The sequence below is a fragment of the Ekhidna sp. ABH4_415 genome (assembly GCF_056161305.1).
This window is the reverse complement of the sequence record NZ_JBSWYW010000001.1, coordinates 461,371-519,041: the sequence shown is the minus strand read 5'-3', so window position 1 is coordinate 519,041 and position 57,671 is coordinate 461,371. Positions and strand designations below refer to the sequence as shown.

Annotated in this window: 52 protein-coding genes (2 of these 52 only partly in view); 27 read left to right on the top strand and 25 right to left on the bottom strand. The window is 42.1% G+C overall.

Annotation, left to right across the window (positions count from 1 at the left end; translation table 11 throughout):
* The 4 genes from hisC (ACXAH9_RS02305) to ACXAH9_RS02290 all read left to right on the top strand — a co-directional run.
* Nucleotides 1-968 carry the 3' portion of a histidinol-phosphate transaminase gene (gene hisC / locus ACXAH9_RS02305; RefSeq protein WP_474893271.1) on the top strand. Its footprint begins 124 nt before the window's first position, so 968 of the gene's 1,092 nt are visible here — the last part of the coding sequence; its start codon lies beyond the left edge, outside the window; the stop codon is at nucleotides 966-968.
* 428 nt (nucleotides 969-1,396) lie between these two features.
* The gene (locus ACXAH9_RS02300) at nucleotides 1,397-1,813 is read left to right on the top strand and encodes a DUF1761 domain-containing protein (protein WP_474893270.1); all 417 of its coding nucleotides are present in this window, start codon (nucleotides 1,397-1,399) and stop codon (nucleotides 1,811-1,813) included.
* Between the two features lie 390 nt (nucleotides 1,814-2,203).
* Nucleotides 2,204-2,716, top strand: a complete 513-nt coding sequence (locus ACXAH9_RS02295; RefSeq protein ID WP_474893269.1) for a hypothetical protein — start codon at nucleotides 2,204-2,206, stop codon at nucleotides 2,714-2,716.
* A gap of 422 nt (nucleotides 2,717-3,138) precedes the next feature.
* Nucleotides 3,139-4,248 (top strand): Fic family protein, encoded by a 1,110-nt coding sequence (locus tag ACXAH9_RS02290; protein ID WP_474893268.1) that lies wholly within the window; start codon nucleotides 3,139-3,141, stop codon nucleotides 4,246-4,248.
* A 435-nt stretch (nucleotides 4,249-4,683) separates the two neighbouring features.
* Here the strand turns inward: ACXAH9_RS02290 and hrpB are convergent, their stop codons facing one another.
* A complete protein-coding gene (gene hrpB, locus ACXAH9_RS02285) occupies nucleotides 4,684-7,188 on the bottom strand; it encodes an ATP-dependent helicase HrpB (RefSeq protein ID WP_474893267.1) in 2,505 nt (834 codons plus the stop codon).
* A 520-nt stretch (nucleotides 7,189-7,708) separates the two neighbouring features.
* Between hrpB and ACXAH9_RS02280 the strand changes: the two genes are divergently transcribed.
* On the top strand, nucleotides 7,709-9,973 hold the full coding sequence (locus ACXAH9_RS02280) for a Tex family protein (RefSeq protein WP_474893266.1): 2,265 nt from the start codon (nucleotides 7,709-7,711) through the stop codon (nucleotides 9,971-9,973).
* Here ACXAH9_RS02280 and ACXAH9_RS02275 read toward each other — a convergent pair.
* The 6 genes from ACXAH9_RS02275 to ACXAH9_RS02250 form a co-directional block, all read right to left on the bottom strand.
* A complete protein-coding gene (locus tag ACXAH9_RS02275; protein WP_474893265.1) occupies nucleotides 9,970-11,334 on the bottom strand; it encodes a glycosyltransferase family 2 protein in 1,365 nt (454 codons plus the stop codon). The genes ACXAH9_RS02280 and ACXAH9_RS02275 overlap by 4 nt on opposite strands.
* Before the next feature lie 67 nt (nucleotides 11,335-11,401).
* Nucleotides 11,402-12,121: a hypothetical protein gene (locus ACXAH9_RS02270; protein ID WP_474893264.1), complete on the bottom strand. Its 720-nt coding sequence runs from the start codon at nucleotides 12,119-12,121 to the stop codon at nucleotides 11,402-11,404.
* Nucleotides 12,105-12,488 (bottom strand): response regulator transcription factor, encoded by a 384-nt coding sequence (locus tag ACXAH9_RS02265; protein WP_474893263.1) that lies wholly within the window; start codon nucleotides 12,486-12,488, stop codon nucleotides 12,105-12,107. Before ACXAH9_RS02265 ends, ACXAH9_RS02270 begins: the two co-directional genes overlap by 17 nt.
* The gene (locus tag ACXAH9_RS02260; protein WP_474893262.1) at nucleotides 12,475-13,284 is read right to left on the bottom strand and encodes a YaiO family outer membrane beta-barrel protein; all 810 of its coding nucleotides are present in this window, start codon (nucleotides 13,282-13,284) and stop codon (nucleotides 12,475-12,477) included. The genes ACXAH9_RS02265 and ACXAH9_RS02260 overlap by 14 nt, the downstream gene beginning before the upstream one ends.
* Before the next feature lie 64 nt (nucleotides 13,285-13,348).
* Entirely contained in the window at nucleotides 13,349-14,983 is a 1,635-nt protein-coding gene (locus tag ACXAH9_RS02255) for a DUF885 domain-containing protein (protein ID WP_474893261.1), read from the bottom strand.
* Between the two features lie 34 nt (nucleotides 14,984-15,017).
* Nucleotides 15,018-16,151 carry an MBL fold metallo-hydrolase gene (locus ACXAH9_RS02250; RefSeq protein WP_474893260.1) on the bottom strand — a complete coding sequence of 378 codons (1,134 nt, stop codon included), beginning with the start codon at nucleotides 16,149-16,151 and terminating at the stop codon, nucleotides 15,018-15,020.
* 54 nt (nucleotides 16,152-16,205) lie between these two features.
* Between ACXAH9_RS02250 and ACXAH9_RS02245 the strand changes: the two genes are divergently transcribed.
* From ACXAH9_RS02245 to ACXAH9_RS02230, 4 genes are all read left to right on the top strand, one after another.
* The gene (locus ACXAH9_RS02245) at nucleotides 16,206-16,733 is read left to right on the top strand and encodes a TetR/AcrR family transcriptional regulator (RefSeq protein WP_474893259.1); all 528 of its coding nucleotides are present in this window, start codon (nucleotides 16,206-16,208) and stop codon (nucleotides 16,731-16,733) included.
* 48 nt (nucleotides 16,734-16,781) lie between these two features.
* Nucleotides 16,782-17,567 carry an SDR family NAD(P)-dependent oxidoreductase gene (locus tag ACXAH9_RS02240; RefSeq protein WP_474893258.1) on the top strand — a complete coding sequence of 262 codons (786 nt, stop codon included), beginning with the start codon at nucleotides 16,782-16,784 and terminating at the stop codon, nucleotides 17,565-17,567.
* Between the two features lie 63 nt (nucleotides 17,568-17,630).
* Nucleotides 17,631-18,593: a GlxA family transcriptional regulator gene (locus ACXAH9_RS02235; RefSeq protein WP_474893257.1), complete on the top strand. Its 963-nt coding sequence runs from the start codon at nucleotides 17,631-17,633 to the stop codon at nucleotides 18,591-18,593.
* A gap of 68 nt (nucleotides 18,594-18,661) precedes the next feature.
* The gene (locus tag ACXAH9_RS02230) at nucleotides 18,662-19,681 is read left to right on the top strand and encodes a DJ-1/PfpI family protein (RefSeq protein ID WP_474893256.1); all 1,020 of its coding nucleotides are present in this window, start codon (nucleotides 18,662-18,664) and stop codon (nucleotides 19,679-19,681) included.
* A 5-nt stretch (nucleotides 19,682-19,686) separates the two neighbouring features.
* On the opposite strand, the gene ACXAH9_RS02225 is transcribed toward ACXAH9_RS02230, so the two are convergent.
* From ACXAH9_RS02225 to panB, 7 genes are all read right to left on the bottom strand, one after another.
* Nucleotides 19,687-20,514, bottom strand: coding sequence for an SDR family NAD(P)-dependent oxidoreductase (locus ACXAH9_RS02225; RefSeq protein WP_474893255.1), 828 nt, complete (start codon nucleotides 20,512-20,514; stop codon nucleotides 19,687-19,689).
* On the bottom strand, nucleotides 20,511-21,194 hold the full coding sequence (locus ACXAH9_RS02220; protein WP_474893254.1) for a histidine phosphatase family protein: 684 nt from the start codon (nucleotides 21,192-21,194) through the stop codon (nucleotides 20,511-20,513). The genes ACXAH9_RS02225 and ACXAH9_RS02220 overlap by 4 nt, the downstream gene beginning before the upstream one ends.
* Nucleotides 21,195-21,196: 2 nt before the next feature.
* On the bottom strand, nucleotides 21,197-22,243 hold the full coding sequence (locus ACXAH9_RS02215) for a phosphotransferase family protein (RefSeq protein WP_474893253.1): 1,047 nt from the start codon (nucleotides 22,241-22,243) through the stop codon (nucleotides 21,197-21,199).
* 2 nt (nucleotides 22,244-22,245) lie between these two features.
* On the bottom strand, nucleotides 22,246-23,412 hold the full coding sequence (locus tag ACXAH9_RS02210) for an acyl-CoA dehydrogenase family protein (protein WP_474893252.1): 1,167 nt from the start codon (nucleotides 23,410-23,412) through the stop codon (nucleotides 22,246-22,248).
* Between the two features lie 66 nt (nucleotides 23,413-23,478).
* Entirely contained in the window at nucleotides 23,479-24,240 is a 762-nt protein-coding gene (locus ACXAH9_RS02205; RefSeq protein WP_474893251.1) for an SDR family oxidoreductase, read from the bottom strand.
* A gap of 156 nt (nucleotides 24,241-24,396) precedes the next feature.
* Complete coding sequence (locus ACXAH9_RS02200; RefSeq protein WP_474893250.1) at nucleotides 24,397-26,613, bottom strand: NADP-dependent isocitrate dehydrogenase; 2,217 nt, start codon at nucleotides 26,611-26,613, stop codon at nucleotides 24,397-24,399.
* A 26-nt stretch (nucleotides 26,614-26,639) separates the two neighbouring features.
* The gene (gene panB / locus ACXAH9_RS02195) at nucleotides 26,640-27,455 is read right to left on the bottom strand and encodes a 3-methyl-2-oxobutanoate hydroxymethyltransferase (RefSeq protein WP_474893249.1); all 816 of its coding nucleotides are present in this window, start codon (nucleotides 27,453-27,455) and stop codon (nucleotides 26,640-26,642) included.
* Between the two features lie 109 nt (nucleotides 27,456-27,564).
* Between panB and ACXAH9_RS02190 the strand changes: the two genes are divergently transcribed.
* Nucleotides 27,565-28,017, top strand: coding sequence for a hypothetical protein (locus tag ACXAH9_RS02190; RefSeq protein WP_474893248.1), 453 nt, complete (start codon nucleotides 27,565-27,567; stop codon nucleotides 28,015-28,017).
* A 78-nt stretch (nucleotides 28,018-28,095) separates the two neighbouring features.
* Nucleotides 28,096-29,061 (top strand): NAD(P)H-dependent flavin oxidoreductase, encoded by a 966-nt coding sequence (locus ACXAH9_RS02185; RefSeq protein WP_474893247.1) that lies wholly within the window; start codon nucleotides 28,096-28,098, stop codon nucleotides 29,059-29,061.
* Here ACXAH9_RS02185 and ACXAH9_RS02180 read toward each other — a convergent pair.
* Nucleotides 29,058-29,615, bottom strand: coding sequence for a thioredoxin family protein (locus ACXAH9_RS02180; protein WP_474893246.1), 558 nt, complete (start codon nucleotides 29,613-29,615; stop codon nucleotides 29,058-29,060). The two genes, ACXAH9_RS02185 and ACXAH9_RS02180, sit on opposite strands and share 4 nt — an antisense overlap.
* A 54-nt stretch (nucleotides 29,616-29,669) precedes the next feature.
* On the opposite strand from ACXAH9_RS02180, the gene ACXAH9_RS02175 reads away from it, so the two are divergent.
* Both ACXAH9_RS02175 and ACXAH9_RS02170 read left to right on the top strand, forming a co-directional pair.
* Nucleotides 29,670-31,316 carry an amidohydrolase family protein gene (locus tag ACXAH9_RS02175; protein ID WP_474893245.1) on the top strand — a complete coding sequence of 549 codons (1,647 nt, stop codon included), beginning with the start codon at nucleotides 29,670-29,672 and terminating at the stop codon, nucleotides 31,314-31,316.
* Between the two features lie 5 nt (nucleotides 31,317-31,321).
* Entirely contained in the window at nucleotides 31,322-32,299 is a 978-nt protein-coding gene (locus tag ACXAH9_RS02170) for a tetratricopeptide repeat protein (RefSeq protein ID WP_474893244.1), read from the top strand.
* Here the strand turns inward: ACXAH9_RS02170 and ACXAH9_RS02165 are convergent.
* Both ACXAH9_RS02165 and aspS read right to left on the bottom strand, forming a co-directional pair.
* Complete coding sequence (locus ACXAH9_RS02165) at nucleotides 32,268-33,203, bottom strand: glycerophosphodiester phosphodiesterase (protein WP_474893243.1); 936 nt, start codon at nucleotides 33,201-33,203, stop codon at nucleotides 32,268-32,270. The two genes, ACXAH9_RS02170 and ACXAH9_RS02165, sit on opposite strands and share 32 nt — an antisense overlap.
* Before the next feature lie 40 nt (nucleotides 33,204-33,243).
* Nucleotides 33,244-35,010, bottom strand: a complete 1,767-nt coding sequence (gene aspS, locus ACXAH9_RS02160; protein ID WP_474893242.1) for an aspartate--tRNA ligase — start codon at nucleotides 35,008-35,010, stop codon at nucleotides 33,244-33,246.
* 84 nt (nucleotides 35,011-35,094) lie between these two features.
* Between aspS and ACXAH9_RS02155 the strand changes: the two genes are divergently transcribed.
* The 12 genes from ACXAH9_RS02155 (at nucleotide 35,095) to ACXAH9_RS02100 (ending at nucleotide 44,936) form a co-directional block, all read left to right on the top strand.
* A complete protein-coding gene (locus ACXAH9_RS02155) occupies nucleotides 35,095-35,646 on the top strand; it encodes a hypothetical protein (protein WP_474893241.1) in 552 nt (183 codons plus the stop codon).
* Nucleotides 35,646-36,098: a nucleoside deaminase gene (locus tag ACXAH9_RS02150; RefSeq protein WP_474893240.1), complete on the top strand. Its 453-nt coding sequence runs from the start codon at nucleotides 35,646-35,648 to the stop codon at nucleotides 36,096-36,098. Before ACXAH9_RS02155 ends, ACXAH9_RS02150 begins: the two co-directional genes overlap by 1 nt.
* 63 nt (nucleotides 36,099-36,161) lie before the next feature.
* Nucleotides 36,162-36,761, top strand: coding sequence for a superoxide dismutase (locus tag ACXAH9_RS02145; protein WP_474893239.1), 600 nt, complete (start codon nucleotides 36,162-36,164; stop codon nucleotides 36,759-36,761).
* A 294-nt stretch (nucleotides 36,762-37,055) separates the two neighbouring features.
* Entirely contained in the window at nucleotides 37,056-37,913 is an 858-nt protein-coding gene (hisG, locus tag ACXAH9_RS02140; RefSeq protein ID WP_474893238.1) for an ATP phosphoribosyltransferase, read from the top strand.
* Between the two features lie 44 nt (nucleotides 37,914-37,957).
* Complete coding sequence (gene hisD / locus ACXAH9_RS02135) at nucleotides 37,958-39,235, top strand: histidinol dehydrogenase (protein WP_474893237.1); 1,278 nt, start codon at nucleotides 37,958-37,960, stop codon at nucleotides 39,233-39,235.
* 75 nt (nucleotides 39,236-39,310) lie between these two features.
* The gene (hisC, locus tag ACXAH9_RS02130) at nucleotides 39,311-40,918 is read left to right on the top strand and encodes a histidinol-phosphate transaminase (RefSeq protein WP_474893236.1); all 1,608 of its coding nucleotides are present in this window, start codon (nucleotides 39,311-39,313) and stop codon (nucleotides 40,916-40,918) included.
* A 30-nt stretch (nucleotides 40,919-40,948) separates the two neighbouring features.
* A complete protein-coding gene (gene hisH / locus ACXAH9_RS02125) occupies nucleotides 40,949-41,533 on the top strand; it encodes an imidazole glycerol phosphate synthase subunit HisH (RefSeq protein WP_474893235.1) in 585 nt (194 codons plus the stop codon).
* 64 nt (nucleotides 41,534-41,597) lie between these two features.
* Complete coding sequence (hisA, locus tag ACXAH9_RS02120) at nucleotides 41,598-42,317, top strand: 1-(5-phosphoribosyl)-5-[(5-phosphoribosylamino)methylideneamino]imidazole-4-carboxamide isomerase (protein WP_474893234.1); 720 nt, start codon at nucleotides 41,598-41,600, stop codon at nucleotides 42,315-42,317.
* A gap of 15 nt (nucleotides 42,318-42,332) precedes the next feature.
* Nucleotides 42,333-42,704, top strand: a complete 372-nt coding sequence (locus ACXAH9_RS02115; protein WP_474893233.1) for a four helix bundle protein — start codon at nucleotides 42,333-42,335, stop codon at nucleotides 42,702-42,704.
* A 15-nt stretch (nucleotides 42,705-42,719) separates the two neighbouring features.
* Complete coding sequence (gene hisF / locus ACXAH9_RS02110; protein ID WP_474893232.1) at nucleotides 42,720-43,478, top strand: imidazole glycerol phosphate synthase subunit HisF; 759 nt, start codon at nucleotides 42,720-42,722, stop codon at nucleotides 43,476-43,478.
* A gap of 5 nt (nucleotides 43,479-43,483) precedes the next feature.
* Nucleotides 43,484-44,083, top strand: a complete 600-nt coding sequence (gene hisIE, locus ACXAH9_RS02105; RefSeq protein ID WP_474893231.1) for a bifunctional phosphoribosyl-AMP cyclohydrolase/phosphoribosyl-ATP diphosphatase HisIE — start codon at nucleotides 43,484-43,486, stop codon at nucleotides 44,081-44,083.
* Between the two features lie 109 nt (nucleotides 44,084-44,192).
* Nucleotides 44,193-44,936, top strand: a complete 744-nt coding sequence (locus ACXAH9_RS02100) for a DUF4382 domain-containing protein (protein ID WP_474893230.1) — start codon at nucleotides 44,193-44,195, stop codon at nucleotides 44,934-44,936.
* Nucleotides 44,937-45,076: 140 nt separating this feature from the next.
* Here the strand turns inward: ACXAH9_RS02100 and ACXAH9_RS02095 are convergent, their stop codons facing one another.
* The 7 genes from ACXAH9_RS02095 to rlmD all read right to left on the bottom strand — a co-directional run bounded on the left by ACXAH9_RS02095 (nucleotide 45,077) and on the right by rlmD (nucleotide 52,289).
* A complete protein-coding gene (locus tag ACXAH9_RS02095) occupies nucleotides 45,077-45,490 on the bottom strand; it encodes a hypothetical protein (RefSeq protein WP_474893229.1) in 414 nt (137 codons plus the stop codon).
* Between the two features lie 141 nt (nucleotides 45,491-45,631).
* A complete protein-coding gene (locus ACXAH9_RS02090; protein WP_474893228.1) occupies nucleotides 45,632-47,329 on the bottom strand; it encodes a hypothetical protein in 1,698 nt (565 codons plus the stop codon).
* A gap of 26 nt (nucleotides 47,330-47,355) precedes the next feature.
* The gene (locus ACXAH9_RS02085; protein ID WP_474893227.1) at nucleotides 47,356-47,556 is read right to left on the bottom strand and encodes a LuxR C-terminal-related transcriptional regulator; all 201 of its coding nucleotides are present in this window, start codon (nucleotides 47,554-47,556) and stop codon (nucleotides 47,356-47,358) included.
* A 115-nt stretch (nucleotides 47,557-47,671) separates the two neighbouring features.
* Nucleotides 47,672-48,301 carry a response regulator gene (locus ACXAH9_RS02080; RefSeq protein ID WP_474893226.1) on the bottom strand — a complete coding sequence of 210 codons (630 nt, stop codon included), beginning with the start codon at nucleotides 48,299-48,301 and terminating at the stop codon, nucleotides 47,672-47,674.
* A 2-nt stretch (nucleotides 48,302-48,303) separates the two neighbouring features.
* Nucleotides 48,304-50,349 (bottom strand): tetratricopeptide repeat-containing sensor histidine kinase, encoded by a 2,046-nt coding sequence (locus tag ACXAH9_RS02075; RefSeq protein WP_474893225.1) that lies wholly within the window; start codon nucleotides 50,347-50,349, stop codon nucleotides 48,304-48,306.
* Between the two features lie 136 nt (nucleotides 50,350-50,485).
* Nucleotides 50,486-50,848, bottom strand: a complete 363-nt coding sequence (locus ACXAH9_RS02070) for a hypothetical protein (protein ID WP_474893224.1) — start codon at nucleotides 50,846-50,848, stop codon at nucleotides 50,486-50,488.
* Entirely contained in the window at nucleotides 50,841-52,289 is a 1,449-nt protein-coding gene (gene rlmD / locus ACXAH9_RS02065; RefSeq protein ID WP_474893223.1) for a 23S rRNA (uracil(1939)-C(5))-methyltransferase RlmD, read from the bottom strand. The genes ACXAH9_RS02070 and rlmD overlap by 8 nt, the downstream gene beginning before the upstream one ends.
* A 117-nt stretch (nucleotides 52,290-52,406) precedes the next feature.
* On the opposite strand from rlmD, the gene ACXAH9_RS02060 reads away from it, so the two are divergent.
* On the top strand, nucleotides 52,407-54,959 hold the full coding sequence (locus ACXAH9_RS02060) for a T9SS type B sorting domain-containing protein (protein ID WP_474893222.1): 2,553 nt from the start codon (nucleotides 52,407-52,409) through the stop codon (nucleotides 54,957-54,959).
* On the opposite strand, the gene ACXAH9_RS02055 is transcribed toward ACXAH9_RS02060, so the two are convergent.
* Nucleotides 54,960-57,452, bottom strand: coding sequence for a DUF5686 and carboxypeptidase regulatory-like domain-containing protein (locus ACXAH9_RS02055; protein WP_474893221.1), 2,493 nt, complete (start codon nucleotides 57,450-57,452; stop codon nucleotides 54,960-54,962).
* A 129-nt stretch (nucleotides 57,453-57,581) separates the two neighbouring features.
* On the opposite strand from ACXAH9_RS02055, the gene ACXAH9_RS02050 reads away from it, so the two are divergent.
* Nucleotides 57,582-57,671, top strand: the 5' portion of a protein-coding gene (locus ACXAH9_RS02050) for an SDR family oxidoreductase (protein WP_474893220.1). It continues 708 nt past the right edge of the window; the window shows 90 of its 798 coding nt (coding positions 1-90); the start codon lies at nucleotides 57,582-57,584; its stop codon lies off the right edge, out of view.

Sequence of the window (57,671 nt, the reverse complement as noted above, 5' to 3'; positions counted from 1 at the left end):
CGCTCGGTTACTCACCAAAATCCAAACAGGCGGTCATCGATGCGTACGATGCAATCAACTACTATCCCGACCCGGCCAGTGTAGACCTGAAAAAGGCACTTTCCAAAAGACTGGGCAAACCCGAAAAACAGATCGTACTGGGAAATGGATCCGAGTCGGTGCTGATGCTTGCCATCCGTGCGTTGTGCACCGGAGAAGATGAGTTTCTGACCTCCGAAGGAGGATTTGTGATCATTTACAACTGGGCACGTATAAACAATGTGCGCTGTGTCGCCATGCCCATGACGCAAGGGTATGGGTTTGATCTGGAGGCCATCAAAAGCCGTATCAACCGAAACACCAAGGTCATCTACCTGGCCAACTGCAACAACCCCACGGGCACGGGCATCACCAAAGCAGAGCTGGACAACTTCATGCAGCACGTCCCCGACCACATCCTGGTAATCGTGGATGAAGCCTACTTCGAATACTCCACCGCACTCGATCCGGACTTCCCAAACTCGCTTGAGATGGATTACCCCAATATTCTGACGCTGCGAACCTTCAGCAAAGCCTATGGCATTGCCGGCATCCGACTCGGTTTTGGTGTGGGCAATGAAAAGATCATCGAGGCGATGGGAAAAGCCAAGCTCACCTTTGAGCCTACAGCACTGGCACAGGCAGCAGGCATGGGCGCACTCAATGACGATGACTTCCTGAAAAAAACCATCGATAACAACACCAGTGGACTGAAGTACTTCTATAAGGAGTTTGACAGGCTAGGCGTAAAATATGTGCCCTCCTATGGCAACTTCGTCATGACGGTTTGGAAAGACAGAGACCAGGTAATGAGCGTCTTTGATGCGCTGATGAAGCGTGGCGTGCTCGTACGTCCGCTCTACGACCCCATTGCTCACTGCATCCGCATCTCCGTCGGTCGCCCTGAAGAAAATCAGCATTGCATCGAGGCGTTGGGAGAGGTTTTATAATCCCACTCCTACCCACGTCACTCTCCCCCATCATCCCCTTGCGAACGCCGGAGGAGTGAGACTTGAGGATCTCACTACCAATAGCACTGGGATTCCCATGACTCGGGCACCTGCGGTTGCACTCCCAAGGGAATAGGGGTCTGGCTTAGATATCGAATGAACCATCAGCAATAAAATGTAGAAATTAAAAATGCATCCATCATCGTGATCCGACGACAGAAGTAGAAACAATCTCATTCCTGAGTATCAAATAATGAGACTGCTTCGCTCGTGCCTCACTCGAAGTTGCGGAAATGTTTTTGCAATCCCCATCTCGGGTTTATTCCGGGATCTTCAGTCGTGAAGAACAAGTACTTCCTCAAAGTAAGGGCGGTCGAATAATGCGCAAAATTTGGTAGCTTTATAGAGTAACACTAACCTAAATAATTATGACAGCTAAAAATCGAGTATTGGCAACCCTGGTTGGATTTGTCGTATTTTTCCTATTGGGATGGCTCTTTTACGGATTCTTATTGATGGATTTCTACGCAGACAATGCCGGCTCTGCGACTAATGTAATGCGCGCAGAAGATGATATGATCTGGTGGGCACTGATTGTAGGGAATCTTTTCCAGGCCTATTTCCTGGTCTATATTTTCGACAAATGGGCGGACATCACCACGTTTAGTGGTGGATTAAAAGCCGGGGCAATTCTAGGTCTTATCCTGGGACTTGGTATGAACCTAACCATGTTTGGTACTTCCAACATGATGAACCTTACATCTGCACTTGTAGACCCTTTCGTTTCTATGATTATGATGGGTATCACGGGAGGTGCGATAGGAGCAATGCTGGGGAGAAAATAGATGTGGGTACCCAACAATACTTTTTATAGCCTGTATGTATGATAATTCAGGCTTTTTTTGTGCCTCTTAAAACGCAAGCGTCCGTTTATATCTTTTTTTGTGTAAACATCCCCATCCTCCCCGCAATCCACCGCACCTCCCGAAACGTCGGACCGTTCAAAGGTGGAATCACTTTTAAATGGAATACATAAAATTTTAAGTCATGCTGAGACTAGCCTTCTGCGAACGAAGCATCTAACCAATACATGGATGCTTCACCTAGTTCAAGGTAACACCTCAACCATTCACAACCGATAACCGACCCATGCACCAACCTCCCGGCCCGTCTACTAAAATTGACAATTAAACCAATTTCATTACAGTTACTTTTAACATTGGAAAATTTTTAAAATGAAATTAAGCGAAGCGCAAGCATTCTTCAGCAACCTCATTGAAGACACAAATAAAAAATCTGAATTGAAAGTCTATCAGGGGTTTACCCAAATACTTTCCAGCTTAGAAAAGAGAGGATTGACTGACGAACAAGTCCATGCGATAGAAAGCCACCTGGAAGGGTTAGATTTAACGGCCAACACGGATAATCAAAAGAAATACCTGAAAGGTAAGCTCAACGAATTTTCCACCTACTTAAGAAATGAATTTTCATTAATTACTGAAGGGTATTACACCAGTATTGGTTTAGCCTACGGGTTGGTTTTTGGCCCTGGTATTGGCCTGACATTCGGAACAGCCTTTGGTGCTATTGGAATTAGCATTGGTTTATCGATTGGTGCTGGTCTTGGAATGACTTTAGGAATTAGCATTGGTTTATCGATTGGTGCTGGTCTTGGAATGACTTTAGGAATGATGTATGGTGCCATGAAAGATGCTGAAGTTAAAAGGCAAGGCAGGGTGTTAGCATAAGCGAGAAGCTATTTTGAAGACCCTGACTGTTCCACGACGGAACAAATTCAGGGTGAGCTAAATATTTTGTATACGGCTTCTTTCTGGTGCAAGCGTCCGCTTGTGCTTTTATGCGTGCATTAAGACATCCCCCTCCTCTCCCACAGTCTTCCCCCCTCTTTGCTAAAGGGGGAATTGCTTTGTTCAGAACAAACCGTAATTCTAATAGCAGTATTTTATCCGTGCTCTATCCCCTTGCGAACGACTAAGGAGTGAGACGTGGGATTCTCACTATCAAGTAGCATTAAGATACTCATGACTCGGGCACCGGCGGACCCTCCCAAGGGAATAGGGGTCTGGATTGAACGAAAATGAGCTATAAATAATTTTTTATAGCTCATAATTTGACTTATATTGAGCTATAAATGATCAGGATATAGCTCATGCGCTGGAATTGGGAAGAAAAAAACTGGCCGTATTTTACCTACGAAAAGGAAAAACTGGCTGAACATGAAAAAGAATTTCTACAGAAATCAGGGGTGCTTTCTGGAAGCCTGAAGCATGTGAGTGATGACGATCATGATGTATTAAAAGTCAACCTGATAAGTGATGAAGCTTACAAAACGTCTGAAATAGAGGGTGAATTATTAAATCGAGACTCCCTTCAATCCTCGATTCAAAAGCATTTTGGATTAAAAACGGATAAAAAAAGAATTCCTCCGGCAGAACAGGGCATTGTGGAAATGATGATAGACCTGTACAAAACCTATGCGGGCCAACTGACACATGAACAGCTATGCAGCTGGAACGAAATGATCACCTACGGTCGTCGTGACCTAACAGACATGGGACGATATCGCACCCACGAAGATCCCATGCAAATCGTATCCGGTGTATTCGACAAACCAAAAGTGCATTTTGAAGCACCGCCCTCTGCACGAGTGCTAAAGGAAATGGAGATGTTTGTGCAGTGGTTTAACGACAGTGAGTCTATCGAGCCACTCACCCGGGCTGGGATCGCTCACCTCTATTTCGAAAGCATCCACCCGTTTGAGGACGGGAACGGACGGATTGGTCGGGCTATCTCTGAAAAGGCTTTGTCCCAACATTTGAAACGTCCGACGCTTATCGCCATTTCCACAACGATTGAGCGTGAGAAAAAGGCCTATTATCAGGCTTTGCAGGAGAATAGTGTGGGGCTGGAAATCACCAAATGGCTGGTGTATTTCTGTGAGATGGTGCTCAAGGCTCAAGATCACACCCAAAGCATGATCGACTTTCTGATCGAAAAAGGGAAATACTATAGCCGTTTTCAATCAAAGCTCAATGACCGGCAGTTGAAAGTAGTGGGGCGCATATTTGAAGAGGGCATCAACGGATTTAAGGGCGGGCTAAGTGCAGATAACTACATGAAAATCACAGGCACCACCGCCTCAACTACCACGCGAGACTTGCAGAAAATGGTAGAGATGGGAGCGCTCAAACGAACCGGGGAACGTAAAGGCACCCGGTATTATTTGAGTGTTGATCATCCTAGTGCTGGTCCAAGGTAAATTGATCTGGCAGGCTCAGACTCCTTAGGATTTTTGAAGAGTTTTAATCCTGTGCTATCTCCCATCATCCCCTTGCGAACGACGAAGGAGTAAGACTTGGGATCTATCACCTTCAGTCAGCATTAGATTCCCATGACTCGGTCTCCTGCGGTTGCCCTCCCAAGGGAATAGAGGTTCGGTTTGAACAAAAATGAGCCATAAATATCTTTTTATAGCTCATTATTTAACCAGATTTTGAGCTATAAATGCTCTAGAATAGGTCATTTTATCGTCGCTGACTATCGAAAGTACAGTTTCAGGATGACACTTCGATTTATGTTCAGTGCTAATTGTGTTGAATCAGCTTCTTATTTCTTTCTGTACTGTCATGCTGAGGAACGAAGCATCTCACAATGATGAAGATTCTTCGCTGCACTCAGAATGACACTTAAAAATTTATTTACTCCCCCTCCGCTTCACACCCCTCACCGCTTCAGCGGTCCAGGGATCATCGGGCCAGTGGTGCTTGGGGTAGCGGCCCTTCAGGTCTTTGCGCACCTCGAAGTAGGTCTCGTTCCAGAAGTTTTTCAAATCAGACGTCACCTGCACAGGTTTGAATCCCGGCGAAAGTAAATGAATCAATAGTGGCTGCTTACCATCATTCACAGTCGGAGTTTCAGCCATTCCAAACAGCTCCTGAATGCGTGCAGCCAGAACTGGTGCTTCGCCATTGTCACGGTACATGATCTTGATATCCGAGCCGCTGGGTACTTCCATGCGGGCAGGCGCCAGTCTATTTAGTTCTTGCTGCCGATCATAGTCCATCGCGTGGGTCAACACCTCCACCAGGTTGATCTTCTTTAGCTCGTGCGGTTTCTTCACATCGTTCAGATATGGTCCCAGCCACTCTTCGTTGGTCAGCAGTAAGGTGTCGGTGCTGTAGTCCGGCCAGCCCTGGGAGGGCAGCCTATTATCGGCCGACAGCCATTTATTAATGCTTTTAACCCGGTTCTGCAGTTGTTCTACTTCCTCGTTCCAATCTAAGAGCGTCTTACCTTCTTTCTTTATAGCATTAACGATCGCTTCTTTCAATCGTGAAGGGTCCGGATCAGGAAGCGGTACTGATTTCAATACAATGCTCCCGATCCGGAGGTCTTTACTGGCATTGAGTCCTCCATCTTCTGTGTCCCACTCGATCACCTCCACTTCTTTCACGCGAGAAGCCAGATCTTTCGGATTGAGTGGGGCGGCCATAAAGATCTTGCCCATGCCGTCCCTTGCATCCAGATTGGCAATTGCCAGCCACTGCTCATGCGCCAGATCATCACGGTGACCGGCCATAGCAATGCGTCCATTCGCCAGCTTAAACTGCGCATTATTCCCTGGTCGATTATGTGCAATGCGCTCAGGGAACGCATGTGTAATCAGCAATCCGGTTTCATACGGATCAAAATGATCATTATCCACCTCCGCATTAAACAGCTGCCGGTAGGATTGCGCGATCTTCTCGATCCGATCGAAACGACCACCCTTTCGGTTTTCCCGTCGGTGTGTGCGCAAGGCTTCAATTCGGTTGTTGATGTCAATCCCAGCTTCTTTGCCCAGCGGGTCGCGCTCCTCCAGTAGGGCCGCCACGTCTGCTGCCAACGGTACCAGGTCTTCTTCCTCCGCCATCAGCATCATGTGTGCAAGCCGTGGGTGGCACGGGAGGCGATGTACGGCTTTGCCATGCTCTGTGATGCGTCCGTTTTCCAGCGCTTCCAGTTCGTGAAGGGTTTGAACGGCTGCCTGCCAGGCGCCTCTTGGCGGTGGCGATAGCCACGTCAAACTCATTGGATCCATCACTCCCCAGCTGGCCAGGTCGAGTGCCAGTCCGGACAGATCTGATTCCAAGATCTCGGGGGTACGGTGTTCTTGTAATCGTTCATCGGTTGCATTGGACCACATGCGGTAGCATACGCCCGGACTCAATCGTCCGGCTCGTCCTGCACGCTGATCTGCAGAATCTTTGGAGATTTGCACTGTCTCTAGTCGGGACAACCCTGATTTCGGATCCCATTTCATGGTTCGCCCAAAGCCTGTATCCACCACGATCTTGATGCCTTCGATGGTCAAACTGGTCTCGGCAATGTTGGTGGCCAGCACCACTTTGCGTCGACCGTCCCGGTCCGGTAGGATAGCAGCTTTTTGTTTGTTGTAGGGAAGTTGTCCGTACAGTGGATGAATGGCCCATCCCCGCAGTTTAGGCTTAAGGATATCCGCACATTTGGAGATCTCTCCTTGTCCAGGCAGAAACACCAGGATGTCGCCTTCATGTGCTTTCGATGCTTTGATAATCGTATTAGCCGTCATCTCGGGGATCATGTATTGATCCTGATCGCCCTCATGAAAAATCTCCACAGGATACTGTCGGCCTTGACTCTCTACTACTTTTGTATTCAATAAACCAGCTAGCTGAGGTGTATTGAGCGTTGCTGACATGACCAATATTTTCAGGTCCGGACGCAAGACCTGCTGTGATTCCCGACAAAGGGCCAATGCTACATCCGCATGGATGCTACGTTCGTGAAATTCATCAAAGATGACCAATCCAATGCCTTCAAGTGAGTTATCTCCATGCAGCATTCGAGTGAGTATACCTTCTGTCACTACTTCAATTTTAGTCTTGTCGCTCACTTTCGTTTCAAAACGAATGCGATACCCTACAGTCTCCCCTACTTTCTCGCCTAACAATTCGGCCATCCGCATGGCAACAGACCTTGCTGCCAAGCGCCTTGGTTCCAGCATGATGATCTTTTGCCCCTTCAGCCATGCTTCTTCAAAGATTGCAAGGGGGAGTAAAGTGCTTTTCCCAGCTCCAGGGGGTGCATGTACAATGAGGGTAGCGTCACTGGCAAGTTGATCCTTTACGTCATCAAGGATTTCAACTATTGGTAGGTCTATGGCCTTATGATTGAACATGAAGCGAAGTTAATGTGGATCACTTTTGTAAGCGTATAGACCCATAAACAAGTTCAGGATGACTCAAAAATAAGAGCAGGAAACTTCCCTAAGTCAGTCTTGCTGAATTTATTTCAGCATCTACGTTATAGAATGCTTAAACCTTTCTGTAGACTCTGAAACAAGTTCAGAGTGACTAGCTAATTTTGCTTCCCTCCCTCCTAGACAAAGGAATGCTGATCGAAGTGGTTAGTGTCGCAATCTAGACGGGATGGGAGCCGACACAACGTAAGGCGTACAGCGCGAATATCAGAGGAGGTAGAATGTTGCATGTTCTCTCTTAAAAAAGATCAAAAAAGTGGATAACTCTTTTTGAGATTTCTATTTCCGAATCAATCGACCAGTTATTTTTGGCGACTATTGACGAATGAATTCATTCGTCACCCTGAATTTATTTCAGGGTCTAATAACAAAGCAACCATTTATTTAATAAAAGATTACTGACTGTTCCACGACCGAACAAATTCAGAATGACCATACCATGAGACACGAAGAACGAATTGCAGGGGAACTCAACTTATCGCCCAGACAAGTAACAGCAACTATCAATTTATTGGACGAAGGAGCTACGGTTCCATTTATCTCCAGGTATAGAAAAGAGGTGACCGGCAGCCTGGATGACCTGCAGGTGGCAGGCATCCGTGACCGTATCCAGCAGCTTCGTGATCTGGATGCACGACGAGAGGCAATCCTGAAGTCTATCAAAGAACAGGAAAAGCTGACGCCTGAGCTGGAAAAGAAAATCAATGAGGCCGAAACGATGGCCAAATTGGAAGACCTGTACCTTCCATATAAGCCCAAAAGAAAAACACGCGCTTCTGTCGCTAAAGAGAAGGGGCTGGAGCCATTGGCTATCAAGATTTTGGATCAAGGGAATTTTGATCCATTTACAGAGGCAAGTCAATTTGTAGATGAAGAAAAGGGTGTGGAATCAGAAGAGGATGCGCTCCAAGGGGCAAGAGACATCATTGCTGAGACGATCAACGAGCATGCGGAAACAAGACAGCAGATTCGTGAGCTCTTCATGAAAAAAGGCATCATTACCTCCAAGGTGCTGAAGAGCAAAGAAAAAGACCCGGAAGCCCAGAAATACAAAGATTACTTTGAGTGGGACGAGCCGATCGCAAAGATTCCATCACACCGCCTCCTTGCCATTCGAAGGGGTGAAAAAGAAGGCTACCTATCTATGAACATCGCCCCTGAAGAATCTGAGGCACACACCATCATTGAAAAGGAATTTCTGAAAGCGAACAACGAGGCTTCCGAACAGGTAGCAACTGCGATCAAAGATTCCTATAAGCGCTTGATGAGTGTAAGCATCGAAACGGAGGTACGCATGGAGAGCAAGAAAAAGGCGGATGAGGAAGCCATTGCTGTATTTGCAGAAAACCTGAAGCAATTGCTTATGGCTGCCCCACTCGGACAGAAAGCGGTTATGGCCATTGATCCGGGTTTCCGAACCGGCTGTAAAGTCGTTTGTCTCGATAAGCAAGGAAAGCTTCTTGAATTCACAGCCATCTATCCAAATGAGCCACAAAAAGACATAACCCGGGCAGGTGAAACGGTGAAACACCTGGTAGAAAAACATCAAATTGAGGCCATTGCCATTGGAAATGGTACCGCCAGCCGGGAAACAGAAGGATTTGTGAAGAAGCTGGGGCTGCCGTCTTCTGTCATTATGGCCATGGTGAATGAAAGTGGTGCATCCATTTATTCAGCTTCAGAAGCTGCAAGGGAAGAATTCCCGAATGAAGACGTTACAGTACGGGGTTCCGTTTCCATTGGCCGTCGCATGATGGATCCATTGGCAGAGTTAGTGAAGATCGATGCAAAATCGATTGGAGTTGGACAGTACCAACATGACGTGGATCAGACTGCACTGAAAAAGTCATTGGACGATGTAGTGATGGCTTGTGTGAATAATGTGGGTGTGGAATTGAATACAGCAAGCAAGCAGCTGCTGACCTACGTATCCGGACTGGGTGCCAGCATCGCAGAGAACATCGTGAAATACCGAAATGAAAACGGACCATTCAAATCACGGGAAGCCTTGAAAAAAGTCCCTCGCTTGGGTGGAAAGGCCTTTGAACAGGCAGCCGGATTCCTTCGCATAGAAGGAGCAGAGAACCCATTGGATAAAAGTGCGGTACATCCGGAACGCTATGCTACCGTAGAGCAAATGGCTAAAGATGCGCAGGCCTCTGTGAGAGATTTGATGACCAGTGCCGAGCTAAGAAAAAAGATAAACTTAAAAGACTATGTCTCTGATGAGGTGGGCCTACCTACGCTAAAAGATATCATGGACGAACTGGATAAACCGGGGCGTGATCCGAGGGATCAGTTTGAGGCGGTACAATTTCAGGAAGGAGTGAATGAAATCACAGACCTGAAAGAAGGCATGAAGCTGCCTGGCGTAGTGACTAACATCACCAAGTTTGGTGCATTTGTAGACGTAGGTGTTCACCAGGACGGATTGGTGCACATCAGCCACTTGTCAAATTCATTTGTTTCCGATCCCGCGCAGGTAGTGAAGCTGGGGCAAAAAGTACAGGTCACTGTATTGGAGGTGGATGTCCCGAGAAAGCGTATTTCATTGTCTATGAAGGGGGATGCTCCGCAGGTGAAACGGTCAGAAAAACGGAAGCCGCAAAACAAACCGCAGAATCCAAAACCTCGAGAAGAGAAAGTGCCAGATGGTGATCTGCAAGCCAAGCTGGCAATGCTGAAAGGGAAATGGGGGAATTAAGTTGGGGATGCCGACTTAAAACCCTTTCTTACTTGCTGACCCCAGGTTTTTTTTCTTCGAACAAATTTGTCAAAATTCCCTTTGATGGCGGCCCAAACCGTGATTGGATGATATATAAATGGGTCTAACACGGCAAAAAGTAAGAGCTTTAGCAAGGCTGATTTTTTCGTATACTCTCTGAAAGTCATTTCTTCAATCATAAGTGCCAACCAGGATATTAAAATTGAATAGGTGAATACCAGAATTATTAAAATAGTAAAGTGCGACCAATTAATCCATCCCAATGTGGCTAACACCGCAAAGTAGATCAATCCTACAAATTCTATAATTGGGGCCATCCATTCAAAAATCAACCAGAATGGGTAGCTAAGCATACCCATTAAACCGTATTTTTTTCTGAACAAGATTTTCTGATGTCGCTGCAAAGTCTCAATGGTTCCACGAGTCCAGCGGTTGCGTTGCTTCATAAACATTGGTAAGCTTTCAGGTGCCTCCGTCCAGCACAATGGTTCTGGAACATAAGCGACTGTGTAAGGGCGGTTATGTTCTGCCATGTACCTCCTAATGCGTACCACCAACTCCATGTCTTCTCCAACTGTTGAGGGATCGTACCCACCTACTTCTAGTACAAGTTTACGATCAAAAAGACCAAATGCACCAGATATAATTAGCAATCCATTCAGATGGCTCCATGCCATCCGACCCAATAAAAACGCCCGAATGTATTCCAGCGTTTGAAAAGTGGGTAGCCACTTCTTGGAAAGATTTACCTTAATGAGTCTACCATCTTTGATTTCACAATCGTTGGCTATTCTTACGACCCCACCAACGGCCACTACTTTTGCTCTGGTTTCCTCTAAGTATGGTTTAACCATTCGTAAAAGCGCATCATCTTCAATTACACAATCCACATCTACACAGGCCACCAAGACAGAAGTAGCGTAATTAATCCCAGCATTAAGTGCATCTGATTTACCACCATTCTTCTTATCAATGACTACCAGCTTTTTGAAAACTTGATTCGTCGACCTATAAACATTTATCACCTCCTTGTGAGCGATATGTTCAGTTGCAATAGCTGCAACAGGAGCCAAATCATACGCCTCGATCATCTTTTGTAAAGTATTGTCTGTGCTACCATCATTCACAATGACAATTTCATAGTTGTTGTAATGAATAGATAGCAAGGATCGAACGTTATCCACTATTGATAATTCTTCATTATATGCCGGAGCGATAATGGAAATGCTAGGTGCAATGGGTGATCTCAGAATATGATCAAAATAGGTATTGCTATTTTGCTTTAAATGTTTACGCATCGCGATCAGAGAGATAACAGCCAAGAGTAAATAGCTAGACATAATTATCAACGCATAAACAAATATGCCATAGTTCAGAAAATCTGTTATTGATTGGTAATTAAACATATCAGTTATATGCAATTGAATACTTACCTAAAAAGGTGGATAATTTCCGCATTGAAGGATTCTTTGATTCACTTAAAAGCTTTAACTTCTTTTCGGGCAGTTTATATGGATTGCGATGAAGAATAGATAAAATAGAAATAAACGTCCATTGTGACATTACTCCCATCTGACTATTCATTTCTACCAAACCATCCACTTTACCAATCTCCACCATGGCTATCTTAGCCTCTCTTCTAACATACTCATTCGGATGATACAAAAGGGGATGAATCAACTTAAGACCATCATGCTCAGCAATGACGGAAAGCTCAATGATACCCTCTACTACCTCATCCCAACGGGTGGAAGACAATTTCTCTTTTGATCTTTCTATTAGGTTGAACTCATCAAACAATGCACGAGCCCGGTCAGCATACACACCTTGAAAAGAATAGCAAACAGTAATCAGTTGATCTAATAGTATTTCGTACTTCCATCTCTTATTCAGTAGATATTCAATTCGACTAGTGTATTTTAAAGCGGATTCGGGCTTGTTTAAAACATTACTTAATAATACTATCAGCGTTGATTTAAACTTTTTTTTCTTTCGGTCTAACAGGATGTACTGAAGGCGATAACTCAACACAACCAAAAGCACCAACCCTGCCATAAAGAGAATGGCAAGAATCAACCAAACCAACCAAAAATCATCCGAGCTTACCCAATTAAAGTACTTGAGCATGTTGTTTACGTTGATTAAGAACATTTTTTGCCCGTGCAACTACCTCATTGGGAGAAAAAGGTTTGTCAATAAAATCTGCAGCACCCAATTCAAACGCCTCCAATATTTTCTCTTCCAAGTCCGCATCACTGATGATGATAATAGGAATATTGTGAGACTTAGCCGTCACGATGATTTCCATCCCATTTTTATATGGGAGTAGCTCTTCGGATATAATGAGGTCTATCGACTTTTGACTAATTGCATTTGCCAGCGCAATCCCATCTTCAACTGCTTGCACCTCAAAGCCTTCTTTCTCTAGTCTGTCCTGCAAAACTTTTCCTAGAAGTTCATTTGGCTCAGCCAATATAATGTTAGTAGGTTTCATGCCCTTTTTGTTTGAGTAAATAAATAAATGATAGGGTGTGCTGTGTTCGGTTATGAATTACAAAATCATAAAAGGTCCAGACGTAACTAAATGACCACTGATGTCTGTTGACTCGACTTGTCTGATAGTTTAGACCCGCAGATATCAAGTATGGATCAGTTCCAGTATTTTGTAGACCTTCATTTAGGATAATCAATGAAGTGTCAAATCCATAAGAACCAAAAACACCAATATATGAATCATCTTTTCGATAGTAACGGTGCTGTACCAATACTGCGTAATTACTAAAATCTCCTCCGTCTAATGCCCAGGCACCATTTAACCTCAAAATAGAAAGATGTCTCCCATAGTATCGTGATAGACTTTTTGTTAATAAAATTAAATCTCCGGTTTGCTCAAAGTTGTAGTGCTTTAATCCAATCGAATGCTCCCATTTTCCAAACGGATTGTAATATTCTACCCCTACTTTGACATGAGGAAAGAAATTTTGTGGTGAGACTCCAGCTTCTAACAGCATGTAATCATCATTTTTGAATTTTCTATAACCGTCTACCTCAGCATATATTCCGTTTTGGTCAAACCGACGAGAAAAATTTACACGTGACAATACAGTCCATTTTCCTACTGTAAAGTCTGAGCCTACCGTTAGGGTATTCCAACTACTGAGTTCATCATCAAAAAAATCAAGAGAATACCCTATCCGATATTGATGCAAATGAAACCTGATCGAATCATTTTGCTGAGCTTTTGAGATTGGCCCAACTAGAAATAGCAAAAGTGTCAGAACACATTTCATATGTATAATTTACCAGCCGCGTGATTAACGTAAAAATCCTCTTTTAGGATTTATTTTTAAATAATCACTCCGTAGTGATCATCACTTCTTTGGCCAACGAAATCGGAATATTGCCAATGTCATTCAATGTATCGAAGAAGTCTTTGAGTTTAAATGGCTCATTTGCCTTTTCCTTTTTCAGCGCATACCCCATCATGGCATCTTCAAGTAGGTATTTTCCGGTGATGTAGCTGGTGCCATAGCCAGGCTGACGCAAGTACAGATGCTGCTCAAAGATGAGCAACTCTTTTTCTGTTTTCATCCAGCCTCGGGGTGTGTACTCCGAATGAATTTTACCGGCCTCTTCCATGGTCATCTCATTTGCATGAGCATACAATGAACCCAATCCTCGGGCCGCTCGCTGAGCGATCATGATATAAACAATCTCTCGTACCCTTGGGTCATCATCATACAAGCCTGCATCCATGAACATTTCCTCCACAGCGGTAGCTGTTCCTTCATTTCGGCTGTCGAAAATATTGTAAAGTAATGGCCCTCTTCGGATTGGACTTTCATGTGGTTCAGTATCCATTCTAGCCAATTCAAACCAATGATAGAAATGGGAGTAAAGTGGTCTCGGATCATGATGGGCCGTGATCCAAAAGAAGTTTCGTGTTTCTTCAGGCACAAAAGATCCAAGATGTTCCCTCAAAGCAGGATCGAAATAATCCTTAACAGTCACGATGGAGTCCTGATCCAGAAATTCAATCAAACTTTTTGCTGCCTGATCTGCCAATTCATCATAGGCCTCTATAGAATTCACCGGCTCCAGCTGTACGAGTCCTCTGTTTCGGTGTTCTTCCAATTTCAATGCTGACCAGGCTCTGGCCAATTCTCTTTTGAGTATCATCACCTCGTCCTCCCATGTCAATGGAACCAGATGGACATTTTGCAGATACCAGGTGTAATGTTCTTTACCGATTCCGGATGGTCCGGTTTTGTAAGCAACCTGATCTTTTAGCCAGCCGATAAAATCATCCGTTGAAGAAATCGCTTCATCTATTGCGCTGACCAGCTCATCATCTTCATTGATGTCCTGCCACTCTTTGATCATTCTCAGGTTTTCAGACTGAAACTCAATCGTACGAATACCTGCTATCCAGAGATCTCTAGCATCTCCAGTGAGGTTTGCTTTTGCCTGCTCATTCATCCCTGGGATCACTTTTAAATCAGCCAATAATTGATCTCTTGAAGGAATATCCAATGGGAATTCATATTGCCAAATCTCCGTTGTTCCATGATGAGTTGGTCCTTCGTGTGCCGGCACATCACTACGATACATCCAGAGAGATTTGTAAAAGGCCGGATCACGTTCCCAAGGTTTTAGGATGCGATAATTGAAATCATAACCATTCATCTCAGCCCAAACAATTTTCCAATCAATCTTTTCGGCTACTGACCATCCAGTAGTATCCATCGCCAGTAGTTTATTTTGAAGCTCTCTGAACGCTTCATGTCGTTCATCGAATGTCTCCTTTCGATAATCAGGAGCACCATTAATAAGTGGTGGATTTTCAAAATTCCGCCATTCCACAAAAAGGTCGATCAGATCATCATAGTCTGCCGCTGTTTTTTCAATTACCTCTGTATTGGTAGTAGTATCAATAGCTTGGTTGCAAGCAAAAAGTGAAAGAATTAAAAAATATCTTAGTAATCTCATCGGATAATTATAAGGTATCCGATAAAGATAAGCATCAGTCGACGTTCTCCCACCATGAATCTAAATCACTGCTATCTGACAGAGACACTATCTTCCCAACTTGTGGAGTGAATAATGGAATGTTCTCCTCTTCCGCTTTTTCAGTTAGCCGATTTACTGATTCCTTCCATGGATGGAGCGCAAGATCAAACTTTCCCCAATGGATGGGCATCAATAGTTTCCCTTTCACATCGAGATGTGCCTTGGCTGTTTCCTCCGGAAACATATGAATTTCACTCCATCCCTCGTTATAAGCCCCACACTCCATAAAAGTCAGGTCGAATGGGCCATACTTCTCACCAATTTCCTTAAAGCCCGGAAAGTATCCACTGTCTCCACTGAAATACATTCTCTTGTTTGATCCAATAATTACCCAGGAACCCCACAGGGTCTTGAACCGATCACCAAATCCCCTACCGGAAAAATGTCTGGTTGGAGTTAATGCGAGATTCAGGCCTTGAAACTCAATCTCATCCCACCAATTTAGTTCTGTGATTTGATCCGGTTGGACCCCCCACTCCTCTAAGTGCGCCCCTACTCCCAGAGGAATATAGAACCGGTCAACTTTATCATTCAATGCCTTAATTGTCGGATAATCCAGATGGTCATAATGATCGTGAGATAAAATCACGGCATCAATTTTCGGCAATTCCTCAATCGTGATATGGTGTGAATAGTCAAATCTCTCTGGCCCCATGAAAGAAAACATGGAAGCGCGTTGGCCAACAATGACAGGATCAATCAATAAGGTTACGCCATTTATCTTCATCAAGATGGTAGAATGACCAAACCAGACAAATGCAAGGCTATCATTGGGAATGCTATTAAACTCATCCTTATCAAAAGTCTTAACAGCGATTGTCTTTCTCGGATTTTTTAAGCATTTATCCTCAAACAAGTAGTGTTTAAGAGGCTTTCTTATCATCTTCCATGTGATCTCCATTTTTGTTTCCACTGTATTTTGAAATTTCCCATCAATGAAGTTGGGGGCTTTTTTCATCCACTCCAGACGATCACCTGATGGCCTACCCCCGATCTGTGGTGCGGTACGGAAAAAGATGATTGTAGCAACTACAATTAGAATCACGATTGTAAACAATATGAGTATGATTCGTTTGAATAATTTCATAATAATTTGCAAGGTAATTACATTTTTATACTTTTGTAAGTGATTACTCACTTTATGACAGAGAAACAAGAAAAAATAGTGACTGCTGCCCTTGAACTCTTCGCTGAAGAAGGATATAAGAGTACATCTACGAGCAAGGTAGCAAAACGAGCCGGCGTATCGGAGGGATTGATTTTTCGGCATTTCACCAATAAAGAAGGTTTGTTGCAAGCAATCCTTCGACTCGGTGAAGATCGAGCGAAAGATTTATTTGCGGATATTGTATTGGAGCCCGACCCTAAAGAACTACTAAAAAAGTACGTAGAACTTCCTATCAAAGTAATGAACAATAAAGCCGCTTTGGAGTTTTGGAAATTACAATTCAAGATCAAATGGGAGCTGGAACTATACGGAGAGGATAAAATGGCTGAAGTTGAGGAAGCTCTTATTCGCGCGTTTGATCAGCTTAGGTATAATCATCCCGAGAAAGAAGCCAACTTACTGATCACTCTCATGGATGGATTGGCCACCCGCGGTATTCTACAAGAATCCTATGAAATGGATGAAACCGTTCGATTTTTAAAACAGAAATATAAATTATAAAAATTTTATACATAAAATAAGTGATTACTCACTAATAATTTCAATATTATGAACAATAACGTTGCTTTGATAACCGGAGCTTCATCCGGTATAGGAAAGGAGCTCGCACACATTCACGCTGAAACAGGTGGAGATATAGTGATCGTAGCTCGTAGTGAAGAAAAACTGAAAGAGCTTAAAGAAGAGCTGGAAAAGAAACATGGTATCGCGGCTCATGTAATAGCAAAAGATCTTTCTAAATCAGGAGCCGCTAAAGAGCTCTATGATGAAGTGAAAAAACAGAGAATTGACGTGGATTACCTGATCAATAATGCCGGGTTTGGGGGTGTGGGTAAGTTCCATGAACGAAATATCGAGGATGATTTGAATATGATTAGCCTGAATATATCTGCCCTAGTTGCCTTGAGCCATTATTTCCTTCAGGATTTTGTGAAAAGAAACGATGGGAAGATATTGAACGTATCCTCAACGGCTAGTTTACTTCCAGGTCCTCTTCAAGCAGTCTATTATGCAACTAAGGCTTTCGTTACTTCTTTTAGCAATGCATTGGTTGAAGAATTAAAAGACACAAATATTACCGTGACCAACCTAATGCCCGGAGCAACTGAAACGGACTTTGGTAATGTATCTGGGATGGATAAAACAGATCTATTTAAAAATGGAGCAAGTGCCAGAAAAGTAGCCGAGGATGGATACAAGGCAATGCTTAAGGGAAAAATGGACAAAATATCAGGATTAAAACTTTCTCAAAAACTGATGATGGCTTTTATTCCAATTACTCCAAAAAAGATTGTGATGAGTCAGGTCAGAAATATGCAGGAAATAAAAGATTGAAAAGAAGCATTGATAGACACTAAACATATTTTAAGATTAAGACTGCTTCGGTAGCTTTGATCCATGGAGCAGGATCATCGCTATCGAGTGTTCTTTATCGTACCTCCTGAAGTTCATCTTCTTGATGTAAGTGGACCGATTCATGTGTTTTATGAGGCGACTGAATATGGTGCTAATATTGAATCAGTTTTTCTTTCCATCAGTAAGGATCATTCGATCAAGTCAAGCGCAGGCATTGGATTGGATAAACTGGTGCCTTATACGAATCATCAACTTAATCAGAACGATATCATCTTTATTCCGGGACTGGATGCTCGTTTGATATTTGATGAGGCATTTAAGAAATCTCTAATCCCTTTTTATGAATGGTTGCTGATTCAAAGAAATAATGGCGCTAAAATCTGTTCTGTTTGCACGGGCGCTTATCTTTTGGCGTATGCCGGAGTGATGGACGACAAGGAATGTACCACCCATTGGAAGTACACGGATGATTTTAGCAAACGATTTCCTAAGTCAAAGCTTTACAAAGACCGACTTTTTGTGAAGGATGGAAATATTTACTCCAGTGCTGGAATTTCGTCAGGGATTGATTTGGCGTTGTATATCATTGAAGAGCTATATGGACCCTTTTTTGCAACTAAGATTGCCAAGGAGATTGTGGTTTTCCTGAGGAGAACTGAGGACGATCCGCAGTTAAGTGTATTTCTACAATATCGAAACCATATTGAAAATCGTATTCATAAGGTTCAGGACCACCTGGCTCAGCACTTAAGTGACAAACAGAAAATTGATGATCTGGCTGTCCTTGTTCATATGAGTCCAAGAAACCTTACCCGTTTGTTCAAAAAAACCACCGGAATCACTATCGGTGAATATCATGATAAACTTCGAATAGAGCGAGCGATGCAGCTTTTGACCAATGGCCAGAAAGTAGATGCCGTCAGTAATCTGTGTGGCCTAAGTAGCAATCAATTGAGAAGCTTACTCAAGAAACACTCAGATATCCTTCCTTCAACTTTGTCCTGATTCTGCGCTTGATTGTCCTTTTGCTTCCTGTGGAAGCTTCATAGCTTTGACCAAAACTTAAAAAGACTATGAAAAGGACAATTTTAAACGTATTTATTCTTCTAGCCATTCTTCAGCTATCTGCTCAGGCTCAGGTTTCTCAACAATACATTTGCCCGCCATGCGGAAGTCATTGCGATGAAGCAGTTCATGATAAACCAGGTGTTTGTTCACATTGTAATATGCTTTTAATCCGAAAAGATCAATCCAAAACGATCGCATTCTACTTACAAGATGGTGTAGAAGTGTTGGATTTTGCCGGGCCAATGGAAGTATTCTCCTATGCCGGATACAAAGTGTTTACAGTTTCGAAAGATAAGGATCCCATAAAATCACAAGGAATTCTTACAGTCACGCCGGATTACAGCATAAACGATGCTCCTGAGGCAGATATACTTGCCTTTTTTGGAGGTAATGCCCAATCTGCATTTACAGATGCTACAGTCATCAATTGGATAAGGAAACAAGAGGACATTCAATATCACTTCTCTGTTTGCACGGGGGCATTTTTACTTGCAGAAGCTGGCATACTTGATGGGAAAACCGCCACTACTTTTCATAATGCACTTGATGGACTTGAGAATAATTACCCAAAGGTCGATGTAAGAAGGGACGCCAGGTTTGTGGATAATGGCAATGTGATCACTACTGCTGGAATTTCAGCAGGAATTGATGGTGCGTTACATTTAGTTGCTAAGCTACAGGGATTAAATGCAGCCAAGCGCACAGCCTATTACATGGAATATGATAATTGGGTGCCGGGTGATGGCTTAATTCTTTCTGAAGATAATCCTTATAAAACTTCAGGTATAAACCTAAGTGAATATACGGGATTATATGAATTTAAGGATGGAGCTAAAATAAAACTAGAATTCAGTGAGGGAGATCTGAAGGTTTTAATCGAAGATATTTATTATCCGATTTTTCAAGAAACCAATGATCTTTTTTCAGATGCAGATGGAGAGCCCATTTATTTCGAAAGAGAGGGAGGAATTTTAACCGGATATCGTCTGGAGCCTGATGGCAATCTGTTCAGGAAGTTGAAATGACAATTTCAACGCTTTAGGAACTTCTCCAGCATCTTTTCAAATTTTCGGGAAACCAATGAAGAGAACCATTTTTTGAAAAAGTAAGCTCTCCTTGCTTCCTTGGGGTGAATGACGTGGAATTTACCGTTTGCAGCATGTTCCAAAACAATTTGCGCCATTTCTTCTGCATTGGTAGTAGAGTGGTGCATTTGTTTTTCCGCAAAGTGCACAAATGCCTGAGAGCCTTGTGCCTGGCTCATGATATTAGTCTTGAAAAAGGTGGGTGTAACAACACTCACGTGGATATTCTTTGATTTCAGTTCGTGATATAGTGTCTCGGAGAGGGCATACACGCCGGCTTTTGACACATTGTAAGCGGACATGCCCGGGGCATTCATAAAGCCTGCAGCACTTCCAATATTGATGATTGTTCCATTAGATTGTTCGATCATCCAGGGGACGAAATAATGACAACCATAATACACACCCATCAGGTTGATTCGAATCATTCGCTCCCATAGATCCGGTTTGTAATTCTGAAAGAACTCTCCATCCCCGAAACCTGCATTATTGATAACTAAATCTATTTGAGAGGTATTTTTCCTGATCGCTTCTACGGTTCGTTCGTAGGATAATTTATTGCTTACATCCAATTCAAAAGTGTGTAATTCTTTGGCTCCATCCAGTGTGGCTCTCAGTTCTTCAAGCGAGGCGATGTTAATATCTGAGAGGTATAGAGACCATTCATTTTCAGCCAGCAATCTTGCAAATGAAGCACCCAGACCTGAGGCCGCTCCGGTGATGAAAGCTGTTTTGTTTGGATACTTTTTATTCAGTTTTTTCAAAATAGTCATCGATAAGTAATTAGGCTGCTATCATGATCCAGGTGGCTATAATCATTATATGTACTTAATGAAAGTCTGTTCTTTCCAACGAGTATTTTGGTAACGCTGCTGTTTACTAACCTTCCCTGCAATTCGACAAATTGTTCGTCTTGCAGAGATAAGAGATGAATCAAAATCACTGAAATAGGGCCACCAGAAGTAAATACCCAGGCGTTTTCTCCGCTATTCAATTGATCAGCTAATTCTTTCAGTGCATTCCAGCTATTCTCTTTGAATAATTGCCATTCCAGAGCGTATTCCTTCTCGCCTTTGATCCAGTCAGCAATGGAATTGTTAAGTATCTGCTGCAAGGACCGCATGGGATTTTCTTGTTGTTTTAAATGATCACCAATTGCACTGTAATCTGTGAAACGGGGATTGTGCTTGATCAGCAATTCCATATGGTCATATTCGTTCCAACGATCATCCACAGAAAATGGTAATCTTAATCCAAAGCTTTCCAAACAGTGATCTGCTGATTTTCTATGTCTGACCAGAGAGCCACTTTTGATTTTCGATACGGATTGATTTCGTTCCTTCAGTGCATTGCCTAGTAGTTGAGCTTGTTTTGCTCCAAGATCTGAAAGCTGGTCATAATCTTCTTTGAGAAAACCTGCCTGACCATGACGAATTAAGTAGATCACTCCCATAGCTATCGCTTTTTCTTGATTACGTTTTCACAGGTTTTAATTAGATAGATAGAAATCATCCAGAAATTCTTAAATGCTTTATTCCGTGTAAATCCTTTAGAATATCGATAATAAATCTGCTGGGCAATTCCTGCCAGTCTAAACAACCCATACACACGATAGAAACGAAAATCATCGATAGGTAAGCCGGACTTTTCAGCATAATAATCGATAATCTCCTGTCTTTTCATCATTCCCTGCGCGTTGCTTGGTTGGCGTCTCATCGATTTGATAAAAAAGTTATCATCATCATGCACCCAATAGGCCAGGCTGCTTCCCAGGTCCATTAGTGGATCTCCAATAGCTGCTAACTCCCAATCTAACACTCCAACGATGTTTGCAGGATCGTTTGGATCAAGTACCACATTATCTAAGCGAAAGTCATTATGAATGATGCACAGGCGCTCCTCTGTTGGCATGTTTTGCTCCAGCCATCTCATCACCTTTTTTCCGGATGGCACATTCCAGGTTTTTGCATCTGTGTAGCGTTTGCTCCATCCGGAAATTTGTCTCTCTACATACCCCTCACCTTTTCCCAGGTCATCCAGGCCATGTTTCTCATAATCCACCTGATGTAGCTCAATCATTTTATCCAAAAAAGACAGACAAAGCTCTTTCACTATATCAGGTCTCCAATTCACCTCTCGAGGTAAGTTTTTTCTGGGGATCATTCCTTCCAATCGTTCCATCAAGTAAAAGGTGGACCCTAGCACTTCTTCATCCTCACATACAGCGATCATCTCCGGGACATAGGAGAAATGTGCCTTTAATTTCTTTTGAAGATAATATTCCCGCGGCATGTTATGCGCTCCTGCAGCTTTTTTCCCCAAAGGAGCTCTGCGCAGGATCAGGTCTTGATTCTCAAACTGCAGACGATAGGTCCAGTTGGAGGCACCCCCTGAGAATTGAGTGACCTTGGGATTTCCTTCCAAGCCTTGCATGTGCTCATTGATCCATGGAAGCAGTCGATTCATTTCCAATTCCTCGCCGGGTCGCTGCTCCTTTTCCATGTTTATGAAAGGTATTTTTTAAACTCCAATCGGGAGATCATTCGGCGGTGAACTTCATCAGGACCATCCGCCAGCCGTAGCGCCCTGGCCTGAATAAAAAAGCTGGTCAGTGGAAAATCATCTGAAAGGCCGGCTCCTCCGTGAATCTGCATGGCCATATCAGTCACTTGCTGTAATACATTTGGAGCAACCACCTTGATGGCAGAAATTTCAGTCATGCTTTCCTTAACTCCCACCTGGTCTATTTTCCAGGCAGCATAGTGTGTTAGCAACCTGGCCTGATCAATATCAATGCGCGCTTTCGCAAACCGTTCGGAGTTTCCACCGAGCTGCGCCAGTAATTTTCCAAATGCCTGACGGGTGCCACTCCGAATAATTGCAAGCTCCAGAGCTCTCTCTGCCGCACCAATACAACGCATGCAGTGATGAATTCTTCCGGGTCCCAACCTGCCCTGAGCAATCGCAAAACCGGCACCAAAATCCTGGATGAGATTTTCCCTAGGTATCCGAACATTTTTAAAATGCACCTCCCCATGCCCGGCCGGTGGATCGTACGCTCCGAATGTGGTTAGCATACGCTTAATTTTTACACCGGGGGTATCCAGCGGTACTATCACCATGCTGTGTTGCTGGTGCTTGTTCTCAGAACCTTTCGTCTTCCCCATCACAATGGCCACTTTCGCATCTGGGTGTCCCAGCCCTGTAGACCACCACTTTTTTCCGCTAATGATAATTTCGTCCCCATCCGGTTCGATAGAGGTTTCAATATTGGTCGCATCTGAGGAAGCTACATCCGGCTCGGTCATGCAGAAGACGGATTTTATTTCACCTTCCAGCAATGGAGTAAGCCATTGCGCTTTTTGCTCCTCACTTCCAAAATGATAGAGCACTTCCATATTCCCGGTATCGGGTGCATTGCAATTAAATATCTCTGCAGAGTTGTACACTCGTCCCATCTCTTCCGCAAGGGGAGCGTATTCAAGCACACTCAGACCCTGTCCTAACTCTGGGTCTGGTAAGAAGAGATTCCAGAGTCCTGCTTCTTTGGCCTTACTTTTTAGGTCTTCAAGCTGTGGGTGCTCAGTCCACCTTTGCCATTTACCATCGGCATTGTGCTCCTTATGGTATTCAATGTATTCCCTTTCGAAGGGAAATACATGCTCCTTCATAAAGGCTTTTAATTTTTCAAGATATTCCTGAGATCGTTGGGATGGTTGAAAATTCATATTGAATGACTAAAACTTTCGAAGCATTTTGGTAGTCATAAATGGCATCATGAGCTTAAAGAAATACCAGGGCCAAAATGGAACGTAGGTATTCGCTTTTTCTCTGTTGATTGCTTTTACAAGAAGTTTTGATCCTTTATTCAAACTGATAATAAAAGGTGGCTTTTTACCTATATTATCTGTCATTTCAGACTCTATATAGCCAGGAAAAATGGACGATACTTTTATGGGTTTTTTTAATACATCAATTCGGACGCCTTCTGCCAGACTTTTAAGTCCTGCTTTGGTTGCAGCATAAACGGTCATCGCAAACGGATAACCTCTGAAGGCAGACATAGATGAAATAGCTACCAGGTGCCCATGATTTTGCTCCCTGAAAATTTCCATTGCAGCCTCCATCTGACTGATTGCTCCACAGAAATTAGTGACGGCAGTTTGCATGTTCGCTTCAGCATGTCCTTTGCCCAATGATGCACCTTTTCCCATCCCAGCATTAACAATCACCCGATCCAGCTGTTCTCCAACGTCATGAAAATCCTGATTGAACCCTTTGAAAACATCGAAAACCTGTTGGGCATTGGTCACATCCAATGATCGCAGAAAGACTTTGCAATCGGGATTGATTTCATGAAGTTCTTTTTTCAACGCCTCCAGGTTTTCAACTCTTCGTGCACACAAGGCCAGGTTGCATCCTTGTTTCGCAAACTCCTTTGCCATGCCTTTTCCCAGGCCAGAGCTTGCACCCGTTATCAGTATGTTTTTTCGCTTCAATTTGATCGCTTTTGAGAATGTCTCTCAAAATAATTCTTAATATCAACATTTCAATGATACAGGAATATTATTCACATGTATAATGATTCATAATGACTAAAAACAAAAAAATCCTCTTCATGATGAAGAGGATTTGATCTCATGTTGAATATCTATTTAAATAGAATCAATGATCTGATTTAAACTTTGACTTGGACGCATCGCGCCTGTTGCCTTTTCTTCATTTGGCTGATAGTATCCACCTATGTTTACAGGATCCCCTTGTGCGGCAAGTAGCTCTTCGTTGATTTTATCCTCATTAGCAGCTAATTGTCTGTAGACATCTTCAAAAGCTGCTTTTAACTCAGCATCTTCATCCTGATTAGCCAACATCTCCGCCCAGTACATTGCAAGATAGAAATGACTACCTCGATTGTCAATTTCATTCACCTTTCTGGATGGAGACTTGTTTTCCTCCAGTAATTTAGATGTGGCATTATCCAATGCTTCACCTAACACTTTCGCACGCTTATTGTCATACTTTTCACCTAGATGATCGAGCGATACTGCTAAAGCTAAAAACTCTCCCAATGAATCCCATCTGAGGTGACCTTCCTCCACAAACTGCTGGACGTGCTTAGGAGCTGATCCGCCAGCCCCTGTTTCAAATAGCCCTCCGCCATTCATCAGAGGAACGATTGAAAGCATTTTGGCACTGGTTCCCACTTCCAAAATCGGGAAAAGGTCTGTCAGATAATCTCTAAGAACATTCCCGGTTACTGAGATGGTATCCTGGCCTTTTCTTATTCTATCTACTGAAAACTTGGTAGCCTCCACTGGAGACATAATGTGAATTTCCAGACCTGAAGTATCGTGATCCTTCAAATAGGTTTCTACTTTTTTAATCAGCTCAGCATCATGAGCTCTGTTTTTATCTAACCAGAAAACAGCAGGAGATCCTGTTGCTCTGGCTCGGTTCACTGCCAGCTTCACCCAATCCTGGATTGGTGCATCTTTTACCTGGCACATTCGGAAAATATCTCCGGTGTGTACCTCTTGTTCAAGAAGCACATTTCCATCTGCATCCACCACATGAACTTTCCCAGGCTTATCAAACTGGAATGTTTTATCATGCGAACCGTACTCTTCTGCTTTCTGCGCCATCAAACCAACGTTTGGTACACTTCCCATGGTAGTAGGGTCATAAGCTCCGTTCTTTTTACAGTCATCAATCACTGCCTGGTAAACACCAGCATATGAGCGATCCGGAATGACCGCTTTTGCATCCTGCGTTTTGTTGTCTTTATTCCACATCTGACCCGATGTTCGGATCATCGCTGGCATAGATGCATCAATGATTACATCACTTGGCACATGTAGGTTGGTGATTCCTTTGTCGGAATTTACCATTGCCAATGCAGGACGAGTTTCATACAGCTTTTCAATGTCCCCCTCGATCTCTTTTCTTTTCGCCTCTTCCAGCGATTGAATCTTATTATAAACATCCCCGATTCCACTGGTAGGGTCAACACCTAATTCTTTGAACAGGTCAGCATGCTTTTCAAATACATCTTTGTAATACACCTCTACAGCTGCGCCAAAGATGATCGGATCTGAGACCTTCATCATGGTGGCTTTCATGTGTAGTGAGAAAAGAATGTTTTTTTCCTTGGCGTCCTCAATCTCCTTCTCGATGAATGACTTCAGCTTGAACATATTCATCACAGAGGCATCAATGACCTCACCTGCCTGGATCGGAAAGCTTCGCTTTAAGTCTACAGTTTCTCCATCCTGACCATGGAATTTGATTTTCACATGTGTTTCATTCGCAACAGTGGTAGATTTTTCACTTCCATAAAAATCTCCTTCACTCATGCTCGCCACATGTGATTTAGAATCGGCACTCCACTCACCCATGGAATGAGGGAATTTTCTCGCAAAGTTTTTTACTGCTTTTGGTGCTCTTCGATCTGAGTTACCTTCCCTTAGCACTGGGTTTACCGCACTGCCTTTAACCTTATCGTATCGCGCCTTAATGTCCTTCTCCTCATCGGTTTTTGGCTCTACTGGGTAGTCTGGCAAAGGATACCCCTGAGATTGAAGCTCTTTAATAGCAGCGAGTAGCTGAGGAATGGAGGCACTAATATTCGGAAGTTTAATAATGTTGGCTTCAGGCGTTTTTGCGATTTCCCCTAATTCTGTAAGTGCATCCCCAATCCTTTGATCTTCAGATAGGAATTCAGGAAAAACGGCAATAATCCTCCCTGCTAAGGATATATCTCTTGTTTCGACTTCTACGCCAGCTTTACCGGCATACGCCTGTATGATTGGTAGTAAAGATTTCGTTGCTAAAGCGGGTGCTTCGTCGGTATGTGTGTAAATAATCTTCGCCATTGATTTTTCTCTTTTTTAAATAAGGTTTAGTAACTCTCTTTTTCGTTGGGGAATTTTTGGGATTTAATGTCGGAAACGTAGTTTTCAAAAGCCTCACTCATGATCTTATTCAGATCTGCATACTGGCGTAAAAAACGTGGCTTGAAGTCTTGGGTGATGCCAAGCATGTCATGAACTACAAGTACCTGACCATCCGTATAAGGACCTGCTCCTATGCCTATCGTTGGGATGGAGATAGATTCGGAAACTTTCTTAGCGAGTTTGGAAGGTATCTTTTCCAATACAATTGCAAAACAACCCAGTTCCTCAAGAATTTTTGCATCTTCTATGAGTTTTTGAGCTTCCGCTTCTTCCTTGGCCCGTACAGTATAGGTTCCAAACTTATAAATGGATTGAGGAGTCAATCCCAGATGTCCCATTACAGGGATACCTGCAGAAAGCACACGAGTGATGCTCTCTTTAATTTCCACGCCACCTTCCATTTTTACCGCATGACCTCCCGATTCCTTCATGATACGGATACAAGACCGTAATGCCTCAGATGAGCTGCCCTGGTAACTACCAAAAGGTACGTCTACGACCACAAGTGCTCGATTAACAGCTTTCACCACAGAGGTAGCATGCCAGATCATATGATCCAGGGTGATGGGAAGTGTGGTTTCATTTCCGGCCATTACATTGGAGGCGCTATCACCAACCAATATGACATCTACTCCGGATTGGTCAATGATTTTAGCCATGGAGTAGTCATAAGCTGTTAACATTGATATTTTCTCCCCTTTGGCTTTCATTTCCTGAAGCTGATGGGTGGTTACGATTTTAACTTTTCCTTGTATACTCATGGCGTAAAAATGGATGCGCAATTTACTAAATCACGGATGGACTATAAAATGCACTAATTAGGTGTGGCATTTTATTTGATATAAATTGGAAACATTAATTCAATTGACAATGAAATTACTTTCCGTACTTTTTGTGTTTCTCGCAGCACTAATGTCTAACTGTCAGGAGCAAGTACAAAGTTCAGAAATCATCCAAATTGAATTTGGGACTAGTTTTGGCATGTGTGCGGGCTATTGTACCCAAACATTAACTATAACAGAGGGAGAAATTTCCAAAACAGTGACCCCTCGAATGGATCAGAACCTTACGGAAAAGACTTGCGGTGCTTCCTTTGATGGTTACGGCTCACTTACATCAAAAGTGAATCTTGTTGCATTTATGGGTCTTGAAGAAATCATTGGTTGTCCGGATTGTGCTGATGGTGGGGCGGAGTGGATAAAAATTACCACTCCGGAAGGGTCAAAGAAAGTGACTTATGAGTTTGAAAAAGAGCCAGATGCTTTAAAGTCTTTCATTGGTGATTTAAGAAAACTTTATGATCAATTAGGTAAATGTGAGTAGCCATCTACAATGTTCTCCCCTTACAGGCTAAATTGCCCTTCAATAATTTTTTAATGTATAAATTCCTAAATCCAAGCGATGAAAGCTCCATTCATTTCTGAATTGCAATTGCCTGTAGTAGCAGCACCTATGTTCCTCATTTCAGGACCTAAGTTGGTCATCGAATGCTGTAAAAATGGGATCGTTGGAACATTTCCGGCCTTAAATAATCGAACTTCAGAAGGGTTTGAGGAATGGTTGGTCGAGATTAAAGAAGAGCTATCTAAATGGGAAAAAGAAACTGGTAAGAAAGCAGCTCCATTTGGTGTAAACCTTATTGTGCACAAGACGAACCCAAGACTTGAGGCTGATCTGGAAATAGTTGTAAAACATAAGGTGCCTTTAGTAATCACCTCCTTAGGAGCGGTGACACAGCTTGTAGATGCGGTGCATAGTTATGGCGGTTTGGTCTTTCATGATGTAATCATGAAAAGACACGCTGAGAAAGCCGCTGAAGCAGGAGTTGATGGTTTGATTTTAGTATGTGCGGGAGCTGGTGGTCATGCAGGAACATTGAATCCAATGCCGTTTGTCGGAGAGGTTAGAGAATTCTTTGATAAGACCATTTTACTATCAGGTTGTATATCTACCGGAAGGGATGTCGCTTCATCCATACAAATGGGGGCGGATTTGGCCTATATGGGAACACGTTTTATTAATACGAAAGAAAGCGAAGCTCCGGAAGAGTACAGACAGATGATTATTAATGCAGGCGCCAGCGATATTGTTTATACAGCAGCTGTTTCTGGCGTTCATGCCAACTTTCTGAGGCCAAGTCTTGAAGCAATGGGAATCACCGAAGAAATGTGGAAGCAGAGCGCTAAAGTTGATTTTGGAGAAGAGCTTTCAAACGATGAAGCCAAAGCGTGGAAAACCATCTGGTCAGCTGGTCAGGGAGTCACAAAAATTGATGATTCTCCTGCTGTCACTGAGTTGATTAAGAGGCTAAAGACTGAATTCAAGGAAGCGGTGACAGAACAATCTAAGCTACTCGAAAAGTATTAGCTCTTCCATTTAATGCTACAACCGATACTAGGCTTCTGATCTTCAAATATTGGCTCATCTTCCAGATGGGCCTCTAAAGCATTAACCAAATCATCACCAGTGACCGGTTCAGGATTGCCGGGGGTACTTGCATCAAACCTACCACGATAAATACACTTAAGATCCTCATCAAACAAAAAGAAATCGGGTGTACAGGCCGCCTGATAGGCTTTTGCAACTTCCTGACTTTCGTCTACAAGATAGGGGAAGCCGAATTCAAACTCTTCAGCCTGAGCCTTAAGTCCTTCTGGGGCATCTTCCGGGTAATCAGTTGGATCATTCGAACATATAGCCACAAACCCAACCTTTAAATCCATGTATTGGCGAGCAATCACAGCTATTTCCTCTTCAATATTCTTAACGTAAGGACAATGGGCACATATAAACATCACTACCACACCATATTCTTTCTTCACATCTTCCAGCGTAAAGTTTTTCCCAGAGATAACATCAGGTAAATTGAAATCAGGTGCTACTGCACCAAGAGGCATCATATTCGATTCTACTGCGGCCATACTAGTTATTTGATTATTTTTAAATCTAAGCTAAAAATTAATACATCGCGATTTATGAAAAAATTCCTTCTTATACTTATATCATTTATCACCATAGAGGCAACCGTGGCACAAATCACCCCTGCACCATCCAGAACCACTGGTGGCGGACCATATGATATGACTATTATCAGAGGAGCTACTGTCATTAACGGAAATGGTGCCCCACCTATTGGACCAGTCGATATTGTGATAGAAAAAAATAAGATTACGAACGTTCAGGTGGTAGGTTACCCTGGAGTAGAAATAAATCCAGACCGAAGACCAAAACTGGAAGGAAATGGAATAGAGATCGATGCAGAAGGCATGTATGTGCTTCCCGGATTTGTTGATATGCACGGACACATTGGGGGCACCAGTCAGGGTACTCCTGCAGAATATGTTTTCAAACTTTGGCTAGCACATGGGATTACTACTGTCAGAGACCCATCAGCTGGGAACGGGTTGGATTGGGTGCTGAGACACAAGACTCGTAGTAACAAAAATGAAATTGCAGCTCCCCGCATTCTTGCCTACACTTCATTCGGTCAAAACTTAGAGGACATTGAAGTTGTAAGAAATCTGCCTGGGGAAAGATCGGTTGGGATCGAAGTATTAAAAGGGCCTATCACCAATGCTGAAGAAGCCATCTCCTGGGTTCGAGCTAATTATCGAAGAGGTGCTGATGGCATTAAGTTCTTTGGAGCCTCACCAGAAGTGATGGCAGCTGCACTACAAGAAAATAAAAGATTAGGATTACGGTCTGCATGCCACCATGCCCAGCTAAATGTGGGCTGGTGGAACGTGCTAAACTCTGCTGAAGCCGGCCTTACGACTATGGAGCATTGGTACGGGTTGCCAGAAGCCTTGTTCGATGATCGAATCGTTCAGGATTATCCGGTTGATTACAATTATCAAAATGAGCAACATCGCTTTGGAGAAGCAGGAAAACTTTGGAGACAAGCGGCAGAACCTTACTCCGATAAATGGAATGAAGTAATGAACCGATTACTTGAATTGGATTTTACATTGGATCCTACATTCAACATATATGAAGCCAGTCGTGACCTTATGCGTTCGCGAAATGCCGATTGGCATAAAGACTATACACTCCCATCTCTTTGGAAATTTTACCAACCAAGCAAGGTGTCTCATGGGTCTTATTGGCACTTTTGGGGCACGGAGGAAGAGGTGGCCTGGAAGGAAAACTACAAACTCTGGATGACGTTTGTGAACGAATACAAAAACAGAGGAGGAAGAGTGACCACCGGATCTGACTCAGGTTTCATTTTTCAGCTCTATGGTTTTGCTTATATCCGTGAGCTGGAATTGCTGAGAGAGGCTGGATTTCATCCGCTTGAGGTTATCCGCTCAGCTACCTTGATGGGAGCTCAGGCACTTGGGGTGGAGAAGGAGATTGGCACAATCGAAAAAGGAAAATTGGCTGACCTGGTAATTGTAGAGGAGAATCCATTGGCTAATCTGAAAGTACTGTACGGAACAGGAGCGATCAAATTAACCGAAGACAATGAAGTCACCAGAGTCGGTGGCGTGAAGTATACCGTAAAGGATGGGGTGGTTTATGATGCAAAAGAACTGCTAGAGGATGTGAGAGAAATGGTGAAAGAGGCCAAAAACGGAGAAGAACTGAAACAACCTGGATACCCAAATTGGAAAGAGTAAATATCATGATATATAAATTCCTTTTAATACTTTTAATCACATTAATCAGCTGTCAATCGGGTAGCAATCGAGTAGACACTCAAGATCAAAAGCCTATTGCTCAAGCGAAAGACCCCACTAAAATCTACAACCTAATGGGCGAAGAGCTACCTCCCAAGCAATTAACGGAAGAGGCACGAGCTACACACGAGAAAAATCTCTATGAAGCCAGGTCCAATTATGAAGCTAATCCGGATAGCCTGGAACTTATCATCTGGTATGGTCGCAGATTGGCTTACCTGGGTAGATATTTAGAGGCCATTGATGTCTATACGGCAGGGTTAGAAAAATTTCCAACATCATACAAATTGCGCAGACACAGAGGTCATCGCTATATCACCACTCGCCAACTTGAAAAAGCAGTCAATGATTTTGAAATGGCAGCTTTTTACAGCGTGAATGTTGAAAATGCAATTGAGCCGGATGGATTGCCTAACAAGCTAAATAAGCCTCTTGGTAATGATAAATTCAATATTTGGTACCATTATGGATTGGCTCATTACCTCAATGGAAGGTATGACAAAGCGATTTCAGCGTACAAAAAATGCATGGAGTTTAGCGACAATGATGACTTGCTGAGCGCTACCTCCTATTGGCTATACATGACTTATAATAAAATTGGCAATGCAGAGCTAGCAGATCAGTTACTAGTAGCTATTGATGACAACATGGAAATCATTGAAAATGATGTTTATTTAGATCTCTTGCTGTTATTTAAAGGAGAGAAAAAAGCAGAAGCGTTATTAAAGCGTGCCTTTCCTGAAGATGGGAAAATCGATCCCACCCTTGGATATGGAATCGGTAACTGGTATCAGCAACAAGGAAATACGGAAAAAGCCAATGAAATTTTCCTGAGAATACTTGATAGTCCGAGCTGGGATGCTTTCGGATACCTGGCGGCAGAAGCCGAGCTTACTGCTGCATTTCCTGTCCCAGTCTCCTGATCTCGTTTCTCAGCTGGATAGCGACATTTGGATAATCCGTGATGATACCATCTACACCTGCATTTAGCATCTTGATCATATCCTCCCTGCTATTGACTGGATATGCGTGAACCTCATAGCCTTTTGCATGCATTTGAAAAACGCGTCGGGGGGAAAGTGTCTCCCACTGTGGGTTGATGGCTTTCATTCGGTTACTTTCCTTTGCTCGGCCCATATGTATTCTCGTCTCTAGGTAGAACGCAATCAATGGTGCTGAATCCTCCCCTACAATTAGAGCTTTTGTTTGAATGTAGGGATCCAGTTCATGCACTTCATCCAAATATTTAGGCTCATAGGATTGTAGAATGATCCAATCCTCTCCATTTTCTTCACTCATCACAACCTCCACCAGTTTTTCTGCAAAATCATGGTAGTGCGGATGATCCATGTGCTTAATCTCAATCAGCACAGTTACTTCACCATTAATCAAATCCAGCACCTCTTTCAAAGTAGGAATTCGCTGATCGGCATAATGTGAATCGTACCAGGAGCCTACATCAAATTGTTTGATTTCTTCTAGGGTATAATCATGCACATCCCCAGTGACCGGATTTCCTAATGTATCACGTGCAACACGATCCAGTCGTTGATCATGAAAAACAATGATCTCTTCATCTTTTGTATGACGAACATCCAGTTCTATTTGATCAACCCCAAGATCCAGAGCTTTTTCAAAAGCAGCCATGGTGTTTTCAGGAGCCAGACCAGATGCTCCCTTGTGAGCAATTATCTGAAACTCTTTCCCTTCCAGTCGGTCGATAGACGTACTGGCGAACAGGTTTCGATAAAACCATGGTTCGAATAAGGAGAATGCTCCAAACAAAATGAAAAAAGGCGCGGAGTAAAGAAGAAATTTCTTAGTCATCAGGTGTGATTATTTAACCGCAAAAGTTAGTAAAAAAGTACTAAATACTACTGTTTTTAGGTTCTACCAATTTCAACCCAAGTTCATCCAGCTGATCTTGGGATATCTTGCTTGGCGAATCGATCATGACATCTCGTCCTGAATTGTTCTTAGGAAATGCGATAAAATCACGGATACTTTGCTCTCCAGCCATGATTGCACACATTCTATCAAATCCATACGCGATACCTCCATGTGGTGGAGCGCCATATTCGAAAGCACCCATCAAAAAGCCAAACTGCTCTTCAGCTTCCTCTTTACTGAACCCTAAAACCTCAAACATTTTAGCCTGAAGCTCCCGATCATGAATACGAATAGATCCGCCACCTGCTTCCACTCCATTGATAACCATATCGTAAGCATTTGCCCTGATAGCTCCCGGATCTGAGTCTAGTTTGTCAACATCTTCTGGTTTTGGAGCAGTAAATGGGTGGTGCATTGCATGATATCGCTGGGTTTCTTCATCCCATTCCAGCAATGGAAAATCCAATACCCATGCAGCTGCTACTTTATTTTTATCTCTCAACCCAAGACGTTCGCCCATCTCAAGTCGAAGCTCATTGAGTGCTTTTCTTGTTTGATTGGTTTCTCCTGCCAGAATCAACATCAGGTCACCGGGCTTGGTACTAAACTTCTCAGCCCAACCTTTAAGTGCTTCCTGATCAAAGAATTTATCTACAGATGATTTGAAAGAACCGTCTTCGTTGTGTTTCACATAGACAAGCCCCTTGGCTCCAATCTGTGGTTTTTTCACAAAATCGGTTAAAGCATCTAGTTGCTTTCTGGAATAATCTGCACATCCTTCCGCATTAATCCCGACAACCAGTTCGGCACTATCAAATACCACAAACCCCTTGCCCTGAGCAAGGTCATTCAGCTCACAGAACTCCATTCCAAATCGCAGGTCAGGTTTATCAGAACCGTACTTAGTCATGGCTTCATCATAGCTTATTCGCTGGAAATCACCCAACTCAATGCCTTTAATTTCTTTATAAAGGAACTTGGTCATGCCTTCAAAAGTCTGAAGCACATCTTCCTGCTCCACAAAAGCCATTTCACAGTCAATCTGAGTAAACTCAGGCTGACGGTCTGCTCTCAGATCCTCATCACGGAAACACTTCACGATCTGAAAGTAACGATCCATGCCTGCTACCATCAAAAGCTGTTTAAATGTTTGTGGCGATTGAGGCAATGCATAAAATTCATTTTCATTCATGCGAGAAGGCACTACAAAATCACGGGCCCCTTCTGGTGTGGATTTGATGAGATAAGGAGTTTCTACCTCAACGAATGCCTCTTTATTTAAATACTCGCGCACCTTCTGCATCATAGTGTGTCGAAGCTGCAGCTTTTCTCTCACCGGATTTCTACGAATATCGAGATAGCGATATTTCATACGAAGATCTTCTCCTCCATCGGTCTCGTCCTCGATTGTAAAAGGAGGAACTTTAGAGCCATTTAGAACCTGAAACTCATTTACTCGAATCTCAATATCACCCGTCGGCATCTTATCGTTCTTTGAATAACGCTCTACAACCTCTCCTGTGGCTTTTACAACAAACTCCCGACCCACTTTCTTAGCCTGATCAATGATGGCCTGCTCTGTGACTCCCTCTTCAAAAATAAGCTGAGAAATTCCGTATCGATCCCTAAGATCTATCCATACCACGCCTCCTTTATCTCGTTGTTTTTGTACCCAGCCGGTTAGCGTAACGGTATTCCCAACATGTTCCGATCGTAATTCTCCACAAGTATGTGTGCGTAGCATAAAATTTCTTCCGTTTAAATCAAATGAGGCGCAAAGGTAGGCTTCTCAGCTGAAAATAGCGATCTACTTTATAGCTTTGAGGTCATGAAACAATACCTTTTTTTAAGTCTTCTCTCATTACCTCTTTTATTGGCTGCTCAAACGAAAATGATCACCCATAAAGTCAATGATGAAATTTCATATATGGTGCCAGAATCCTTTACTCTCATGAGCAAAGGTGATCGTATTGAAAAGTATGTTTCATCGCGTGAGCCACTGGCCATGCATGCTTCCATAGATGGAGAGATAAACTTTGGGGTGAACTGGAACCCTATGCAGTGGATGGATGGTGATGAACAAATGATCCATGACTTTTATAAAGCCAGCATCCTCAGCATGTTTAATGAGGTTGAGTTTATTCAGGATGAGATTAAAGAGGTAAACGGAAAAAAGTTTGTTGTTTTTGAATTTGTCTCCTTACTGAGCAGTGAAAACGCTTTTTCCAATACGTCTTCCCGAAACTATACATACATTCAATACACCTCATATAATGACCAGGTTTTACTATTCAATTTTGCCTGTAAGGCACGGTTAATGAGTCAGTGGCAGTCCATTGCAAATGAAATCATGAATAGTGTTAATGTGAAGGAGAAATAATGGGTCTTAGTATTTACAGTGACGAACATTTCATGAAGCAAGCCCTAAATGAGGCTGAAAAAGCTGCTGAAGAGGGTGAAGTACCCATTGGTGCAGTAGTAGTTTGTGAAAATAGAATTATTGCCAAAGATCATAATCGGGTAGAGCGACTCAATGATGCAACTGCACATGCAGAAATGCTGGCAATAACAGCTGCTCAGAATCATTTAGGATCTAAATACCTCAATGAATGTGCCTTGTTTGTGACACTGGAGCCCTGCAGTATGTGTGCTGGTGGACTTTTCTGGACTCAAATTGGCCGAATAGTTATAGGTGCTCTTGATAAGGAAAGAGGATTCTCCAATTATAGTAAAGACATCATTCATCCAAAGACGGATTTGAAGCTGGGAGTAATGGCAAATGAAAGTGAACTTTTAATTAAAGATTTTTTTAAAAAGCTCAGAGGCAACTAAACATCACTCATCCTTGTTATCTTCACAAATCATTTTTTAGAACCTAAAATAAATCACATAATTATGGCTTTTGAATTACCAAACCTACCCTATGCACACGATGCATTAGAACCACACATTGATGCAAAAACCATGGAAATACATCATGGTAAGCACCACGCAGGGTATGTATCAAAGTTAAATGCCGCTATTGAAGGAACTGATCTTGCCGGGAAATCTTTGGAAGATTTGGTGAAAAATCATTCTGATAATGGTGCGGTTAGAAATAATGGTGGTGGCCACTGGAACCACTCACTATTTTGGGAAGTGATGGCTCCAAACGGTGGCGGGGAGCCATCAGGAGCACTTGCCGATGCAATAAATTCAGCTTTTGGATCTTTTGATAAATTCAAAGAAGCATTCAGTAATGCTGCAGCTACACGATTTGGTAGTGGTTGGGCATGGCTTTGCAAAAAAGATGACGGCTCATTAGAAGTTTGCTCAACCCCAAATCAGGACAATCCTTTGATGCCGGATGCCGGATGCTCAGGCACTCCAATTCTAGGTTTGGATGTATGGGAACATGCCTATTACCTAAATTATCAAAACAGAAGACCAGACTACATCAATGCATTCTTTAATGTGATCAACTGGGATGCTGTGAGTGAGAAATTTGCAGGATAATTGATAATTAAATTTTCGATCTATATTTGCAATCAGAAATGAGAACGCAACAACTACATCATCATACACATCATACCCACTTCACCGAAGAGGTAAGAAGATGATGCTGTAGTTTTATAAAATAAACACTAAGGCCCGTCGGATTACCGTCGGGCCTTTTTTGTTGGTCACTACGTGACAGGAATTTAATGAGAATGAGAATCAGATAAACTACAATTGAACCAATAAAAAAATATCATTCCACCAAACAATCCCCCCTTTGGAGGGGATTAGGGGAGGTAAAACCAAACTAAAATGAATCAAGTACTGAAAATAGCTATACAAAAGAGTGGTAGACTCAACGAGAAAAGCATGGGCCTGCTCAAAGAGTGCGGAATCAAAATCAACAATGGTGGCAAGTTAATGTCTACGGCTTCCAATTTTCCTTTGGAAGTATTCTACCTCAGAGATGATGATATTCCGCAATATGTAGCAGAGGGTGTTGCTGATATTGGAATCGTTGGCGAAAATGAATTTCTGGAAAAAGATGAACAGGTTGATATCATTAACCGTCCTGGGTTTTCCAAATGCCGACTTTCACTGGCCGTTCGAAGAGAAGAAAAGTATAACGGCATTGAGTGGTTTGAAGGCAAGAAAATTGCAACCAGCTATCCGGTAATTCTGCGAAAGTTCTTAGAAGAAAAAGGAATCAATGCCACCATCGAGGAAATCAGCGGTAGTGTAGAAATAGCCCCGGGCATTGGTTTAGCTGAGGGCATATTCGATATTGTGAGTACCGGCAGCACACTATTGGCTAATGGTCTGAAAGAAGTGGAAGTGGTGCTGCGAAGTGAAGCTCTTTTAATTTCCAATCGAAATCTCAGCTCCGAACAGAAAGGATTACTAGATAAACTACTTTTCAGAATCGAGGCGGCAAAATCGGCGAAGCAGAACAAATACATTTTGCTCAATGCACCGAACGATAAACTGAAGGAGATTATTTCCTTGTTGCCAGGAATGAGAAGCCCTACCGTACTGCCACTTGCGGATGAAGGATGGAGCAGCGTGCATAGTGTAATCAAAGAGGATGATTTCTGGGAAGTCATCGACCAGCTAAAAGAAAAGGGAGCTGAAGGCATTTTAGTTTGTCCGATAGAAAAAATGATAGTTTAAAAATCCAATTTCCCCTTCTGGAGGGGGATAAAGGGGGAGGAAAAATGAAAACAATAAAATACCCACAAACATCTCAATGGCTATCGCTCTGCACGCGACCAACCTTTGATATTTCAGAGTTGGAAAACACGGTAAAAGGCATTTTAGCCGATGTAAGAGAGAGAGGAGATGAGGCTCTTCTTGAAATGGGGAAAAAGTTTGATGGCGTTGAGTTAGATACGCTAGAGATTAACCTAAATGATCAATCATTTGAAATAGATGAGAAGCTAGCAGAGGCAATAAAGATTGCAGGGAAGAACATTGAAACGTTCCACCTTTCGCAGAAAGAAGATGTGCTCAAAGTAGATACCATGGAAGGGGTCAGCTGCTGGCGCAAAAGTGTAGCGATTCAAAATGTTGGACTTTACATACCGGGAGGATCTGCTCCATTGTTTTCTACGCTACTAATGCTGGCAATCCCTGCTAAAATTGCAGGATGCAAAAACATTGTTGTTTGTACTCCACCTACAAAAAATGGAAAACTTAACGAAGTTATTGACTGGACGTGTCAGCTATTAGGAATTGAAAAAATCTATTTGACCGGAGGCGCTCAGGCAGTGGCGGCCATGACTTTTGGTACGGAAACCATTCCGAAAGTAGACAAGATCTTCGGTCCTGGAAATCAATATGTGACGGCTGCCAAACAACTTGCTCAGAATTACGGTGTAGCAATAGATATGCCTGCAGGACCCAGTGAGGTTTTGGTGATAGCTGACGACACAGCATATCCTGAATTTGTCGCAGCTGACCTGTTATCTCAAGCAGAGCACGGACCGGACAGCCAGGTGGTTTTAGTCAGTGATTCTGAAAAGCTCATTTCGGAGGTGAATGATGAAATCACAAAACAGGTCATAGACTTGCCAAGAAAAGATATTGCATTAAAGGCACTGAAAAACAGTCAATCGATTCTAGTGAAAGATTTAAATGAGGCAGTGGCCTTTAGTAATGCATATGCTCCTGAACACTTAATAATCGCTACCGAAAATGCCGAAGAACTAGGTGAGCAGATTACGATTGCCGGAAGTGTATTTCTAGGCAACTGGAGCTGTGAGAGTGCTGGAGATTACGCCAGCGGCACCAATCATACCCTACCTACCAATGGATATGCAAGAAACTATAGTGGGGTTTCTCTTGATAGCTTTGTGAAAAAGATTACGTTTCAAAAATTATCTAATGAGGGGATACAAAATCTTGGACCGGCTATTGAAAAAATGGCCGAAGCAGAGCAGCTGTACGCCCACAAGAATGCGGTGAGTTTGAGACTTAAACGATTAAAAGATTGAGGAATTTTAGATTGATTCGATTTACAATTCAATCGAAAAAAATCTACAATCCACAATTCAATAAATTGAAATGACATGTTCAACATAAATAAAATAACACGCGAAAACGTCAAGAAACTCAAGCCCTACTCCAGTGCGAGGGACGAGTTTGATGGCGTTGCTGAAGTATCCTTGGATGCCAACGAAAACCCATTTGGTTTTGGTTTAAATCGCTATCCGGATGGAACATTGAGTGCCTTGAAAGCAGCTATCGCTAAGTATCGGAATGTGGAGATCCCTCGATTAATCTTCGGCAATGGAAGCGATGAGTTGATAGACTTGCTCATTCGTGCTTTTTGTGAGCCGGATCAGGACAAAGTCATGGTCTTCCCTCCAACCTTTGGCATGTACAAAGTAGCAGCTGATGTAAATAATGTGGAGGTGATCGAAGAGTCTCTGACTGAAGATTTTCAAATAGACTTTGAAAAGCTACAACCAAAACTTACTGATGAGAACTTGAAGCTAATATGGATCTGCTCACCCAACAACCCAACGGGAAATTGCATCAACAAAGAAACCATCCTTTCCATCACTGCAGCATTCTCAGGCCTAGTGGTTGTAGATGAGGCATACATCGATTTCGGAGGAGAAAGCCTTGTGCAACAAGACATCTCCAACTTATTCATTCTCCAAACCTTTTCAAAATCGATGGGACTTGCCGGGGCAAGATTAGGTGTCGGGCTTGGGTCTTCAGAAGTGATTGATGTATTAAACAAAATCAAACCGCCTTACAACGTCAATACATTAACGCAAGAAAAAGCGATTGATGTGCTGAATAGGCCTGAGCTGATCAAGAAACAGGTTTCTATCTTGATTGAAGAGCGAGAAAAAATGGAGCAAACATTGAAGGACATTCCTTCAGTGAAAAAGATCTACCCTTCGGATGCCAACTTTCTATTAGTTGCTTTTGAAGATGCTCAAAAAACCTATGCAGACCTGAAGGCAAAAGGCATTGTGGTTCGTGATCGATCCGGTCAGGTGCCAGATACTTTACGAATCACGATTGGAACGCCATCTGAAAATCAACGACTCATTGCTGCTCTCAAAAAAGAAAATTATGAGGAAACAGGCAGAATTGGCCGATGCGTTCGTGCTACCTCAGAGACAAAAATTAAGATTGAAGTCAATCTTGATGATCCGTCTAATACGTCCATATCTACTGGAGTAGCATTTTTCGATCACATGCTGGATCAGATAGCAAGACATGGCGCTATCGGATTATATGTAGAGGTAGAAGGGGATATTGAAATCGATACACATCACACTATTGAGGATACAGCACTTGCCTTAGGTACCGCTTTTAATGATGCACTTAAGGATCGTAAAGGAATAGAGAGATACGGTTTCCTGCTCCCAATGGATGATTGTCTAGCACAGGTTGCGATCGATTTTGGTGGCCGACCGTGGCTGGAGTGGGATGCAACTTTTGATGCGACACATGTGGGAGAAATGCCAACAGAGATGGTTTCTCACTTCTTTAAGTCATTTTCAGATACAGCAAGATGTAATCTAAATGTGAAAGCGGAAGGTGAGAATGACCATCACAAAATCGAGTCGATATTCAAGGCATTCACCCGTGCCATTAAAATGGCTGTGAGAAAAGATGACAGTGGAGTGATGCCGAGTACGAAGGGAGTTCTTTAGAATTGATAATGAACAATTAATAATTGACAATTGATAGCTATAGTAAAATACAATGCGGGCAATATCCGATCAGTGAAAAATGCACTTGACCACATTGGTGTTGAGTCTGTGATCACAGATGATCCTGATACATTGAGAGCTGCTGAAAAAGTTATTTTTCCTGGTGTGGGAGAGGCCGGGACAGCTATGAGTTACTTGAAGGAAAGAGGACTGGATGAAGTCATTATTTCATTGGAGCAGCCTTTTCTGGGTATTTGCTTAGGCATGCAATTGATGTGCGCACATTCGGAGGAAAAGGACACCAGGTGTTTGGGTATTTTCAAGGAGAACGTTCGTAAGTTTCCTCCAAAGGGAATTGTGCCACATATGGGTTGGAATGATTTTACTAAAGTAGAAGGACCGCTATTTGAAGGACTAACTAATGAGAGTAACATGTACTTTGTGCATAGTTACTATGCTGAAGTAGGAGAGGATACGATAGGTGAAACGGAGTACCTGGTGCCATTTACATCAGCATTACAAAAGGATAACTTCTTTGGAGTGCAATTTCATCCAGAGAAGTCAGCGGATGTGGGGCAAATGTTATTGAAGAATTTTCTTGATTTACGATTTTAGTTTTAATGAGCTGCTTAATGAAAAATCGAAAAAATCTAAAATCTTTCAATCTAAAAATTGAATCATGCGAATAATACCAGCCATAGACATCATCGAAGGAAAGTGCGTGCGCCTATCCAAAGGTGATTACGACACAAAAAAAATTTACAATGAAGACCCGCTTGAGGTTGCTCAGCAATTTGAAGATGCAGGGCTTCAGTATTTACATCTGGTTGATCTCGATGGTGCGAAAGCCAAACACATTGTCAACTGGAAAGTTTTGGAGAAACTGGCATCAAAAACACAGCTGAAAATAGATTTTGGAGGAGGCATCAAGTCAGATGAAGATCTGCGCATTGCTTTTGAAAGTGGTGCACAGCAAATCACCGGAGGAAGTATCGCTGTGAAGGAGCCCGTAAAATTTACTTCATGGATCACAGCTTATGGTGCCGAAAAAATCATCCTGGGTGCAGATGCTATGGATGGAAAGATAGCTGTATCCGGTTGGCAGGAGGAATCTGACCTTGAAATTGAAAGTTTCATTCAAGACTATGTAACGAAAGGAATTGAATATGTGATTTCTACAGACATCTCTAAGGATGGCATGCTGGAAGGACCTTCGTTTGATTTATATCAGTCCATTCTTGAGAAGCTGCCGGATTTGAAACTGATTGCTAGTGGTGGCGTGTCAAACATAGATGATTTGGTGAAATTGAAAGAACAGGGACTCGAAGGAGCGATTGTAGGGAAAGCGATTTATGAAGGATTTATTCGATTAGGTGATTTGAAAGAATTATTCGATTAATAAATCAATGATATTATGACTGCTGATAAATTGAAAAAACGAACCTTGAAATTCGGGGTTGACATTGCCCTTTTTTGCAAAATCATATACCCTGATTCATTGCTTAGAGCGTATGCGAATCAACTCATTAGGGCTTCCAGTTCTGTTGGAGCTAACTATCGAGCGGCCTGCAGGGCAAAGTCAGGAAAGGATTTTATTAATAAGCTCAAAATTGTGGAAGAAGAATGCGATGAATGCATGTTTTTTTTAGAATTAATTAAAGAGTTGAAACCTGACAGTCAATCATCTATAGATCCCTTATGGAACGAGGCAAATGAAATTCTATCAATCATTGTTGCTTCAATAGGCACTACAAGGAGGAGTTTGAACAAATCGAAAAAATCTTAAAATCCAATTAATCGAATGACTCTCAAGAAGCGAATCATACCGTGCTTAGACATCAAAGACGGACAAACCGTCAAAGGTGTCAACTTTGTAGATATCCGAAATGCGGGTGACCCAATTGAGCTGGCGAAGCGCTATGTAAAAGAAGGTGCTGACGAGTTAGTGTTTCTAGACATAACTGCAACAGTGGAAGGAAGAAAGACCTTTGCAGCCCTCGTTGAGGAAATCGCACACGAAATCAACATTCCCTTTACTGTGGGTGGTGGTATTTCTTCTGTCGAGGATGCAGCAGTCTTAGTTAAAGCGGGTGCAGACAAAGTCAGTGTTAATTCTGCTGCGGTTAAAAGACCGGAGCTGGTTTATGAAATCGCTCATGAGTTTGGAAGTCAGTTTCTAGTGGTGGCGATAGACGCAGGTCTGGTAGATGGTGAATGGAAAGTGTTTGTAAAAGGAGGAAGAGAAGCTACCGAGATCGATGTATTTGAGTGGGCAAAGAAAGTAGAAGGACTAGGTGCTGGTGAAATATTACTTACCTCTATGCAGCATGATGGAACAAAAGCTGGTTTTGCAATAGAGTTAACAAATAAGCTTGCAAGCGATCTGAATATCCCAGTAATTGCATCAGGTGGTGCGGGCACTAGCGAGCACTTTGCTGAGGTGTTTGAGAAAACGAAAGCCACAGGTGCTTTGGCAGCCAGCGTGTTTCACTTTGGTGAGATCCCTATTCCTGATTTAAAGAAAGAATTGAGTAAACAGAATATAGAAGTTAGAATATAGAAAATATGAGTCAACAGCTATCAGCCAACAGCCAACAGCTAGTTCCCGCCATCATCCAACATGCACAATCCAACCAGGTGCTAATGCTTGGCTACATGAATGATGAGTCATTCGCAAAAACTAAAACAGAAGGAAAAGTGACTTTCTATAGTCGATCAAAGGAGCGACTTTGGACAAAAGGCGAGACTTCCGGGAACTTCTTAAATGTGGTTAGTATTCAGGAAGATTGCGATAACGACACCTACTTGATCAAAGTGATTCCTGAAGGAGACACGTGTCACAAGGGTACCTACACTTGCTTTGGGGAAAAAGAACCTGCTGGTTTCCTTCACGAATTACAAGGGGTGATCCAATCAAGAAAAGCCAACCCATCCGAGAAATCGTATACTGCGGACCTTTTCCAAAAAGGAACCAAGAAAATTGCTCAGAAAGTAGGTGAGGAAGCAACAGAAGTGATTCTGGAAGCGATGGATAACAAGAAAGATTTGCTGATTGAGGAGTCTTCTGATTTGCTATATCATTTTTTGGTCTTGCTCGAAGATCAGGGATTAAAACTGGAGGATGTAGAGGCTAAATTGATGGAGCGGCATTTGAAGAAGCACTGATCGAACGCTACTTTCTTTTGATCGAATGTTTAATTTAAAATTGAATAATATTGAGATTAAATTGTAATTTTGAGTTATGATAAATTATTCAACAGCTATAATCAAAAACATGAAATATTATCTTTTAACTGTATTATCGATCATTTTCCTTGCTTCATGCGGTAGCGATGATCCTGAAAACGCGCGACTTCAGGTAGTGCTGGTTGATGCTCCTGCTGAGTACGACCAAGTGAATGTGGATGTCCAGGAAGTCAATGTTAAACTTGATACTGGCTGGACGGATGTAAGCGATTTCGATCCGCAGGTGATGAACCTTTTGGATTTGGTCAATGGAACTGAGGCAGTTTTGGCAGATACAGACATCCCAGCTGGGAGATTGGGGGAGGTTAGGCTAGTTCTTGGTGATAACAACTCTTTGGTTATCGGTGGTGAATCCGTAGATTTAACCATTCCCTCGGGATCGGAATCAGGATTAAAAATCAAAATCAATCAGGACTTGCTAGCAGGTGTCACTTACAAGCTTATCCTGGATTTTGATGCAGCAAAGTCAATCGTAGAAACAGGAAATGGTGAGTTCAAATTAAAGCCGGTTATCAGAGCAAATATGGAAGCACAAACCGGAGCTATCTCAGGTAGTATTTCACCTGCTGAAGACGGAGTAGTTGTTTATGCCATTGTCAATGACGACAGTGTATCAACCTACAGTGATGCAGATGGACTTTTCTTAATCAGTGCACTTGAAGCTAATACCTACAATGTGGTCGCGATCAACGCAACTGATACTGTTTCAGCTGATGGAATTGAAGTTGTGGTAGGTGAAGTTGCTGACGCTGGAGAATTGGTATTTGAATAAAAATTCTGTAAAATAGAAATACTCAAAAGGCCGACAGTTATTGTTGGCCTTTTGAATTCAATTTGCTCTTAAAAATAGGAAGTTGAAATTGAAAGATGTGGAGGCTAAATTGATGAAGCGGCATTTGAAGAAGTCATAGTCTAGGACTTCTTTGGTACACCTTTTAAAAATGAATCCATCGCCTGCTTTAGGCCCTCCTTGTCTTTGATTAAGTCGCTTGAGATGGATAGTGGTGCTCCCTCTTTCAGGTGTAGTGTCCACACCACCGTTTCAATTCCCTTAGCGTTTGAAACGGTTCGCAGATACTTTTCAATGGTTTCTTTTCGCACCGATTGACTTTTACGAAAGTTTTTGATGCTGACCTGCCCATTAGATATCGAGATGGTCGTGAAGCTCCTAACCACCGCTATCGTAGTGATCAGTCCGATAAGAAGCAAGACCCAAATCAAGATATCGGACTCACTATTTCGCAGTATTAGAGCTGTTCCGAAAAATGCGCCGGGCACCAAAATCATAATATTATTAGATCTGAAAACTTCTCTTTGATCATCCATGGTTATCCTCAAACCTTAAATGTAAGGGTTGGAGAAAATTTACTGAATTGGATTTCATTAAATATTAAAAAGACTGCCTTTCCAGGCAGTCTCTCAGTTAAAATAGAATCACCACGATTCGTACTTTAAATCTTTCTTCGATCAAAGCTTAGCAGGATCGAGTTTCCCTAACCAGATCTGATTTTTTGTATCTTTAGTTGAGCCGTATCCCAGAAAGATTTTTTTCTTTCCTCCATCAATTGAAATTGAGGGTATACCTTCCGATGGAATGGCGTAAAGCAGGAACTTTTCATCACCTAATTTTTGGTAATCCTCCAGTGTTCCGGACTCAGGATCGAACTTGGCAATGGCACCAGTAAATCGTTTAACAATAGTCGTTTGGGTATATTCGATACTCCCTTCCGTCCATTTGCTTACGTATTTATTTATCTGATTTACTGTGAAGGTATTCCAAAACATATTGCCATTGGGTCCTGTGAAAATCTGTCCTTGATCTTGAAAAAACCGTGGGTCAGTATCCGGATCTATTGCACCACCGATTCCTGCTTTTTCTTTTTGCGATTCAATTCCATAGAGCCGCTTGAAAGTACCATCAGCGGCAAATTGGAACATTAACAAGCTTTTATAAAGTGGTTTTGTTGATCTGGCGTCCAGGCTCCAATCCTGCGCGTTGATGAAAATATCTCCATTAGGAGCAATATTTAGATTGCCAAATGCTACACGCTTGCCATCATATTCAACTTTCTTTTTCTGACCAGCAGGTTTCACAGAGAGTTGATTAATCTCATCCAATGTTGGACCCGCAACAAAATCCACCTTGTCGTCAGTCACTTTAAGGATTTGGAAAACATCTTGTTTGCCAGTTCCAATAGCAGCCAAAATATCCTGATGCTTTTCGTTCACATCTTTAGATTCTCCTGGCCCATAAACATATACGGACCCATCCTTTTCGTAAGCACCTAGGATCTGCCAGTTGTTGGCTTTGGTTTTAAATGTGGCTTTATTCATCAATTCACCTTTTGGAGAAAGACGGACATAGGTCCATTCATTTGGGTTTGGTGCTTGATTCACTTTAGGCTTGTATACTTTACCGCCAGCATTGGCGAAGATGACGATCATGTTTACATCACCAGTTTCAGTAATAAACCATCCACCAAAAAAATGTCTTTGCGCATAATCAAAAGACCACTCAGCTACTACTTCGCTTTCTAAATTTGGCTTGATACGATTCACTTTATATGAATCGACAATTAGTCTTTTCTTGTTTACCGTACCAGAAACATAAAGTAAATCACCGTCAGCATTGTTGTAATGCAACACATATGGATTTTGCATGGTCTTACCCACAAGCTCTTTGGCTTTTACCTTTTCTATCACCTTCGTTTCAACATCATATGTGCGACTCGTCCAGTTGTAGTTGTACGTTGCTTCCGTTTTTTCGATTTTGTTGTTCATTAATCCACCCAGTGTCAGCATGGTAGTTGTATAATCTTCGCCTTTATAGTTGGCTGGCATGGTAGCAGCATCAGTTTTTACGGTCGTTTGGTTAGCGTCATATCCTCTTACTTCGATTTCTTCTGAATGATCAGATAATAGATTTAAGTCATAATCAAAAACCAGTCGGTTTCTTTTGATAGACTTTCTTTTCACCTTGTTTACATAAACCAGCTCAAACTGCTGATTTTGATCATTGACGATAACTTCATTGGGGAAGCCGTAAAACGCAGAAAACCTACTGTCTTTTTTTGACAGATCAATGATGTTTTCTTTCTCCAGAAGCTGTGCAGGCAATTGGAAAAGCATGCACAACAATATGTGACTAGCAATAATTTTTTTCATGATGATTGATTTAAATGAATAATGATTTATTGTGATTTTTTCTCAGCAAGTACATGTTTGACCAATCCAACCACATTAGTTACACCCGTTTTTGAGTAGATACTCTTTCGATGGGATTCGACCGTGCGTTCACTAATTCCCAATTCACTAGCTATGACTGAGTTAGATTTTTCATCGAGAATTAGCTGCACGATCTCATTTTCACGTGGTGTTAATGGTACTGACATAGGCTTCCAAGATTTTCATATCAAAGTTGATTTGAATAAAAACCGGATGCATCAGGGGGTTTATGCATTTTCCACTAGGGGAATTCCCTTAGTGGAGATCATTTACGGGGATAAATCAGACTAATTGATGCTCTATCGCAAATTTGGTGAGTCCAACAAGTGTGGAGGTGCTGGTTTTGCGAAAGATGTTGCGCTTGTGTGTCTCTACGGTTTTTTCGCTAATGAAGAGCTCTTCCGCTATTTGTTTACCGGTATACTCTTTTACAACCAGAGATATTATCTCTCGCTCTCGTTCACTCAATAGCTCTTCAATTGAAGGGTACTTGATGTCGTCTACCAGCATTTTTGTAACAGCGCTACTTACAAATGTTTCTCCCGAGAACGTTTTTTCTACTGCTTCAATCAACTCATTCTGAGTAGAATGCTTAAGGACATAACTATCTGCACCGGCCTTTAATACATCTTTTACAATATGCTTTTCCTGATGCATGCTTACGGCAATAATTCCGATATCTGGATATGTTTTTTTTACTTCGACGATAAAATCCGTCCCTTTCATTTCAGGCATGTTTACGTCGGAGATTAGAATATCGATTTTAGAATTTCCGAGAATTTCTAAGGCTCGTTTTGCGGAGTTGGATGTAGCCACAATCTGGTGATTACCATGATTTTGTAACAATTCCATGATACCATCAATCATCAGCTGGTGATCATCCACGATCAAGATTTTAATTGGTCCCTTCATCTTTAAGCTACTTCAGCTTCTTGTTTCAAGTATGGTACTTCCATGATTACGGTCGTATTTTTTCTGCCGGGAGAAGTATCAAATTCAATTTCCCCATGAAGTAGGCCCAGTCGAGAGTGGATGTTTTTCCAACCATTTCCTTTTCCATTTTTAAATTGAGTCAAGTCAAATCCATCCCCATTATCTTCCACAATTAGTGAAATTCCGTGACCAATATCTGTTATGCTGATATTAAGTTTAGATGCATTGGAATATTTAATGACATTGCTAACGAGTTCCTGAATAATCCGATAGATGGCCACTTTTTGTTCATCGTCGATATTATTCTTGATATCAAAAGACTGGAACTCTACTTTAAGTCGACCATTAGCGTTGATTTGATCTTTGAGTTCATCGATGGCTTCTTCCAGGCCTTTTTGAAAGAGGGTATGAGGCATCAGGTCAAAAGCAATGTTTTTAAGCGAGCTATACATAGTGTCCAAAATGGTCTCTGATTTTTCTGGTGTCTCGCTGTTGGGATTCGTCACATTTAATTTGAGTGCGGAGATTAACTGACCAAAGTCGTCATGAAGATCCATTGCAAAGCGCTTCCGCTCCTTTTCCTGTGATTGAATAACCGCTCGAATTTGCTCTTCCTTTGACCGGGTTCGTTCTTTTTCCAGCATTACACGCTGTTTGTATTGATTTCTTTTGAACAACCAGAAACCTATAACAATAAGCCCTGCCAATAATGCAATAAGAATGAAAATACTTGTTCTGTTGTTTTTAATAACAGCTGCTTGAAGCTCTTTTTCAGTATTTAATAGCTCAATCTCCTGTTCCTTTTTCTCAGTCTCATATTTAGTCTCCAGCTCTGCTATTTGATTGTTTTTTTGTTCATTTAGCATGGAGTCTGTGTAAGCATAATACAAGTCCTTGTACTTAAGAGCTGCTTTGTAATCATTGAGATCAGTGTATGCTTCTGACAGAGATAGATAATATTGCTGGAAGTGGTATTTTGATTTGAGTTCTTGTAAGAGAACGATTGCCGAGTCGCTGTATATGAGTGACTGACCCATGTTCTTCAGTTTGCGACTTACATCCATCACCTGAAGGTAGCTACCGGCTATAATGTTCCTGTCATTGATCGTTTTGGCTGCCTGAATAGCTTCTTTGGCTGTGCGTAATGCATTCTCTAATTCACCATTCTCCTCGTATATGATTGATAGATTATTCAATCCTATGACCTGACCCTGCTTGTTTCCGGTCGCATCATACATTGAAATGGCCTTGTTAAGAAAAATGGCACATGAGTCCAGTTTTTGCTGGAAGAAATAATTCCCTGCGATATTCATGGTGGCATTCCCAGCCGATACTGTGTCTCCTTTGCCTAAGCTTCCAGCCAACGCGAGCTTTAAATAGTCATTCGCTTTTTTGTATTCTTTAATCTCGGTGTAGGTAGTTCCAAGCTGATTATATACATCAATGCAATTCTGGGTCACACTGTCATCGCAATGGGGCAGTACCTGAAAGTAATAGTAGGTTGTGGAATCGAAATTTTTAAGTCGATAGTGAGCATAGCCAAGATGGTAAAAAGACTTTAGAATAGATTCCTGGCTATTTGCTTTTTGAAATCCTTCAAGAGCCTTCCTGAAGAATGTCAAACTCTCCGCATGATATCCTTGCTTAACAGCTGCCAGTCCCCTCATCTCGGCAACACGTGCAAGTCCATCTAAATCATTAATGGATTGATAAACCTCTTCAGCTTTGGATATGTATGCCTTTGATTCTTCATATTCAAAGTTCTGCTGATACACATATCCCATATTAAGGTAAGATCTGGCAATGAGCTTTGTATCCCCTAACTCTTCACTCATTTCAATTGCTTGGCGAGCGTATGATAAGGCTTTGGTGCTATCTCTACCGGCGTACTGATCTGTCAATTGATGGAGGATCTTCAGGTTTTCAACATTGGGTTCATGGCTAAGTTCGCTTTCAAGAAAGGTTGATTGCGCATAGTTCTGAAACCCAAACAGTATAAGCAGAAGAACGGGGAACAAGCGTGTCATGATTAGGTGATTTTAGTGATAAAGTCCTAATCAATTTGCAAAAAAATGATGGGATTGTCAATACCTATATGGTATTCGACCTGGCAATAGGTTAAGTTGTTAAATTCCTCTGTCCACTTTATTTGGAAAGATGAGATTAATCAATGGGATAGGGGACAAAAACGAAGTTAGTGAACTGCTCATCAATCACAAATAAGCAGCAAAACTCGTCCGGATCTTTATAGTTTTCTTTAAAAACCTTCTCATCTGCGATTATTCCCCGCTGTGTGAATTCCTCCATCATGGAAGCAAAGTATTTCCAGCTATTCTCCGCTTGCCCTTTATCTACCAGTAGTTGTCCGATCGGTTGATCAATCTTGCACATAGCAAAAACAGGATATTCTGAAAACTCTTGCTGTTTAATGGCATATGAAGCTTCCTTAAGTGATTCGGAGACCTTCACAAAATCAGAGGATATCTGACCTAAGTATTTTGGATCTAGTTCTGGATCGTTATGCATTTTCCTTCAATTTTAAAAGTACGACATTCTCAACATGTGCAGTTTGCGGGAACATATCTACCGGCTGAATTTTAACCACATCGTACGACTGCCCCAGCACTTCTAAATCCCTTGCCTGTGTGGCAGAATTGCAGCTCACATAAACGATTCGATCGGCTTTCAGATCAGCAAGTAGCTGTGTTACTCTTGGGTGCATGCCAGCCCTTGGTGGATCTGTAATAATCACATCAGGTTTTCCATGGGTATTAATGAATTCATTGCCCAGCAAATCTTTCATATCACCCGCATAAAAATCCGTATTGGTGATCCCGTTGATCTCACTATTGATCTTCGCGTCCTCAATGGCGACTTCCACATATTCAATGCCCACCACTTTTTTCGCTGAACGAGCAACAAAATTGGCGATGGTCCCGGTTCCCGTGTAGAGATCATAAACCAACTCATCCCCTTTCAGATCAGCAAAATCAGCAGCTACCTTGTAAAGTTCATGTGCTTGCTCTGAGTTAGTCTGGTAAAAGGACTTAGGACCAATCTTAAACTTCAAATCACCCATTTGCTCCATGATATGATCCTTTCCGGCAAACAACTCTACCTCAAGATCGCTGTATGAATCATTCCCCTTTTCATTCACCACATACATCAGTGAAGTGATTTCAGGAAATTCCTGTTTGATGAAGTTCATTATCAAATCAATCAACCCCTGATCCTTGTAATGTACCTGCAACACCACCATTACCTCACCTGTTGAAGCTGTTCGGATGACCAGATTTCTTAGAAATCCTTCCTGCTTTTTTACGTCATAGAATGAAATCTGATGCTGATCTGCGAAAGCTTTCACCTTCAAACGAATGTCATTAGAAGGGTCTGGCTGTAAATGACATTTATTGATGTTCACGATTTTACTGAACTGCTTTGGTATGTGAAAACCAAGTCCTGTTCTTACTTGCTCTTCACCGCTTTCTATCTCCTCTTTAGTCAGCCACCTGAAATTTGAAAAAGTGAACTCTAGTTTATTCCGATAGAAGGAAGTTTTCTCTGAGCCTAAAATGGGCATGACATCAGGAAGGTCCAATCCACTGAGCTTTCGCAGATTCTCCTCTACATGTCCCTGCTTGTATTTTAGCTGTGCATCATAGCCCATATGCTGCCATTTACATCCCCCACATAATCCAAAGTGCTCACAAAAAGGCTCAATGCGCTCTCCTGATTTCTCAATCAGCTCCTCTGCGTATGCTTCCAGAAACTTCTTTTTCTTGCCTACAATCCTGGCTCTTACCACATCCCCGGGTACGGTCTCCTTCACGAACACTACTTTTCCGTCTACACGCCCTACACCTTTTCCTTCCGACGATATTCCGGTTATTTCCAGCGCATCAATTGTTGCTCCTTTCTTCATGGCCGCAAAATTACTATGCCGACCACTGCTTTTCAGGGTTTTCATTGTTTCATGTGTTAATATTGGCTTTCAAACGGACACATTGTATGCACTTAAATTTTTATTCACTCGGTTAATTGAAGTTCAGGGATTTAGTTCATTTCATTGTTGTGATTTAGAGTAATGAAAAAAATACTAATCACATTTTTCTTTTTCTTTTCTATTGGAATATCCCACGCATTTCATATTGTGGGCGGTGAAATAGAATTCATTTATGTCAGTGATGGCCTCTATCGAATCAACCTTATCCAATACTTTGATGAAGCTCAATCTCAAAACCCAGGACCTGATCCGTTTGTAACGGTCTATATTTTTAGAAATAGCGATGATCAGCTAATGTCAACTCATACACTAAATCTGTCCCTTCAGGAGGATGTAGTGTATACCAATATCGAATGTGCGATTGATGAGTTGCAAACTTCAAGAGTGTTGTATTCGGCAGACGTTGCACTTAGCCCCCCATCCTATGCCGATGAAGACGGATATTACATTGTATGGGAAAGATGTTGCAGAAATGAGGGCGTTAAAAACATCATTAACCCAAATAATGCAGGGATGAAGTACACGTTGGAGTTTCCTCCACTTATGAGAAACGGTCAGATTTTTAAGAACTCCTCTCCTGTTCTTTTTAAACCCTTGAGTGACTATGCTTGCATTAACCAATTGTATTATGTTGAATTTACGGGTACTGATCCTGATGGCGATTCATTGGTTTATTCGCTTGTGCCGCCATTGAATAGTTCAGCCGGGGGTATTGCTGTCCCAACGCCCCAACCCAAACCACATTTTCCGGTTGGTTTTGCTTCCGGATACTCAGCTAATAACATGATACCGGGAAGTCCTCCGCTAAGAATCTCAACTAAAGGTTTAATAACCGTAAATCCATCTGAAACAGGCCTATTCGTTTTTTCTGTTTTGGTAGAAGAATATCGGGATGATGAAAAAATAGGAGAAGTTAGAAGAGATTTTCAGATGCTGGTAGTGGATGGTTGCGAGCCACCTGATCCCCCTGTTGTTGATATTGACATACCCGGCAATCCTACTTTTGACCCTGAGACTGACATTCTTTCCTACACTGCCAGCGACACGGAGAAATGCTTTGATTTTCTAGTCTCTAATGTTACCCCGGGTGAAACGATCTCCTTCAGGGCTGAAGGTGTCAATTTTGACGAAGAGCTAAATGAGGTCTTTTCTTTCAATGATTCACTGGCAAATGGAAATGAATTGATCGTTGAAATCTGCATCCCTGACTGCCCTCCTACCAGAGATGAACCATTTATTATTGATTTGATTGCTGCTGACAATGCCTGCCCTCTCCCTCAGCTAGACACGCTTCGTCTCACCATTGAGGTAGAACCCCCACCCAACGAAACCCCGGTAGGTTCAGTTAGCAATAATGTATTAACCGTTGCAGAAAATGACAGTGGTCTTAGAACCATCAGCGGAACAGATGCGGATGGAGATGAACTCGATTTAACACTTTACATAGAAGGAATTGAAGACCCAACTGTCCATGGTTTTGATATCATAAATGTAACAAGTGGAGCCGGCAATATTTCCGGTGATTTGATCTGGGATACCGATTGTGAAACGTATGATTTTTCAGAGTTTCAAAACTTCAATATCGGTGTGATCATCAATGATGCCGATCAATGCAATGTACCGGGAGATACCGTTTTTATTGATGCGACAGTAATACTACCACCCAACACAAACCCAGAGGTTTCAATAGTTGGATCACTCCCCAGTCAAATAGAGTTGGGCAACATGCTGGATTTCGAAGTAACCGTAACCGATTCAGATGGAGATGGTCTATCACTCATATTCGTAGGCGATTTTGATTCTGAATTCTACGGCGCAAGCTTCACACCGGTTAACGGAGTAGCCAATATCAGTTCCAGTTTTGTTTGGGATCTCTCCTGTAATGCTGATGTTTTTAAGGATGGTCAGCAATTTGAATTACTTTTCATCGCAGATGACAATGATAAATGCAAGTTGAAAAATTATGACACGCTCCGCCATGTTATACAGGTGAATTACCCTCCCAACGTTGCTCCGCAGTTCGATCCAATTAATCGGAATCAATCATTGAGAGTGAATGAGTACGCGGAAATAGAAATTGGAGCCTTTGATACCGATAACCAAGATATTACCATCGAATTCGCTCCAGGCATTCGCACACCTGCCTCGAACACATTGGAGCTCGAACCGGTAACCGGACAAGGGCGTGCTACCGCTATTTTGAAATGGCAGCCAGAGTGTTCTCTCCTCAGGTTTGGTGAAACATCCTCTCTACAGGATGTAGTCATTCAGGTTTCAGACAATGCCTGTCCCATCCAGGAAATTGATACACTAATTCTAACCTTTGAGATTTTTGATGATTCGGATCGACAGAAAGAGTTTTTACCACCGAATGTATTTACTCCAAATGGTGATGGCGTAAATGATTTTTTCAGCATGTCTGGGAACCCTGAAATCAACCAAAACCTGCCACCTGATAATTGTGACAATACTTTCGAATACATTGTCATTTCAAATAGGGCGGGAGCTCCCGTTTTCAGATCCGAATCCAGAGATTTTGTCTGGACAGGTAATCAATTCCCTAGTGGGGTGTACTACTATGTAATCAAATACAGTAATACCGAATTTAAAGGCTATGTGCATTTAATGAGGTAGTTAAAAACCTACTCCGATCCTGAATCCTCTTGCAACTAATGAATTATTTCTATATCCCCAATAGAAGTCCACACGCATGAATTTAAAAATATGTTCAATGCCTGCTCCCACCTCTACATAATTACCGATTGTTTTTGTTGTTAAATAATTCAAAGAAGCAACTGCTTGCAAGTTCAACTTCTTGACTAACGGTATTTTGTTAAAAATAAATTCATTGAAATGGTGCTCATAATGTCCTTCTAAAAAAGAGTTTGTTGTACTAAAAACATAAAAAGGTAGTAACTCAAATCTATACGGCTTATTCAATACACTAAGATTTGTTTGATTCCCGTTGAAGTGCTTAAAATCAACAAAAGTTAATGAATCTTTATTCATGAAAGTCCCGACTAATAAATGGTAAGATGAAGTTCCAAACAATCCTAAACTAATATCATCAGACACCCTGGCTTGTAAAAAATCAAAATTGATATCTCCTCCTAACGCTTCAATCCCTTTCCTATAGGTCAGATATAATTCAGGATATTTAGAACTATATATAAATTTCCGATCGGGTCTTGTGGCATATGTCTGCTTGAATCTAAAGCGAAAAGTTGTTTCAAAAATCAATGCCTGATGTGCTGGGAAACCAGTTTCTGGAAGCTCCATATTTGGAGGTTGATTGATTGTGAAATCCTCACCTCCGCTGGAGGCCCATGTAAAATTCGTGGTGTTTGTTAATGTATCCCGTCGTGCATACTCTAGCTTAGTATTTAGCAAAATGCCATTTTTTACTTCTTGCTGAAACCCAATGTAACCAAAAGATTTTTCAAAAATCTTCATATAATTCTCTCCATTTATAAGTGTTGTGAAACTGTTGATAAATGGAGTCAAGGCCTCATCTTCATCGAATTGGGAAATGTACCGTCCTCCCCCTAGATAAAAGCGTGTGAATTTATTATCGAGCTTTCTGTAACTGGCATCAAACTTGGCATTGAATTGTTCATTCGAGAATCCATATCGAATGGCCGGCCTGATCCAGTATTTAGTTCTTCCATCTACCTGCTTCCAAATAGTTGGTTGGATTTCAGGCACAAAACCTTCTACCGTGTTAAACTGGAAAATGCTTATGACCGCTGGAAGGGACCAGTATTTCTCCTCTATACTGTTAGAGTGTTTGTATCCGCTCAGAAAAATATTTCCAAGGGTCAATTTATTTGTTTCGTTATCAACCGAGTCCTTGTAGGCAGGGCTTTCCTTCACAAGTCGAATACTATCTTTCACCTGATAATCCTTTACCTCTATCTCTGTGAGAGGAATTGGACGAATGTCCTTCCAGTAGGTAGAATCTCGCTCATTGGATCCCTCCTCTACCACCAGAACTTCGGCAGTAAAGTCTTCTTGCTGGAATAAGTCTTTTTCTTCTTTTTGACCGAATTTCTCTTCATACAATCCTGCCTCACGGTAAGCATCATAGTTGGGTTCTACCTCGTAATTAGAGTATATACCCACGTAATATCCACTTCCCTTAAAACCAAAAGCACCAAACCTGAAAGAATACTTCTGTGAGATTGGCATCCAAATGTCATGCTCGGCCGGTGCAAACACCTGGTTGATTTTAAGTGAATCAATGAACTCAAGCCCTCGTGCTTTAGTAACAAAAAGATCTATGGTGTGAAACCGCCATTCATCCTCCACGATGTATACTACTCCTTCAAACACCGGATCCGTGGCGCGTTTAGGAATTACCTTAATCTTGTTGATAAGCTTTCCACTCTCCTCAAAAAAGCCCAGCCATTCATAATCATAAAAGAGAAATGCATTCGGAGCTATAGGGGAAACGTACTCGCGCTCCATATCCAGGTCTATGAATTTACTGTATGCGTTGATATTAAAATCAGATGCTTTATTGAAGCTGAATCCTTGCTCGTTTCCACTCACCTTAGAACTGATCATTCGTTCAGATACTTTGTCAGGCAATTCAAAGGAAAATTCAGAAACGGACTCTGAGAGGTATAAAATACCGGTATCAATGGTGACCTTTTGTCCTAGAATTTTGTCTGGTTTTTTATCTAGCCGAAACAGTCCCTTCAGGTAGGCATCTGTATGAAATGCGCTCACTTCATTTTCATAAAATTTTCTTTTTTTCATCGTCTCACGAATGACTCGCTCCGCAGGATCTTCGTCACCAGCAGTGACCACTACTTCCTTTAACTGGAGTGCCTGCTCACTTAGCGTAAAATCAAGTCGGATAGTCTGGTCATTATTAACCGTCACGGGCTTCTCCATAACACGGTAGCCCACATGCTGAGCTACAACGGTGTGAGATCCGGGAGGGATCTTCAGGAAAAATTCACCTTCACTATTTGATGTGGTGCCGTTGGTCGTACCCTTGATGTAGACAGTTGAAAAAGGAAGGATTTCCCCGGAATCACTTTTGGTTGTCCCTTTGATTCCGGTTTGTGCAAGGGTGCTGATAGAAACGAGAATGATAGATGCGTAGGTGATTAATTTCATATTAGGTCAGTACTCCAAATTTTAGTGATAATGCATCAGGTCCTAATTAGGTTGCATCGTGGATATTTTCTCCAAAGTTTTTCAATGTGCTTATCTTGGCAAAAGTTATACCAGAGGTAAAATTTTTACATGCAAAAAGTAGCAATAATAACAGGAGGTTCATCGGGTATTGGTAAGTCATTGGTACTAAAATACGCCAATGAGGGATACGCAGTGGTG

What these genes read in the sequence shown, in the direction of transcription:
- ACXAH9_RS02300 (WP_474893270.1), top strand. Translation starts at nt 1,397, where the DNA reads ATGACAGCTAAAAATCGAGTATTGGCAACCCTGGTTGGATTTGTCGTA.
- ACXAH9_RS02295 (WP_474893269.1), top strand. Translation starts at nt 2,204, where the DNA reads ATGAAATTAAGCGAAGCGCAAGCATTCTTCAGCAACCTCATTGAAGAC.
- ACXAH9_RS02290 (WP_474893268.1), top strand. Translation starts at nt 3,139, where the DNA reads ATGCGCTGGAATTGGGAAGAAAAAAACTGGCCGTATTTTACCTACGAA.
- hrpB (WP_474893267.1), bottom strand. Translation starts at nt 7,188, where the DNA reads ATGTTCAATCATAAGGCCATAGACCTACCAATAGTTGAAATCCTTGAT.
- ACXAH9_RS02280 (WP_474893266.1), top strand. Translation starts at nt 7,709, where the DNA reads ATGAGACACGAAGAACGAATTGCAGGGGAACTCAACTTATCGCCCAGA.
- ACXAH9_RS02275 (WP_474893265.1), bottom strand. Translation starts at nt 11,334, where the DNA reads ATGTCTAGCTATTTACTCTTGGCTGTTATCTCTCTGATCGCGATGCGT.
- ACXAH9_RS02270 (WP_474893264.1), bottom strand. Translation starts at nt 12,121, where the DNA reads ATGCTCAAGTACTTTAATTGGGTAAGCTCGGATGATTTTTGGTTGGTT.
- ACXAH9_RS02265 (WP_474893263.1), bottom strand. Translation starts at nt 12,488, where the DNA reads ATGAAACCTACTAACATTATATTGGCTGAGCCAAATGAACTTCTAGGA.
- ACXAH9_RS02260 (WP_474893262.1), bottom strand. Translation starts at nt 13,284, where the DNA reads ATGAAATGTGTTCTGACACTTTTGCTATTTCTAGTTGGGCCAATCTCA.
- ACXAH9_RS02255 (WP_474893261.1), bottom strand. Translation starts at nt 14,983, where the DNA reads ATGAGATTACTAAGATATTTTTTAATTCTTTCACTTTTTGCTTGCAAC.
- ACXAH9_RS02250 (WP_474893260.1), bottom strand. Translation starts at nt 16,151, where the DNA reads ATGAAATTATTCAAACGAATCATACTCATATTGTTTACAATCGTGATT.
- ACXAH9_RS02245 (WP_474893259.1), top strand. Translation starts at nt 16,206, where the DNA reads ATGACAGAGAAACAAGAAAAAATAGTGACTGCTGCCCTTGAACTCTTC.
- ACXAH9_RS02240 (WP_474893258.1), top strand. Translation starts at nt 16,782, where the DNA reads ATGAACAATAACGTTGCTTTGATAACCGGAGCTTCATCCGGTATAGGA.
- ACXAH9_RS02235 (WP_474893257.1), top strand. Translation starts at nt 17,631, where the DNA reads ATGGAGCAGGATCATCGCTATCGAGTGTTCTTTATCGTACCTCCTGAA.
- ACXAH9_RS02230 (WP_474893256.1), top strand. Translation starts at nt 18,662, where the DNA reads ATGAAAAGGACAATTTTAAACGTATTTATTCTTCTAGCCATTCTTCAG.
- ACXAH9_RS02225 (WP_474893255.1), bottom strand. Translation starts at nt 20,514, where the DNA reads ATGACTATTTTGAAAAAACTGAATAAAAAGTATCCAAACAAAACAGCT.
- ACXAH9_RS02220 (WP_474893254.1), bottom strand. Translation starts at nt 21,194, where the DNA reads ATGGGAGTGATCTACTTAATTCGTCATGGTCAGGCAGGTTTTCTCAAA.
- ACXAH9_RS02215 (WP_474893253.1), bottom strand. Translation starts at nt 22,243, where the DNA reads ATGGAAAAGGAGCAGCGACCCGGCGAGGAATTGGAAATGAATCGACTG.
- ACXAH9_RS02210 (WP_474893252.1), bottom strand. Translation starts at nt 23,412, where the DNA reads ATGAAGGAGCATGTATTTCCCTTCGAAAGGGAATACATTGAATACCAT.
- ACXAH9_RS02200 (WP_474893250.1), bottom strand. Translation starts at nt 26,613, where the DNA reads ATGGCGAAGATTATTTACACACATACCGACGAAGCACCCGCTTTAGCA.
- panB (WP_474893249.1), bottom strand. Translation starts at nt 27,455, where the DNA reads ATGAGTATACAAGGAAAAGTTAAAATCGTAACCACCCATCAGCTTCAG.
- ACXAH9_RS02190 (WP_474893248.1), top strand. Translation starts at nt 27,565, where the DNA reads ATGAAATTACTTTCCGTACTTTTTGTGTTTCTCGCAGCACTAATGTCT.
- ACXAH9_RS02185 (WP_474893247.1), top strand. Translation starts at nt 28,096, where the DNA reads ATGAAAGCTCCATTCATTTCTGAATTGCAATTGCCTGTAGTAGCAGCA.
- ACXAH9_RS02180 (WP_474893246.1), bottom strand. Translation starts at nt 29,615, where the DNA reads ATGGCCGCAGTAGAATCGAATATGATGCCTCTTGGTGCAGTAGCACCT.
- ACXAH9_RS02175 (WP_474893245.1), top strand. Translation starts at nt 29,670, where the DNA reads ATGAAAAAATTCCTTCTTATACTTATATCATTTATCACCATAGAGGCA.
- ACXAH9_RS02170 (WP_474893244.1), top strand. Translation starts at nt 31,322, where the DNA reads ATGATATATAAATTCCTTTTAATACTTTTAATCACATTAATCAGCTGT.
- ACXAH9_RS02165 (WP_474893243.1), bottom strand. Translation starts at nt 33,203, where the DNA reads ATGACTAAGAAATTTCTTCTTTACTCCGCGCCTTTTTTCATTTTGTTT.
- aspS (WP_474893242.1), bottom strand. Translation starts at nt 35,010, where the DNA reads ATGCTACGCACACATACTTGTGGAGAATTACGATCGGAACATGTTGGG.
- ACXAH9_RS02155 (WP_474893241.1), top strand. Translation starts at nt 35,095, where the DNA reads ATGAAACAATACCTTTTTTTAAGTCTTCTCTCATTACCTCTTTTATTG.
- ACXAH9_RS02150 (WP_474893240.1), top strand. Translation starts at nt 35,646, where the DNA reads ATGGGTCTTAGTATTTACAGTGACGAACATTTCATGAAGCAAGCCCTA.
- ACXAH9_RS02145 (WP_474893239.1), top strand. Translation starts at nt 36,162, where the DNA reads ATGGCTTTTGAATTACCAAACCTACCCTATGCACACGATGCATTAGAA.
- hisG (WP_474893238.1), top strand. Translation starts at nt 37,056, where the DNA reads ATGAATCAAGTACTGAAAATAGCTATACAAAAGAGTGGTAGACTCAAC.
- hisD (WP_474893237.1), top strand. Translation starts at nt 37,958, where the DNA reads ATGAAAACAATAAAATACCCACAAACATCTCAATGGCTATCGCTCTGC.
- hisC (WP_474893236.1), top strand. Translation starts at nt 39,311, where the DNA reads ATGTTCAACATAAATAAAATAACACGCGAAAACGTCAAGAAACTCAAG.
- hisA (WP_474893234.1), top strand. Translation starts at nt 41,598, where the DNA reads ATGCGAATAATACCAGCCATAGACATCATCGAAGGAAAGTGCGTGCGC.
- ACXAH9_RS02115 (WP_474893233.1), top strand. Translation starts at nt 42,333, where the DNA reads ATGACTGCTGATAAATTGAAAAAACGAACCTTGAAATTCGGGGTTGAC.
- hisF (WP_474893232.1), top strand. Translation starts at nt 42,720, where the DNA reads ATGACTCTCAAGAAGCGAATCATACCGTGCTTAGACATCAAAGACGGA.
- hisIE (WP_474893231.1), top strand. Translation starts at nt 43,484, where the DNA reads ATGAGTCAACAGCTATCAGCCAACAGCCAACAGCTAGTTCCCGCCATC.
- ACXAH9_RS02100 (WP_474893230.1), top strand. Translation starts at nt 44,193, where the DNA reads ATGAAATATTATCTTTTAACTGTATTATCGATCATTTTCCTTGCTTCA.
- ACXAH9_RS02095 (WP_474893229.1), bottom strand. Translation starts at nt 45,490, where the DNA reads ATGGATGATCAAAGAGAAGTTTTCAGATCTAATAATATTATGATTTTG.
- ACXAH9_RS02090 (WP_474893228.1), bottom strand. Translation starts at nt 47,329, where the DNA reads ATGAAAAAAATTATTGCTAGTCACATATTGTTGTGCATGCTTTTCCAA.
- ACXAH9_RS02085 (WP_474893227.1), bottom strand. Translation starts at nt 47,556, where the DNA reads ATGTCAGTACCATTAACACCACGTGAAAATGAGATCGTGCAGCTAATT.
- ACXAH9_RS02080 (WP_474893226.1), bottom strand. Translation starts at nt 48,301, where the DNA reads ATGAAGGGACCAATTAAAATCTTGATCGTGGATGATCACCAGCTGATG.
- ACXAH9_RS02075 (WP_474893225.1), bottom strand. Translation starts at nt 50,349, where the DNA reads ATGACACGCTTGTTCCCCGTTCTTCTGCTTATACTGTTTGGGTTTCAG.
- ACXAH9_RS02070 (WP_474893224.1), bottom strand. Translation starts at nt 50,848, where the DNA reads ATGCATAACGATCCAGAACTAGATCCAAAATACTTAGGTCAGATATCC.
- rlmD (WP_474893223.1), bottom strand. Translation starts at nt 52,289, where the DNA reads ATGAAAACCCTGAAAAGCAGTGGTCGGCATAGTAATTTTGCGGCCATG.
- ACXAH9_RS02060 (WP_474893222.1), top strand. Translation starts at nt 52,407, where the DNA reads ATGAAAAAAATACTAATCACATTTTTCTTTTTCTTTTCTATTGGAATA.
- ACXAH9_RS02055 (WP_474893221.1), bottom strand. Translation starts at nt 57,452, where the DNA reads ATGAAATTAATCACCTACGCATCTATCATTCTCGTTTCTATCAGCACC.